The organism is Kosakonia sp. R1.Fl (assembly GCF_023516815.1).
Taxonomy (GTDB): domain Bacteria; phylum Pseudomonadota; class Gammaproteobacteria; order Enterobacterales; family Enterobacteriaceae; genus Kosakonia.
Genome location: NZ_JAMGSQ010000001.1, coordinates 4,245,414 through 4,301,423, shown reverse-complemented (window position 1 = coordinate 4,301,423; position 56,010 = coordinate 4,245,414). Strand labels below are relative to the sequence as shown.

Here is a 56,010-nt window from a genome sequence, read left to right as displayed (position 1 = left end):
CTCGACGACCGCGTTTATCACCATGTTTAAAAAGGGGCTTGGGCAGACGCCGGGGCGTTACCTGGCGGCGCTCGGCGAAGCGTGACATTTTCTGCTCTCTATTCCGTTGTTTTTATGTGGATTTGGCATGTTTGTTCTGCCAGGGCGGGCAAGATAAGCAGTAAGTATGGGAGGTTTGTTTTTAATAACTTTTACGGATAATCAATGCACTTTTTGATATTTGTCTGATGAATAAGGTTGTGTGACCTTAGCGCTGCGTTAACACAATAACAGGGCACAAGGATTAGCATGGCAACCTCATCACATACGAAAAAAACAGGCGCAATCAGCGCCCTGGCGCTGCTTTCAGCGCTCTCTTTTTCCGCGCACGCGGACAAACTGGCGGATATCAAAGCCGCGGGCGTCGTCAAAGTGGCGACCTTTGACGCCAACCCACCGTTCGGCGCTATCGATGCGAAATCCCATGACATCGTGGGTTATGACGTCGATTTTGCCAAAGCGCTGGCAAAAAGCCTCGGCGTAAAACTGCAACTGGTGGCGACGAACCCGGCGAACCGCATTCCGCTGCTGCAATCCGGCAAAGTGGATTTGATCGTTGCGGATATCACCATCACCCCGGAACGCGCGCAGGTGATCGACTTCTCCACGCCGTATTTTGTCACCGGCCAGCAATTCCTCGTACCGGCTACTGCGGCCGATAAGCTGGACGCCTACAGCAAAGCGCGCATTGGCGCGGTTAAAGGCACCACTGGCGAGCAGACGCTGCACCAGCGTTTCCCGCAATCCCGCGTGCTGGCCTATGACGATATCCCGCTGGCGCTGACCGCGTTGCGTAACGGCAACGTGCAGGCCATCACCCAGGACAGCACCATTCTGGCCGGCTTGCTGGCGGAAGCGCCGGATAAAGCGAAATTCAAAATCCTGCCGGACTTATTGTCCAAAGAGGAGATCGGTGTCGGTGTGAGTAAAGGTGAAACCGCATTGCTTAACGCGGTGAATACTGAACTGGTCAACCTTGAGAAAAACGGCGAAGCGGCAAAAATCTACGATACCTGGTTTGGTCCGCAAACCAAAACGCCCGCTCCACGCAGCTTTACCATAGAAGCGAAGTAACTATGCTGGCAGGTCTGTTTTCTACCTCTGTGGCGGATGCCACAGAGGTGTTGCCCGTGGCGAAAGGCACGGTGGAGTTTCGCCAGGCGAGCAAACGCTACGGCGACAACGTGGTATTAAAGTCGATTGATTTACAGGTTGCCGCCGGCGAGGTGCTGGCGGTGTGCGGGCCATCGGGTTCCGGTAAATCAACGCTTATCCGTTTGATTAACCAACTCGAAACCCTGAGCGGCGGGGAGATCTATGTTGACGGTCAGCCGACCAGCCAACTGAAAGGGCGCCAGCTTCGCGAGTTGCGCCGCCATGTCGGTTTCGTTTTTCAGCAGTTTAATCTTTATGCCCACCTCAACGCGCTGGATAACATTACGCTGGCGTTACGCCGTATTCACGGCAAAACCGCCGCCGGGGCGCAGGCCATCGCGCTGGCGCTGCTGGCGCGCGTTGGTTTGCAGGATAAAGCGCATCACTATCCGGCGCAGCTTTCCGGCGGGCAACAGCAACGCGTGGCAATCGCCCGCACGCTGGCCGCCGATCCGCATATCATTCTGTTTGATGAGCCAACCTCAGCGCTTGATCCGGAGATGATTGGCGAAGTGTTGCAGGTGATGAAATCGCTGGCGCATAGCGGCATTACGCTGATTGTGGTGACCCATGAGATGCAGTTTGCCCGTGAAATCGCCGACCGTGTGATCTTTATCGACGGCGGCGAAATCCTTGAGCAGGCAGCACCGGCGCAATTCTTTTCTGCCCCGCAGCACCCGCGCGCGCAGCGCTTCTTACAGAAAGTGCTCAACCCGCTGCACGCGGATAGCAAGGAGTTGTAATGGCGCTGCATCTCGACTGGGCGGGCGTGCTGACCGGGCAGCCCGCACAATGGATCATTTCCGGTTTTCTTACCACCATCTGGGTTACCGTAGCGGGAACCGTACTGGCGACGGTATTAACGATACTGCTGCTGGCGCTGCGTCTGGCTGGTGGCAAAGCCGGGCGAGGCGCGGTGGCGACGTGGGTATCGCTGTTTCGCAATACGCCGCTTCTGGTGCAACTGTTGTTCTGGTATTTCGCCGCCTGGAATGTGTTGCCGCAGAGTTTTCGCCAGTACGTTAACGACGATTACGCATTCAGCATTTTGCTAGGCGATGTCTGGTGGTTGACGCCAGAGTTTCTCTCGTCGGCCTGGGCACTGGGGCTGTTTACCGCGGCCTTTCTGGTTGAAGAGATCCAGGCTGGTCTGCACGCGGTGCCACGTGGACAGGTTGAAGCCGCGCAATCGCAGGGTTTTAGCCCACTGGCGTTGTTCCGCTGGGTGCTGCTGCCGCAGGGATTGCAGAATGCCTGGCAGCCAGTAGTGGGGCAGTATCTGAATCTGATGAAGCTCTCTTCGCTGGCGACCGGTATCGGGCTGGGGGAATTAACCTACCAGACCCGGCAGATCGAGAGTTTTAACGCCCACGCCCTGGAAGCGTTTGCCATCGGCAGCGCGCTCTATTTGCTGCTGGGGCTGGTGATGAGCGTGTTGTTCAACCTGCCACGTAACTGGCGGGCGCTGCGCCGTGCAGCGGAGGTGCAACATGATCGCTAATATCACCGTGATCACCGATAACCTCGATTACTTACTGTGGGGGCGAGCGGCGCAGGGCGAGCCGGGCGGGGTACTGTTATCGCTGCTGATGACCGTCGGCGCGGCGGTTCTGGCCTTTCCCGGTGGTGTGCTGCTGGCGTGCTGCGCATGGCGCTTTCGCGGCTGGCCACGCAAAGTGCTCTTTCTCTGGGCGGAGCTGATTCGCGGCATTCCGCTGATCTTCGTGATCTTCTGGCTGTGGTTTTTACTGCCCTGGTTAACCGGCGCAGATCTTCCCGGTGCGGTGACCGTGACGCTGGCGCTGGCGTGGTTTACCTCGGCGTCGGTGATGTATTCGACCCTTGCCGCGCTTGGGGCGCTGCCGAAAGGGCAGTATGAAGCCGCGCTCAGTAGCGGGTTTGGCAGTGCGCAAATCCTGCGGCTGGTGCTGTTGCCGCAGGCATTACGCAACGCGTTGCCGTCGTATATCGGTTTGCTTATCGCGCTGCTGAAAGACACCTCGCTGGCGTTTATTGTCAACGTACCGGAACTGACGACAGTTGCAGGCCAGGTGAATAACCGGGTGCAGGTCTATCCTGCCGCGCTGTTTGTCTTTACCGGTCTGGTCTATTACCTGCTGTGCAGCGCGCTGGAGTTTACGGTCAAACAGTGGCAGCGGCGCAACTCACTGCCGGCCAATTAGCAGCGAAACTAACCCGGCAGCAATCAGTGGCCCGACCGGAACGCCCCGGAACAGGGCCACACCCAACACGGTGCCGACCAGTAATCCCGCCACCAGCGACGGTTGTGAACTCATCAACGTTACGCCGCGTCCGCCCAGCCACGAGACAAAAACACCAACCGCAATCGCCACCAGCGATTTCCAGTTCACAAACGAGTGCAGCAGCGTCGAGGGTGGCAATGAGCCGCTGGCAATTGGCGCCATCACGCCAATGGTGAGGATAATAATGCCAACGGTCAGCCCCTGCTTTTCAATCCACGGAAAGAAGGTGTTGAGTGGGGTGATGCGCACAATGATCAACACCAGAATAGAGACCGCAACGGTGGTGTTATGGCTGACAAAACCCAGCGCCGCGAGCGCCAGCAGAATAAACAGCGTGCTATCAAACATCAGAAATTCCTTGCCAACAAAGAAACCTGTTTACTCTACGCATAATGCGGTGATGTAACAGGTTTTTTTCATGCAGGCAGACAATTTCAGGCAGTTGCCAGAAGCGAAGGGCGGTTTTTAATCAAAAGTCAGCTGAATTGTCATCAACGATTCATAATTCAGAGATATGAATTAGGCACCGACAGGCCTTTGCGAGTTACCATCATGCCTTCAGATGTGTTGATTATCACCGCACTGTTCTTCACGCTGGCCGCCGGGCTGGTGATTTCCGTGTTGATTCTGGAAAGAAGCGGCTGGTAAGCCGGACACGCGCGTTATTCGCGGCGAAAATCCACCAGTTCCGGCCTGGCGATGCGCAGGTAGTCGCCGGTATTCATGATCACCGATTTCTCCAGTAACCCGGCGTTAAACGCGATGTCATCAAAGCGATGAAACAGTACCGGGTCGGCAACCAGGTGCAGATCCGGGTGAAAGCTGAACGGGGGGATCGCACCAAATACGCACGCAGTTAATTCATCCACTTCCGCCGGGCTTGCCAGCGAGGCTTTACTGCCACCAAAGTGCTGCGCTAAGCGGGAAAGGTCGGCCTGTAAGTCGGCGGCCAGGATCGCCAGCACATGCTTTTTCACTCCGTTACCTTTGATCTTACACAGCAGCGCTTTCGCACCCTGACCCAGCGCGGTACCGCGAATTTCACTGACGGCCTCGCATTTGCCGACGGCTTCGTGTTCAACAACGCGAAAGCGCGCGTCGTGCTGTTCAAGCAGGTTTATCAAATGCTGGTGGATGTTACGGCTGGCAATTTCAGACATATTCACTCCCGATGAAAACGTTGAAGATTAAGAATAATTCACGCACCGGGAGATGAAAATAAAAAAGCCGCCCTAAAGAGGCGGCGAAAAAATACAAGCACTACAAACAACGCTTTTTGTGTGTACTGTTAGTTTCTTTTCAAAAGGCAGCCATATGCTACCAGGCTCAAGGCGTTCACAGGATGAACTGAGCGCAACAGCACCGACGTAAACGTTATCCACGCCCGCCGTGCCACAAATGTTTCGATGGGATTACTGTGCCACATTTACGCGCAGGCAAGAGGGTAAATAGCCGCTATTTTGTACGGCAATTCAGCCATTAGCCCGGCGAAATGCGTTTTTTTTACGCAGATGCGCAATAAAGAGAGGCAGCCGGAAAGGATTCCCGGCTGCGGAAGGTTAGCTGGTAGATGTCGTCTGTTTATGGAACAGTTCGCGGAATACCGGGTAGATATCCTCCTGATCGCGAATATGCTGAATGGCGAAATTATCGAACATCGTTTGCAGGTGTTCATACTCGCGCCATAACGTCTGGTGCGCCCGGCGGGTGATCTCGATATAGCTGTAGTAACGCACCACCGGCAGGATCTTCTTCGCCAGGATTTCGTGACACAGCGGTGAGTCGTCCGCCCAGTTATCGCCGTCCGACGCCTGCGCGGCGTAGATATTCCATTGCGCCGGGTCGTAACGATCTTTAACCACTTCATCCATCAGTTTCAGCGCGCTGGAAACAATGGTGCCGCCCGTTTCCTGCGAGTAGAAGAACTCATGTTCATCCACCTCTTTTGCCTGCGTATGATGGCGGATATAGACCACTTCGACGTTTTTATAGGTTCGGCTCAGGAACAGATAGAGCAGAATGTAAAAACGCTTGGCCATATCTTTGGTCGCTTGATCCATCGAACCGGAAACGTCCATCAGGCAGAACATCACCGCCTGGCTGGAAGGTTCCGGTCGTTTTTCGTAGTTTTTGTAGCGTAAATCAAAGGTGTCGATAAACGGTACGCGCTCAATTTTTGCCCGCAGTTCGGCAATCTCTTTACGCAGACGCTCCTCTTCAAGTAATTGTGCAGGTTCGCTTTTTGCCACCGTTTCGAGGCTGCTTTCCAGTTCGCGCAGCTCACGACGTTTTCCTGCCGTCATGGCGGTGCGGCGTGCCAGCGAGTTTTGCAGCGAACGCACAACGCTGATATTCGCCGGTACGCCGTTGGCGGTGTAGCCCGCGCGGTGCGTTTTGAACTCATTAAGCTGCCGTTGCTGGTTCTTTTTCAGGTTCGGCAGTGCCAGATCCTCAAACAGCAAATCGAGGTACTCATCTTTGGAGATCTGGAAAACAAACTCATCCTGGCCTTCGCCGTCAGGGCTGGCTTCGCCCTGGCCGCCGCCACCACCGCCACCGCCGCCTTGTGGGCGCTCGATGCGGTCATTTTGCACAAAATGGTCGTTTCCCGGATGTACGCGGTGGCGCAGGCCGCCACGCCCCTGATGAAACATCGGTTCGCTGATATCTTCCGTCGGGATGGAGACGGATTCGCCATTCTCCACGTCGGTTACCGAGCGTTTGTTGATCGCTTCGGAGATGGACTGCTTTATTTGCGCTTTATAACGGCGTAAAAATCGCTGGCGGTTAACCGTGCTTTTATTTTTACCGTTCAAACGCCGGTCAATGAACCAGGTCATAGTTCCCTCCCGCTGCGTATGCCAACGTTGCAACAGGCCGCGCACAGGGCGCGGCCAGCGCGTTGTTATGATGATTTACGTACACGCAGATACCATTCGCACAACAGGCGAACCTGTTTGCGGGTGTAGCCTTTCTCCATCATACGGTCGACAAAATCGTCGTGCTTTTTCTGCTCGTCGGTAGAGGTTTTGGCGTTGAACGAAATCACCGGCAATAGCTCTTCGGTGTTCGAGAACATTTTTTTCTCGATAACCGTGCGCAGTTTTTCGTAGCTGGTCCAGTTCGGGTTGCGTCCGTTGTTGTTAGCGCGAGCGCGCAGCACGAAGTTAACGATCTCATTACGGAAATCTTTCGGGTTGCTGATCCCGGCCGGTTTTTCAATTTTTTCCAGTTCCGCGTTCAGGGATTCACGGTCAAACAACTGGCCGGTATCCGGGTCGCGGTACTCCTGATCCTGGATCCAGAAATCCGCATAGGTGACATAACGATCGAAGATGTTCTGCCCATATTCGGAATAGGATTCGAGATAGGCCGTCTGGATCTCTTTGCCGATAAACTCGGCGTATTTCGGGATCAGATAGCCTTTCAGGAATTCCAGGTAACGTTCAGCCAGCTCTTGTGGGAACTGCTCACGCTCAATTTGTTGTTCCAGTACGTAGAACAGATGTACCGGGTTGGCGGCTACTTCAACATGGTCAAAGTTGAACACACGCGAGAGGATCTTAAAGGCAAAACGTGTCGACAGGCCGTTCATCCCTTCATCAACACCGGCGTAATCGCGGTATTCCTGATAGGACTTCGCTTTCGGATCGGTGTCTTTCAGGCTTTCACCGTCGTAGACGCGCATTTTCGAGTAGATGCTGGAGTTTTCCGGTTCTTTCAGACGCGAAAGAATCGAGAAACGGGCCAGCGTTTCGAGCGTTCCCGGCGCGCACGGCGCATGGGAGAGTTCACTGTGGTTGAGCAGTTTTTCGTAAATTTTCATCTCTTCCGAGATGCGCAAGCAATAAGGCACTTTGACGATGTAAACACGGTCAAGGAACGCCTCGTTGTTTTTGTTGTTACGGAACTGCACCCATTCGGATTCGTTCGAGTGGGCGAGGATGATGCCGTTAAACGGCAGGGCGGAGATGCCTTCCGTACCGTTGTAGTTGCCCTCCTGCGTGGCAGTCAGCAGGGGGTGCAGCACCTTGATCGGCGCTTTAAACATTTCGACGAACTCCATGATGCCCTGGTTCGCCCGGCACAGCGCGCCGGAGTAGCCATAGGCGTCTGGATCGTTTTGCGCGTGGTTTTCCAGTTTGCGGATATCCACTTTACCGACCAGCGCCGAAATGTCCTGGTTGTTCTCATCGCCCGGTTCTGTTTTGGCAATCGCAATCTGTTCCAGAATCGACGGCCAGACTTTTACCACGCGGAATTTGCTGATATCACCGCCAAACTCGTGCAGGCGTTTGGCGGCCCACGGCGACATGATCGTGCCGAGATAACGGCGCGGGACGCTGTACTCTTTTTCCAGGATCTGGGCATCTTCCTGCGGGTTAAACAGGCACAACGGGTGGTCGTTAACCGGGCTGCGCTCGCCATTGGCGCTCAGCACGTAAATTGGCACCCGCTGCATTAAGGATTTCAGGCGTTCGGCCAGTGACGATTTACCCCCGCCAACCGGGCCGAGCAGATAGAGGATCTGTTTCTTCTCTTCCAGACCCTGCGCAGCGTGTTTGAGGTACGAGACGATTTGCTCAATCGCCTCTTCCATTCCATAAAATTCCTCGAACGCGGGGTAGCGTCCGATAACCCGGTTCGAAAAGAGACGGGAAAGCCGTGGCTCCTGGGCAGTGTCTACCATCACAGGTTCCCCTATGGCCATCAGCAGCCTTTCAGCAGCATTCGCATAAGCGCTGCGATCTTGCTTACAGATGGCAAGAAACTCCTGCAGAGTGAACTCTTCGTCCTTGGCAGCTTCATAACGCTGGCGATAGTGATCGAATATATTCATGGCATGCCGTCCTTTCGTAATCTGTGGGAACAGTACAGCTATCAGTTTTTCCACTTTTAGCGTCGCAAACCAACGGGATAAAAATTATGCTCCGTCCTATTTGTTATGAGCGTGTATCCAGCTTTGATCAAGTTATCGCTGAAGAAGATTCTGATGGCAGAGGGGCTTTTTTCGGCCTGTATTTGGATTAAATATCTATTGAATTAGATTTATACAGATTTTTTATATTTGATATCGGGACTCTGCAATGGAAAATGCCAACATTTTACATCAGGCGAATGTTGGTAAATTTTTACAGGATGTGCGGGATCGCAAGTATAGAAAAAGTGACGCCGTCATGGTCACTTCGCCGAAGCGGAGAGATTATCGACAACAGAAGTACGCGAGCTGTGTTAAAGGATGATGACAGGCAGGATTAACAGGGCGGTTGTTGCCAGCAATATGAAAGACGCGGTGCCAGGCGGCAATGCCCGGCACCGTAAAATGACATGTTAGTTGCGGTGCTCTTCAATGTATTGCGCGAGATCCGCAGGGGTTTTCAGCACGCTGGCAACTTCCGTTGGTGGGATCATGCAGCCGTAAACGTCCTGCACTTCCAGCACCATATCGACGGCGAGGATGGAGTCGAGAATATCGGACTCAATCAGTTCATCGTGAAAGCCCACTTTGCGGGATAAAATCTTTTCAAACAGCGCGAGAATTTCTTGTTCCATGATTTTTCCTGTGTATTCAGTTGCTGCGGGCATGGTTGTCCAGCAGTTTGCGGTCGATTTTGCCGTTAGGGTTAAGCGGCAAAGCCTCCTGGATGATGATTTGCGACGGCACCATGTACGGCGGCACCACCTGTGAAAGCGAGTGTTTAATCGCGTCCGGCGCCAGATTGGTGACGCAGAACGCCGCGATACGCAGCACGCCGCCGCCCGCTTTCATTAGCGGTAATACCACCGCTTCACGAATGCCGGACATCGCCAGCAGGCGGTTTTCAATCTCGTTAATTTCGATGCGATAACCGTTGAGCTTGATCTGGCTGTCGTTGCGGCCCTGGCAGTAAATAAGCCCATCTTCGTAACCCAGATCACCGGTTTTGTAGCCGCGCCAGGCTTCGCCCTCACGGTGCAACAGTTTTGCCGCGTTCTCTTGCGGCAGGCCGAGGTATCCGCGCATCACGTTTTTGCCCCAAATAATCAGCTCACCGTCGGCGGTAATCTCCATTCTGCTCTCCGGCATCATGGTGCCGACCGGCAGCAGATCGTTTTCGCTGGCAAGGATGTCGTCCGTGATTTCGACAACGGTAGTGGCGATAGTCGCTTCGGTCGGGCCGTAGGAGTTGAGGATTTTGGCCTGCGGGAAGCGGCGGCGAAGCTGTTTGACCAGCGCTTTGTTTAGCACTTCGCCGATAAACACAAACACGCCGAGCGCGGGCAAATAATCACTGTTGAATTGCGGCGAGAGCAACTTCTGGTAAGCGAAAGAGGGGGTGGAAACCCAGACTGAGACCGCGTTACTTTTCAGGCGATCAAGCCAGTTTTCTGCCGCGATATCCTCTTTGGCATTCAACACAATATGGCCGCCGGTTGCCAGGTTTGCCAGCAATGGGATCAGTGACAGGTCAAAGCTGAACACCGCGTGATTCATCAGTACCGGGACTTCCGGCAAGGCAAAATCCTGACGCACCCACTGCATAAAGTGCCACACGCTTTCACGGCCGATCTGTACGCCTTTCGGTTTACCCGTGCTGCCAGAGGTGAACATGATATAGGCGAGATCCGGCTCTGCCAGCGGCTGGGCGATTTCACCGGTCGGCACAAACTGACGCGTCGCGACGTCGTAGTAATACGGCGCGCTGGCGAGATGGCAAATCTCTTTCAACCGCTCCTGCGGATAGATGCAATCTACCGGAATGTAAGGAATGTTATGCAGCAGGCAGCTATAGATAGCGACGGCGAATTCCGCCTGCTGGTGGCCGTATAACACCACTGGCGTCGCCGGCGAAGGCTGACAGCGCTGATAGCGTTCGGCCCAGTCTATCACCGCGCCAGAGAGCTGTTGCCAGTTAAGTGCTTCATCGCTGCCGCTTATCGCTAACTGATGCGGGCGGGCGGGATCGAGTAATGCCGCACGCAGGAAATCCTGCAGCGCCTGGAGGTCAGAGTGTAGGTTCATAGAGGTGACATTCCGCTAAAAATGTAAAGAGATGCCGCAGCGCTTGCCAGCGTTAACAGGCGTCCCAAAAAGAGGATCGTGGGAAATTGCAGCCAGCGGTTCAGCACCTGGCTACGTTTGGCTGACCACAGCAGCATGTTGTGCGCCACAGAAATAGCGCCAAACAGCGCGCCGCTAATCACATAGTGCCGTTCGAGCCCGTTCCATGCCCCCATACAAAACAGCGTGCAGAAAATACCAATATTCTGCGCCAGTGTTTTGTTCTGACGGAAAAAGTCGAGCTTCATTAAATTCATATAAATCGGCATGAACACCACATCGCGCAGCCACTCTGAAAGGCTGATGTGGAAACGACGCCAGAAATCCTGCGGGTTTTTCGCCAGAATCGGCATATTAAAGTTTGCCGGAACGTTGAGGCCAAACAGACGAGCGGCGCCGATGGCCATATTGCTGTAACCGGCGAAATCAAAATAGAGGTAAGCGCTGTAGGCGAGCGACATCACGACGCCGACACTTAATGTAAACGGGCGGTGGCTCCAGTCCTGGATCACCAGGTTATCGATCAGCATGGCGAATAAAAACTTCTGCACGATGCCGGTGAAAATTTGCTCTGCGGCGATGAGAAATTGCTCACGCGTGAGCGTAAACACCGGTTTATTAATATCCGTTATCCACGTCCGCCAGCGGTACATTGGGCCGGCCAGAATAATGAACGGCATAAACAGGTAACAGAAATAGTGCAAAACATTGTTGCCGTCTTTTTTATTGCGATAGAGCAAAACATCGATGGCGCGAAAGGTCATAAAAGATAAGCCAATCATGCCCCAATGGTTATTCAGGTGTAATTTCACCGCAAACAGAGGCACTAACGTCAAACTTACCGCCTGCCAGGTTTTTAACCAGCCTTTCTCTTTTAAGGTGACGAGAAGATAAAAGCTGATAAAAACCGCAACGGGAACGATATAGTCGCCCTGAAATATATATCCCCAGCCAAACGCCGCCAGCACGGAAAAAGCACATAAGTAAGTTAACCGATAGCGCAGCACGCGGTTAACCAGCGCAAACAATAACGCCGAAGAAAAGAGAAAAAAGAAAAAGGTTCCGGAGCTATACATCATTCATTCCTCAGAACTTTTGATATTCAAAGTGCACTTTTAAATTCATGCTTTCATCAACAGAGGACCACGCGATAACGGTGACCGCCAGTAAGAGATAAAGGAAAAACAGGCGAATAGCGTATTTCATCGTTTAAAACTCTCAATAATAAAGCGGTCCATCGGTACCCATGCCAGATCGGTAGGATGCAGACGATCCCAGTTCCAGCCGTCCTGATAGGGCATGGAGTACATATCAAAATAGGGGATCTGGTTTTCTTTCAGGATGGCGGTGGTTTGCGTTACCGCAGGCTGCACCAGCTCAGGGTTTTGCACCGCACGACGGTTTATCGCATCGATAATGACTACCACCTGAACGTGGCGCTCTTTCAGCAACTTAATCATGGCGCGAAACGCTTTCAACTGTTCCGGCTCAACGGGCGAATCGTCCCATACTTCTGGTTTTTCGCCGGGTTGGTAAACCGTTTTGTCCATCCACAAGGTGTCTGCGCTTTCCTGGCGCGCCTCGTTCAGTTCGCGGGCGTGGGCCAGTTCATGTTCCCAGTTCGGCGTGATATCAACAGCGGGTTGTACAGGCCAGGGGCGTGCGGGTGCCGCTTCAACATCCAGCATCGCCAGCCAGTCGTTTTTAATCAGTGTGCAGAAATTAGCAAATTCGTAACTGACTTCTTGCCAGATATTGTCCAGGTCCCAGCCAGCAATTTTCATTTGTTCAACGGTTAAATGGCTGGTCTCTTTTTTATTGATATGGCGTAAGTAGTTGACGAGGAATGGGCGTGTTTGTTCATCCTGCATTAACGGATTAAAAACCGGTGCCGGAAAATTATTCGCAAAAATAGCCGGAGGTACGCCGGTTGAATAAAAACTATCGGGCGCGAGTAGTAAAACGACTTTACTGTTTGCGTTAAGGTCATTCTTAAAGCGAGACAGCAGGAGAAAATGGGTGACGCTATCATCAAAACTGTCGCCAAATGCGACTACATTACGATGTAAATCATTATTAAGGTAATTATAAACAGCGTAAGGTTCATCTTCTGAGGTGGCGACTTCCGATGCGCCAATGAAAAAAATCGCATTACCCTGCAGGGCATGAGAAATAGTGGCTATTTTTTCCGCCTGCTCTTTTGCCGTGCCGTCCATAGCTTTAATCAGCGGCTGGAATTTAAGCGGCGGATCAAAGCGGGTAACCAGCGGATGAACGCAAAGGAACAGGACGGCGAGAAGCGCCATCAAAAAATGTAGGCAGAAAGTATTTTTGATTTTCATTATAAAATTAAAACTACTTGATATTCATTTGTTTAAAATATGTTGTTTTTTAACGTAACAGATAAATTTGATCTCTGTTTCCGCGACACTATATACCAGCCTTATGACGGATGATGAGCACTGCCGTGTAACGGTATGTACAGCGTGTCATTTAATACCAGAAAGGGTTGAAGTGGCTTGATGAACGGGGCGCGAAAGCATTTTTCCGCACTCGTTGCGGCAGGGTAATCGGCATACATAATTTGCGATTTTTTGTAATGTTTAGGTAAAAAAATTTGGGTAGGCTGGCGCGGGCGGTTAAACTTCTTGCGCCAATTATTTGACTACAGGAAAGAAAGGACTGTGACCAAAATCAAACTCGTGGCACTGGGCGTGCTGACCGCGTCCTGCGCTTTTGCAGCAAATGCAGAAAATACCTTTTCACTGGGCGCTGGCGTGGGCGTCGTTGAATCCCCGTATAAACAGTATGATAAACGTGTCCTGCCGGTTCCTGTTATCACCTATGAAAGTGATAATTTCTGGTTTCGCGGCTTAGGCGGCGGTTATTACCTGTGGAATGACCAGGCGGATAAACTCTCCATCACCGCGTTTTACTTCCCATGGGAGTTCAAACCAAAAGACAGTGATAACAACCAGTTGCGTCAGTTGGATCGCCGTAAAGGGACAATGATGGCGGGGCTTTCATATGTCCACAATACGGATTATGGTTTCCTGCGTACGACCCTTGCGGGCGATGTGCTGGATAACAGCAACGGTGTTATGTGGGATATTGGCTGGTTGTACAACTACAACAACGGTGCGCTGAGCGTTACGCCGGGCGTTGGTGTTGAGTGGGCCAGCGATAACCTGAACAACTACTACTACGGTGTGTCGCGCAATGAAGCGCGTCGCAGCGGGCTGAAAAGCTACGATCCGGATAATGGCTGGAGCCCCTATCTGGAGCTGACGGTCAGCTACCGTCTGACGGACAGCTGGACCGTGTACGGCTCGGGCCGTTACACCCATCTGTCGGATGAGATCAAAGACAGCCCGATGGTGGACAAATCCTGGGGCGGGATATTGTCTACCGGGGTGACGTACCGCTTCTGATTGTGCAGTTGAATAGCGCGATCTGTGCAATAAAACAGGGCCATTGGCCCTGTTTTGCTTTACGGTGAAACGTTTAGCAGGAGGAGAAGATGGCAGACAAAAAAGTGGTTTTTGCAGGCCAGGTTTCGCAGCCCGCCATTGGCCAGGGCACCTGGTACATGGGGGAAAACGCGCGGCTGCGCCAGAAAGAAGTGGATGCGCTGCGTGCGGGTATCGATCTGGGATTAACGTTGATTGATACGGCGGAAATGTATGCCGACGGCGGAGCGGAAGAGGTGGTCGGCGAAGCCTTACAGGGCGGTTTACGTGACAAGGTGTTCCTGGTTTCCAAAGTTTATCCGTGGAATGCCGGCGGCAAGAAGGCAATCGCCGCTTGCGAAGCCAGCCTGCGTCGCCTGAAAACAGAGGTTCTCGATCTCTACCTGCTGCACTGGCGTGGTAACTACTCCCTCGCTGAAACCGTCGAGGTGATGGAAACGCTGATCGCGCAGGGCAAAATACGCCGCTGGGGCGTTTCAAATCTGGATTACAGCGATATGCAGGAGCTGATGCGCGTACGCGGCGGAGACGCCTGTGCGACAAATCAGGTGCTGTATCATCTTGGTTCTCGCGGCATTGAATATGATCTGCTGCCGTGGTGCCAGCAACAGGCAATGCCAGTGATGGCCTATTGTCCGCTGGCTCAGGCTGGCCGCCTGCGCAATGGTTTGCTGGAAAACAGCACGGTGCGCGATATTGCCGCAGCTCATGGGGTGAGTGCTGCGCAAATTTTACTGGCATGGGTTATTAGCCACCAGGGCGTGATTGCCATTCCCAAAGCATCCAGCGTGGCGCATGTGCAGGAAAATGCGGCGGCACTGAATATCACGTTAAGTAGCGAAGAGTTAATACGGCTGGACAACGCGTTCCCGGCTCCGGGGCGTAAAACGCCACTCGACGTGGTGTGACAGGAGTAATAACCCTCTCCTGTCAGGAGAGGGTTGGCAGGATCAGCGTTTAACGACGCGGATGGTCTGCGCCAGGCGGGACGGTTTTTCTTCAGTGGTTTTCTGCGGCACGGTCGCGTTAACCGATTCCACACAGACAAACGTTTTGTAACCGTCATCCGGCATGTCAGTCATGCTGACGGAGAGCGCCGGGCCGGGGTTCCACGCCACGACATTAGCGTTATGGCTGTGGATGACTTCAATGGTGCGGTTAAGCGCGCTGTCGTGGATCAGGCTGCAGGCTTCCGCATTCAGATAGACGCGGTCGGTGCGATCGGGGAACGTCTGTACACCATCGGCCAGTACATCTTCTTTCGCATCGTTCACTTTGTCGATAAAGCGATCGCCAAGACCACTCACTTTCACGGCTGCGATATCACCGACGTTGAAATAGGTGTGCAGCGCCGAGGTGGTTTCAAACTCACCGTGAGCTTCCAGCTCCATTTCGCAGGTCGCGCCCAGTTTGTAACGGGCATACACCGTAAAATCGTGTGGCCAGAATTTGCGCGATGCATCGCTGCTCTGCAGTTCAAAGGTCAGCACGACGCCGCTGGCGTCTTCGTTATGCGCTTTCAGCGCCCACGGCAGATTGCGCGCAAAACCATGCGCTGGCAGGCCTTGCTGTTTTGCCGGGCCGAACCACGGCCAGCAGACCGGCACGCCGCCGCGCAGTGCGACGCCATTTTTAAACGGCGTGTTGCCGCTCAGCCACAGGACTTCTTCTTCGCCCTGCGGTTTCCATGAGAGCAGATGTGCGCCCTGTAAGGCGAATGAACCTTTAACCTGCGGATGGTCGACGACGATAACGTCCAGTTCGTCCATTTTGCGCAGGGAGAGAGTAGGGGTAATTTGTTCGACTACCGGAAGTGCAAAAATTTTATTAATCATTAACGCAATCCTCTGTCTTCAAAACAAAAAAAGAGCGACCGAAGTCGCTCTTTCAGATCATGTTCTCATCTCAACTTATTTGGAGATGTGAGCGATCAGGTCCAGAACTTTGTTGGAGTAACCAGTTTCGTTGTCGTACCAGGAAACCAGTTTCACGAAGTTGTCGTTCAGTGCGATACCCGCTTTAGCATCGAACACGGAAGTGCAAACTTCACCGTTGAAATCGGTAGAAACCACGTCGTCTTCGGTGTAACCCAAAACGCCTTTCATCGGGCCTTCAGAAGCGGCTTTGATGGCTTTCTTGATTTCTTCGTAGGACGCAGCTTTTTCCAGACGAACGGTCAGGTCAACAACGGATACGTTCGGAGTCGGAACGCGGAACGCCATACCAGTCAGTTTGCCGTTCAGTTCCGGCAGTACTTTACCTACAGCTTTAGCAGCACCGGTAGAGGACGGGATGATGTTCTGGGATGCGCCGCGGCCGCCGCGCCAGTCTTTGTGAGACGGGCCATCAACGGTTTTCTGCGTTGCGGTGGTCGCGTGAACAGTAGTCATCAGACCTTCGATGATGCCGAAGTTGTCGTTGATAACTTTTGCCAGCGGAGCCAGGCAGTTAGTGGTGCAGGATGCGTTGGAAACGATGTCCTGGCCAGCATATTTGTCGAAGTTAGCGCCACGTACGAACATCGGGGTGTTGTCTTTGGACGGGCCAGTCAGAACAACTTTTTTCGCGCCAGCGGTGATGTGTTTACGAGCGGTTTCGTCGGTCAGGAAGATACCGGTAGCTTCAGCAACTACGTCAACGCCGATTTCGTTCCATTTCAGGTTAGCCGGGTCTTTCTCAGCAGTAACACGGATGGTTTTGCCGTTAACAACCAGGTGGCCGTCTTTCACTTCTACGGTACCGTTGAAACGACCGTGAGTGGAGTCATACTTCAGCATGTACGCCATGTATTCAGCGTCCAACAGATCGTTGATACCAACGATTTCGATGTCAGAACGTTCCTGAGCAGCACGGAAAACAATGCGACCGATACGGCCAAAACCGTTGATACCTACTTTGATAGTCATATATTCCACCAGCTATTTGTTAGTGAATAAAAGGTTGGCTGTAAAATTACAAAAACCTTACGCAGCGTCAAGCGGAATCGTGTCAATCATTGCGACAAATCAATCCTCCGCATAACCTTTGTTCGACTGACTCGCCTCACTCTTCCTTTGAGCATGCTCCCCATATAGGGGCGCCGCCTGGAATTTTAAAGGTCAGATAGGATAAAAATGTGAGATCAATCACAATTCACCGGCTGCTTTACCGCAACAAATAAGTTTAGAACAAAAGTTAACGCCGCAGTGTTAATGTTTTGTTAGAATCAGGCTGAAAAGTTGTCGAGTTTTTACCGTGAGGCGTGAGCAAATGGCGCATAATTCTTCTGAAGACGACCTGAAAAAAACACTGACTGAAATGCAGTTTTACGTGACGCAGAACCACGGCACCGAGCCGCCGTTCACCGGACGTTTTCTGCATAACAAACGCGACGGGATTTATCACTGTCTGGTGTGCGACGCCGCGCTGTTCAATTCGCAAACCAAGTATGATTCTGGCTGCGGCTGGCCAAGTTTCTTTGAGCCGGTGAGCGAAGATGCTATCCGCTATATTAACGATTATTCGCATGGCATGCAGCGTGTGGAAATCCGCTGTGGAAAATGTGATGCGCATCTGGGGCACGTCTTCCCGGATGGCCCGCAACCGACCGGCGAACGCTATTGCGTCAACTCTGCTTCCCTGAGTTTTACGGATGACGAAAACGGCGAACGATCTCAGGGTTGAAAAAACGATTCAGCAATTATTCCAAGGGGTTTTAAAGATGAATTTTGATCAAATCGTTAACAGCATGACGCCGGAGATCTACCAGCGCCTGGTAACGGCCGTTGAGTTAGGGAAATGGCCGGATGGCGTTGCGCTGACGCAAGAGCAAAAAGAGAACAGCCTGCAACTGGTGATGCTGTGGCAGGCGCGCAATAACACGCAGGCGCAGCACATGACCATTGATACCAACGGCCAGATGGTGATGAAAAGTAAGCAGCAATTAAAAGAGGATTTTGGCATTTCGCCAAAACCGATCGCGACGTTTAAATCGTAAGTCGCCATGCCGGAGGCGCAACGCCATCCGGCAGGGGCATCATCAGGCGTGCGTTTCCTGCCAGTCCGCGAGCGTATAGAGCGTCGCGCCAGCCGCTGACATCTCCATAAACGCCTGCGTACTGTCCTGCGGATTCAGGTTCACGCCACGGCAACCATCGGTAATGACATTCACCTCGTAACCAAGTTGTAGCGCATCCAGCACGGTAAATTTCACGCAGTAATCAGTGGCTAAACCGAGGATTACCAGCTCGCGAATGCCGTGCTGCTGCAACCAGGTGTGCAGGGCGGTTTCCTGACGATGGCCGTTATCGAAAAACGCGCTGTAACTGTCAATCAGCGGGTTTTCCCCTTTGTAAAACACCGCATCGATAGCTTTCTGGTTTAGCAACGGATGCAGCGCTGCGCCCTCGCTGTTTTGTACACAGTGATCGGGCCAAAACGTTTGGGTTAACCCAGCCAGTTCGCCAGTTGTGAACGGCGCGACGTGGTGCTGACTGGCGAAACTGCCATGTCCGGCCGGATGCCAGTCCTGGCTTGCCACGATGGCATTGCCGCGTGTCTTACACCACGTCATCATGGCATTAGCAACATCAACCGTGCTGTCACCTTCGGCTACCGCCAGCGCGCCGCCAGCACAAAAATCATTCTGAATATCAACCAGCAGCAGTGCGCGTTGCGTCATACGAGCCTCCTCATTCATCCGGCGTCAGTTCACCGCGCAGGTTTTGTGTCATGGCGGTGCGAATGGCATCAGCGTCCAGATCCTGGCTTAACAGGTAGTGAAGTTTTGTCAATGTCGCTTCCACTGTCATGTCTGCGCCGCCAATCACACCTGCATGGGCGAGGGCGTTGCCGGTGGCGTAGCCGCCCATGTTGACCTTGCCGGACATACATTGTGTAAGGTTGACCACCACGATGCCGCGGGCGCTGGCTTCCTGGAGTTCTTTCAGAAACTCACCGTTTTGCGGCGCATTACCCACGCCGTAAGAACGCAGGATCAGCGCTTTTACCGGTTGGCGCAGGAAGTTACGCACCACATCGGCGGAAATGCCTGGATAAATCGTTACCACACCAATCGGTTGCGGGGTGATCGGGTGAACAACCAGTTCGCCAGTGGTGTGTGGCGCGGGCGGCGTGCCCAGGCGGCGAATATGGATACCCGCTTCCAGTAGTGGCGCAAGGTTAGGCGAAGCGAACGCGTCGAAACCATCAGCGTGCGCTTTGGTGGTGCGGTTGCCGCGATACAGACGGTTATTGAAGAACAGCGTCACTTCGTTAATCGGGAAATTGGCCGCCACATATAACGCATTAAGCAGGTTGATTTGGCCATCAGAACGCAGTTCGGCGAGCGGGATTTGTGACCCTGTCACAATGACCGGTTTGCCTAAGTTTTCCAGCATAAACGACAGCGCCGACGCGGTGTAAGCCATCGTGTCCGTACCGTGCAAAATGACAAAACCATCGTAATCGTCATAGTGGGCTTTCACATCGTCTGCGATATGTTGCCAGTCTTCCGGCGTCATATCGGACGAATCCATCAGCGGTTCATATTCGTGAATGGTGAAATCAGGCATTTCGGGGCGATGGAACTCAGGCATCAGCGCCAGTTGACGTTGCAGGTGACCGGAAACCGGCACATAGCCGTGTTCTGAGCGTTGCATACCGATAGTCCCGCCCGTGTAGGCAACGTAAATGGATTTTTTTTGCATAGTTATATTCTGGCTTCATCAAAAAAATCCCCTCCGGTGGAGGGGACGTGGTCAGGTGATTTTAGCGGATATTGGCGCAGTTCAGACAGAGCGCATAACGATTTTGTGGATCGTTAAACACCGCCAGTTTGTCAGTTTCAGCTTTCATTTCCAGCGCCGCGCTCGCCAGCGGCGCGGGCAGGTATGCCTGCAATGCTTTTGGCAGCATGGCGCTGACCGAACCGGACATGCTATCCATTACACGATCAAAGAATGTCGGCTCTTCCTCGTAGTAATCGATATGCCACTGTTTCAGTTTTGCCAGCTCAGCCGCTTTCGCCAGCGCGTCGTCGAAATCGCCCAACGCATCGACCAGACCGTTATTTTTCGCATCCTGGCCGGTCCAGACGTGACCCTGGGCGATTTTATCAACCTGCTCAGGCGTGCTGTTGCGCGACTGTGCCACCAGCGTGATGAAACGTTTGTAGCCATTCTCAATGCTCAACTGCATCATTTGCGAAACTTCGTCCGGCAACGCTTTGGTCATGCTGACATCTGCCAGCGGCGAGGTTGCTACGCCATCAGTATGTACGCCGATGCTGTCGAGGCTGTTTTCCAGCGTGTTGATAACTCCGAAGATACCAATCGAGCCGGTCAGCGTGCTGGCACTGGCGACAATGTAGTTAGCCGGTGTCGAGATCCAGTAGCCGCCGGAGGCCGCCATGCCGCCCATTGATACCACGACAGGTTTACCTGCCGCGCGGGCTGCCGCCAGTTCGGAGCGGATCACTTCCGATGCGCTGACGCTGCCGCCTGGGCTGTTGACACGCAGCACAATGGCTTTCACTTTTGGATCGAGACGTGCATCGCGGATCTGCGCGGCAGTGGTATCGCCGCCTACGTTCCCCGGCGTCTCTTCGCCGTCCATGATCGCGCCGTTAGCGAAAATCACTGCCACAGTATCGCCAACATCGCTCGGTTTTTTCGCCTGGTAATCATACATGCTGACCGCGCGGAAGTTCTTATCCTCCGTGCTCCAGCCAAACTGTTTAACCATTGCTTTTTCCGCATCGGTTGCCGAGCCCAGCTCATCCACCAGCTTGTTGTCCAGCGCGTATTTCGCCGTGTCGCCATCTACTTTACGCAGGCCATCCAGCATCGCTTGTGCGCCAGGGAAGACCTGCTGCGCGGTGATTTGGCGGTTAGCGGCAACGGTGTTGAGGTAGTTCTGCCACAACTCATTAATCCAGCGGCTATCTGCATCGCGGGCTGCCGGGGACATATCATCGCGAATAAACGGCTCAACGGCGGATTTATAGGTCCCGACGCGGAATACGTGGGTGGTGACTTTCAGCTTATCAAGCAGCGATTTGTAGTAGAGGCCGTTGGTGGCAAAACCATGCAGATCAACCACGCCCTGCGGCGACAGCCAGATCTTGTTGGCGAAGCTGGCAAGGTAATACTGGCCCTGACTGTAATTGTCGCCCACGGCATAAACCGGCTTACCACTGTCGCGGAACTCGCGCAGCGCTTTGCCGATATACTGCATCGACGGTTGATCGGCACCGGCAAAATTTTTCAGATCCATCACAATCCCGGTGATATTCCGGTCATGTTGCGCCTGGCGAATGGTGTCGACGATGTCAAACAGCGAGTTTTCCTGCAGGCGATCGGAGCTGGCACCAAACAACTGGCGACCCAGTGCGCCAAGCCGGCTACTGGCGGAGGTTTTGTCCACCACCACGCCGGAAATATCCAGCAGCAATGCGCCCCGACTGTTGCTGCTGGTTTTACTGTCGCTCATTTGCATCCACACGCCAGCGACAACCAGCACCAACAAAATAAAGAAAAGATTCAGCACCAGCTTGCGGATAAAGTTCAGCAATCGCCAGCTCCACTTGAAAAAACCGGCAATAATACGCCAAAGGGTTCGCATGTATTCTCCCTGGTAGTTAACGACCACCGCTGCCCGAGCGGCAAAGTGTGGTTATCCTAATTACCCCGCCGCCACTTGTCAGCAGGAATCGCCTCCGGCGCTGTAACAATTTCTACGCCCGTGTTAATTTTGTGAACAAATTTCAATACAGGAGTTTAACTAATGGACGCACTTGAGCTGCTCGTCAATCGTCGTAGCGCATCCCGGCTGGCAGAACCGGCCCCGGAAGGTGAACAACTGGATAGCATTTTGCGTGCGGGCATGCGCGCGCCGGATCACGGTACGCTGCAGCCGTGGCATTTTTTTGTCATCGAAGGGGAAGGGCGCGAACGTTTCAGTCAGACGCTGGAGCAGGCCGCGGTTGCCGCAGACCAGGATGAAAAAGGTATCGAAAAAGCACGTACATCGCCTTTTCGCGCGCCGTTGATCATCGCGGTGGTGGCGAAATGCGACGTTCACCATAAAGTCCCACAATGGGAACAGTTGCTTTCTGCCGGCTGCGCGGTAATGGCAATGCAGATGGCGGCGCTGGCGCAGGGGTTTAACGGTATCTGGCGCACAGGCCCGCTGACCGACAGCCCGGTGGTTCGCCAGGCGTTTGACTGCCGCGAACAGGATAAAATTGTCGGCTTTTTGTATCTCGGTACTCCGCAATTGAAAGCCTCGACCACTGTCACCGTACCGGATACCACGCCGTTCGTGACACGTTTCTAAGCTTCGCCCGATCTCTGACGGCTGCGACAACTCTGCCGCAGCCGTTTTCTTTTAACGTCCAGTTTGATTTCGCCGATAACAACGCGAAAGGATCACAGCGAAAGCTTGCCCATCCGGGCGCGCTGTTTATTTACGCTGGGCGGCGAACTCATCTTTGGCTTTCTGCAACTGTTGCTGGAACGCCGGGTTGGTATGCAAAGTGGCAACGACAGCGGAGCCAACAATGCGCGCGGCGTCCACGTCACTTTGCCAGTGGTAGCCACAGATCACCCGGCTTTGACCCAGATCGTAGCCGCGTTTGAGGATCTGATCCTGACGCTGTGGATTAATCTCTGCCAGTACCAGTGCGGTCGCCCAACCGATCGAGGTATGACCGGACGGATAAGAGCCGTTTTTCGCCAGTGAATCCTGCTCTTTGGTGTTGCAGGTCGGTACGCCGTAGAAGGCAAACGGGCGGATACGCATATATTTTTGCTTCGCGCCGCGCGTTGCCAGATCGCCCGCATCTTCAATCATATTGGTCAACAGTTTATGCAACTGCGGGGAGTCTTTCTCGGTGATGGGTGAGCCAAATGCGCTGGAGAAGGCGTTTGCCACGCCGCCGCTGCTCAGGTTGGCGTCTTCCGCTGCCTGTTTGCCGCGCTCGGTACTACGCAGCAAGCGGCCCTGTTCGTACATTGCCTGATCGTTTAAAAACGCGATGCTACCGACTTCCGGCGGCGGTGGTAACAGCGCCAGGCTATCAATCGCCTGCGCATTTTTCAGGTAGTAAAGATCAGGTTTGGTGGTGGCGTCATTCCCGGATGGAACCAGAGCAAAAGCGCTGGTAGAGAGCAAACTAGCAAGACAAAACACGATGATATTTTTTTTCATGAGCGGTTCCTTTGTGTAAAAAATCGTCCGTAGCCCTCAGTGGCTGCTGTCATATTTCTGTCATAAAATGCCAAAAAGAACATTGCGGTGACTCGCAAAATGGCCGATGTAGTTATTGAGATGATGTTTACGGGCAAAAAATCATCGCACGTGATGTCTGTTTCGTTTGCTTAATGAGCAATAACGCGCGAAATCAGATTGCCAGACTTATCAGCTCAGCATTTGGGCGCTACCATAGCGCGATTGCAATGACAGGAGATGTCCATGAGCGAGCAAGCCATTCGTTTAACGCAATACAGCCACGGAGCCGGTTGCGGTTGTAAAATTTCCCCCAAAGTGCTGGATACCATTCTGCATAGCGAGCAGGCGAAGTTTCTCGACCCGAACCTGCTTGTCGGCAACGAAACGCGTGATGACGCCGCCGTTTACGATTTGGGTAACGGTACCTGCATTATCAGCACCACCGACTTCTTTATGCCGATTGTCGATAACCCCTTCGATTTTGGCCGCATTGCTGCAACCAACGCCATTAGCGATGTTTTCGCGATGGGCGGCAAACCGATTATGGCGATTGCCATTTTGGGCTGGCCACTCGACAAACTGGCACCGGAAATCGCGCGCGAGGTGATCGACGGTGGGCGTTTTGCCTGCCAGCAGGCCGGGATTGCGCTGGCGGGCGGTCACTCCATCGACGCGCCGGAGCCGATTTTTGGCCTTGCCGTAACCGGTGTGGTGCCAACCGAACGCGTGAAGAAAAACAGCACCGCCCAGGCGGGCTGCAAACTGTTCCTCACCAAGCCGCTGGGCATTGGCGTATTAACCACGGCGGAGAAAAAATCGCTGCTCAAACCGGAACACGTTGGTCTGGCAACGGAAGTGATGTGCCGCATGAACCTTGCCGGTGCCGCCTTTGCCGGGATCGACGGCGTAAAAGCGATGACCGATGTCACCGGCTTTGGCCTGCTCGGTCACCTGAGTGAAATGTGCCAGGGCGCGGGTGTACAGGCGCAGGTCTGGTATCAGGATGTGCCGAAATTGCCGGGTGTGGAAGAGTACATCGCCCAGGGCGCAGTGCCCGGCGGTACCCAGCGTAACTTCGCCAGCTATGGTCATCTGATGGGTGAGATGCCGACGGCGGTGCGCGATTTGCTGTGCGATCCGCAAACGTCCGGCGGCTTGCTGCTGGCGGTGGCACCGGGTGCAGAAGAGAAAGTTAAAGCCACGGCGGCGGAATATGGAATTCAACTGAGCGCGATTGGTGAACTGGTCAGCGCGCGCGGCGGTCGCCCGATGATTGAGATCCGTTAATCCTATGCGGTTATTTATTGCCGAAAAGCCCAGTCTGGCGCGTGCCATTGCCGATGTGCTGCCGAAGCCGCATCGCAAAGGTGACGGCTATATTGAGTGCGGTAATGGTCAGGTGGTGACCTGGTGCATTGGTCACCTGCTTGAGCAGGCGCAGCCGGATGCCTATGACAGCCGCTATGCGCGCTGGAATCTGGCCGATCTTCCGATCGTGCCGGAAAAGTGGCAGTTGCAGCCGCGCCCGTCGGTGCTGAAGCAAATCAATGTCATTAAACGCCTGCTCGCCGATGCCGAGCAGGTGGTGCACGCCGGTGACCCGGATCGTGAAGGGCAGTTGCTGGTTGATGAAGTGATTGATTACCTGCAACTGCCCGCCGAAAAACGCCAGCAGGTGCAGCGTTGCCTGATTAACGACCTCAATCCGCAGGCGGTGGAGCGGGCGATTGAGCGCCTGCGGGCAAATAGCGAATTTATTCCACTGTGCGTGTCGGCGCTGGCGCGCGCCCGTGCCGACTGGCTCTATGGCATTAATATGACCCGCGCGTATACGCTGCTGGGGCGCAACGCCGGTTATCAGGGCGTGCTCTCCGTAGGGCGCGTGCAGACGCCGGTGCTGGGGCTGGTGGTGCGTCGTGACGAAGAGATTGAGAACTTCGTGGCGAAAGATTTCTTTGAGGTAAAAGCGCATATCATCACGCCTGCCGGGGAGCGCTTTACCGCCCTGTGGCAGCCGAGCGAAGCGTGTGAGCCTTATCAGGACGATGAAGGGCGCTTATTGCATCGTCCGCTGGCGGAGCATGTGGTGAACCGCATTAGCGGCCAACCCGCGCTGGTGACGGCCTATAACGATAAACGGGAATCAGAACTCGCGCCGCTGCCGTTTTCGCTTTCTGCACTGCAAATTGAAGCGGCAAAACGCTATGGGCTAAGTGCGCAGAACGTGCTTGATATTTGCCAGAAACTCTACGAAACCCACAAGCTGATCACCTATCCGCGTTCTGATTGTCGTTATTTACCGGAAGAACACTTCGCCGGGCGACATGCGGTGATGAACGCGATTGGTGCGCATGCTCCTGATTTGTTGCCGCAGCCGGTGGTGAACCCGGACACGCGCAACCGCTGCTGGGACGATAAAAAAGTCGATGCGCACCATGCGATTATCCCAACGGCCCGCGCCTCGAAGGTCAATCTCAGCGATAACGAAGCTAATGTTTATAACCTGATTGCTCGCCAGTATCTGATGCAGTTCTGCCCGGATGCGGTGTTTCGCAAATGTCAGATCGATCTTGATATCGCCAACGGCAAGTTTATCGCCAAAGCGCGTTTTCTGGCGGAGGCCGGATGGCGCACGCTGCTTGGTTCGAAAGAGCGCGATGAAGAGAACGACGGCACTCCGCTGCCGGTGGTGGCAAAAGGCGACGAATTGCTGTGCGAAAAAGGCGAAGTAGTGGCGCGCCAGACCCAGCCGCCGCGCCACTTTACCGATGCAACATTGCTGTCGGCGATGACCGGGATTGCGCGGTTCGTGCAGGATAAAGATCTAAAGAAAATTCTGCGTGCTACCGATGGCCTGGGCACCGAGGCGACGCGCGCCGGGATTATCGAACTGCTGTTTAAGCGCAGTTTTCTGGTGAAGAAAGGACGCTATATCCACTCGACTGAACCGGGTCGGGCGTTGATCCACTCGCTGCCGGAGATGGCGGCGCGCCCCGATATGACCGCGCACTGGGAGTCGGTGCTGACGCAAATCAGTGAGAAAGAGTGCCGTTATCAGGACTTTATGCAGCCGCTGGTCGGTACGTTGCACGAGCTGATTCACCAGGCGCGTAACACGCCGGTGCGTCAGTTCCGTGGGCTGGTGGCACCGGGCGGCGAGAAGAAAAAAACGTTTGCCAAAGGCCGGGGGAAAAAACGCCCGCCATCAGCAGAGGCGGGCGGTGACGCGGCATCTGCGGCCGGGTAACGCGTTTTCGCTGTTATCCGGCCTGCTTATCAAATTACGCCCTGCGCCAGCATCGCGTCGGCGACTTTCACGAAGCCCGCGATGTTGGCACCGCGCACATAGTGCGTCTGTTTGTCTTCGCCACCGTACTCAACGCAAGCCTGGTGAATATCCAGCATGATGTGATGCAAACGCGCATCCACTTTTTCCGCTTTCCAGCCCATACGTGCGGCATTCTGCGCCATCTCCAGACCGGAGGTAGCCACGCCGCCTGCATTCGCCGCTTTACCCGGTGCGAACAGCACGCCCGCTTCGAGGAACAGTTCGGTGGCATCAATGGTGGTGGGCATATTTGCGCCTTCCGCCACGGCTTTTACGCCGTTGGCAATCAACACACGCGCCGCGTCGGTATCCAGTTCATTTTGCGTGGCGCACGGCAGCGCGATGTCGACCGGCACCGACCATGGCTGTTTGCCTTCGAGGTATGTCAGACCAAATTCCCGCGCGTAATCTGCGATGCGGCCGTCGCGGCTGGCTTTGATCTCGCACAGACGGGCCAGTTTTTCACGGTTAAACCCGGCTTCATCCACCACGGTACCGGCAGAGTCCGACGCGGTGATCACCCGTGCACCGAAGGCCATCGCTTTTTCAATCGCGTATTGCGCCACGTTGCCGGAGCCGGAAACCGCCACACGCATACCTTCAAAGCCAAGACCGTGACGCTTGAGCATCGCTTCGGTGAAATAGACCAGGCCGTAACCCGTCGCTTCCGGGCGGATCAGACTGCCGCCAAACGACAGCCCCTTGCCGGTAAACACACAAGCGGTATTGTTGGAGAGCTTTTTCATCATCCCGGCCATAAAACCGACTTCGCGTGCGCCGACGCCAATATCTCCGGCGGGCACGTCGGTATCCGCACCAAGATGGCGATACAGTTCGCTTATCAGCGCCTGGCAGAAGCGCATCACTTCGCCATCGCTTTTGCCTTTCGGATCGAAATCACTGCCGCCTTTGCCACCGCCCATCGGCAGGGTTGTGAGCGCGTTTTTGAACGTTTGTTCAAAGCCGAGGAATTTGAGGATCGACAAATTCACCGACGGGTGAAAACGCATGCCACCTTTGTAGGGGCCAATGGCCGAACTGAACTGTACGCGCCAGGCACGGTTAACCTGCACCTGATTGCGGTCATCAACCCAGGCGACGCGAAACTGAATCACGCGCTCCGGTTCAACGAGGCGTTCGAGTAAAGACATCTGGCGGTAACGCGGGTGAGCTTCAAGGAAGGGCCAGAGGGTAGTCATCACTTCACGAACGGCCTGGGAGAACTCCGGCTGGTGCGGGTCACGCTGTTCGACATACTGGAGAAATGATGCAAGAGAGTGCGTCTGATCCATAGATATAAGTGTCTCTTATTGTTGTGGTGAATTTATTGTGATGGTGGTGCGCAAAAAGCAGGCACTTTTGGACTATAACATTCGCAAGGTTGCATGCTGCAAGGGAAAAATCCGCACACCAGGCAAATTAATAATTGGCAATCTGTCATAACTAAAAACGATGATCGGTGAAATTAAAGTCCTGCCGCAGAGATCCGTTATAGTAATGAGTGGCGTCAATCAAAAAGGACAAGTTATGGCCCGAATTAAGTGGATAGCAGCAGTGTTACTGGTCGCTGCCTCAACCAGCGTGCTGGCTGAACGTTTACCGTCGCCGGGAATCGAGGTGAATGTGCCGCCGGAAGTGTTCAGCTCCGGTGGACAGACGCAGACCACGCAGCCCTGCATGCAATGCTGCGTATACGGTAATCAAAACTACAGCGAAGGGGCGGTTATCAAAACCGAGGGCGTGTTATTACAATGCCAGCGCGATGAGAAAACCATTTCCACTAACCCGCTGGTGTGGCGGCGCGTGAAGCCATAAACGCTTCCAGCAGCGGAATATCCGCCGGAGCCAGCGGCAGTTTCAGCGCTTCGGCGGGTAAGCACCACAACAACGCCCGGTGATAGTGACGTACCGGTTCACCGCTAAAATTCTCCACATGCCAGGCGTGCAAATGAATCAACCGCCCGGAAACCTCCCGCTGATGGCTGGCAACATAGCGTGCAGGCTCGACATCAATACCCAGCTCTTCCCGCAACTCGCGCGTTAGCGCCTGCGGCTGTGTTTCCCCGGCTTCAACCTTGCCACCGGCAAATTCCCACAGACCGGCCTGATCGGCATGGTCGGGGCGCTGTGCCAGTAAAATTTTGCCGTCACGCTCAATGATGGCGGCCACGACATCCAGAGTTTTCAGAAGGGTCATTACTGCGTTCCGTTAGTATGCTGGCTCCATTCGAACCAGCCGCCATCATACACGGCGATATCCGCCCAGCCGAGCGCGCGGGCAATAAAAAAGGCAAACGAGGCGCGCCAGCCAGTGCCGCAATAAAAAATTACCGGGTTATCGCCAGTGATGCGCTGTTGTTGCCAGAGCGCGGCGATCTCTGACGGGTTGCGCACCGTGCCATCTGCATTGTGAAAGTTGGTAATCAACTGGCTGTCGCCTGCTGCCTGCCCCCAGCGAGCACCGGGAATATCACCGGTCGCGGCGATATAGTCATAACCGCTTGTCTGACCGCTAAACTCGGGCCAACTGCGGATACTGACCAGCAACGTACCGGGCTGCGCCAGCCGCTGTTGGGTTTGCGCCATATTGAGCAGTAGCTCAGGTTGCGCCGGGATACGTACGCCGAAATCCCTTTGCGGTTTAATGTCTGGCGCTGCGCCGATTTCCTCGGCTAAACCGGTGCGCAGCCAGCTATGCCAGCCGCCATCCAGTAAGCGAACATCTCTGATCCCGGCGTATAACAAAATGTGCGCCATCCGCTCAGCCGCATAATTGCCGCGGGCGTAAAGGATGGCGGTACTCTCCGCGCGCAGGCCATGACTGAGCAGCACCTGGCGTAATTGTTCTGGCTTGAGCACATTCCACAGCGGCAGGCTTTCTACTTCGCGGGTGTCAATATAATCCGCGCCGGGAATATGCCCGGCGCGATAGAGGTGTTCAGCGTCACAGCCCACTTCCAGCAGCCGCCACTCACCCTGCGGGCCAGCCGTGACCGGGCGATGTTGCAGCATATCCGCCAGCCATGTCGCGCAAACCCACGGAGAAGGCGCGGGCGTCATCCGTCAGACCTTAAATTTGGCCCACACAGGTGCGTGGTCGGACGGTTTTTCCATGCTGCGAATGTCGTAATCGATACCCGTCTCAATGCAGCGCTCCGCCAGCGGTTGGCTTGCCAGCAGCAGATCGATACGCAGGCCGCGGTTATCGTCGAAGCCTTTTGAGCGGTAATCAAACCACGAGAAGCGATCCTGCGTTTCCGGGTTGGCTTCGCGGAACGTATCCACCAGCCCCCAGCCTTTCAGACGCTCCATCCATTCGCGCTCTTCCGGCAGGAAGGAGCATTTACCGGTGCGCAGCCAGCGTTTGCGGTTCTCTTCACCGATACCGATATCAAGGTCTGTCGGGCTGATATTCATATCGCCCATGATCAACACCGGCTTTGTTTTATCGAGTTCTGTATCGAGATAGTTCTGCAAGTCCTGGTAGAACTTCTCTTTCGCCGGGAACTTCAGCGGATGGTCGCGGCTTTCGCCCTGCGGGAAATAGCCATTAATCACCGTGATATCGCCGATAGGCGAGGGGATCTCCGCCATGATAATGCGGCGCTGCGCTTCTTCGCCGTCGTTCGGCCAGCCGCGACGCACGGAGATCGGCGTCTCTTTGGTCAGCAACGCCACGCCGTAGTGGCCTTTCTGTCCGTGATAAAAAACGTTGTAACCCAGCCGTGCGACATCTTCGAGCGGAAACATATCGTCGTGGACTTTGGTCTCCTGCAGGCCGATGACGTCCGGCTGATGTTGCTCAACCAGCGCTTCAAGCTGGTGAGGGCGGGCGCGCAGGCCATTGATATTAAAAGAGACGAATTTCATAGTCGCAGCCATTTAGCAGAGTGAAAGATGCAGAGATGTTAGCAGAATTTACATTTAACCACCGCCACTTATTGATATTGCCGCCGCCGATGCGCACTGGCGCATCACGCGCCCTTATTTAGGGCGAAACGCACTAAAACAGGGCGCAGGATGTAAATTAATTTCGCTGATGATCACAGTTCTATAATTAAAATTTCTAATTGCATAAACAGGCGACTTTACTCCCTCTCCACCTCATTTGGATCTCTGGTTATTCACTTTTTATGCAAATAAAGTGAATGGCGATAGGTTTTAAGTTATTGAAATTTCGTTAATGAAAGTCGTTTATGCATTTTTATCGCTGGCTGGCACGAACCGTGCAATCTACATTTACAGCGAAAACGTTCATATTCATTAACATTTTATCAACTATTTATTTACCGGATGAGGTCGCTATGTCTCTGTCAATTACGCGTGAAAATTTTGATCAATGGATGTTGCCTGTCTACGCGCCTGCGCCTTTTATTCCGGTACGCGGTGACGGTTCCCGCCTGTGGGATCAGCAGGGTAAAGAATATGTCGACTTTGCCGGAGGGATTGCGGTGAACGCGCTGGGGCATGCGCATCCCGCGCTGTGTAAAGCGCTCAGCGAACAGGCGGCGAAGTTCTGGCATACCGGCAACGGCTATACCAACGAGCCGGTGCTGAAACTGGCGAAACGCCTGCTGGACGCGACCTTTGCCGATCGTGCTTTCTTCTGTAACTCCGGTGCCGAGGCAAACGAAGCGGCGCTGAAGCTGGCGCGCAAATATGCCCACGATACCTTTGGCCCGCATAAAAGCGGCATTGTCGCGTTCAAGAATGCGTTCCATGGACGCACCTTATTTACCGTTAGCGCGGGCGGGCAACCGGCATATTCGCAAGATTTTGCGCCGTTACCGCCGCAAATCCAGCATGCGCAGTTCAACGATCTGGCCTCCGCCAGCGCCTTAATTAATGACGATACCTGTGCCGTTATTGTCGAGCCGATACAGGGTGAAGGCGGCGTGGTGCCAGCCAGCCAGGCGTTTTTGCAAGGGTTGCGCGAGCTGTGTACCCGTCATAACGCGCTGCTGATTTTTGATGAGGTGCAAACCGGCGTTGGTCGTACCGGCGAGCTGTATGCCTATATGCATTACGGTGTGACGCCGGATGCGCTGACCACAGCAAAAGCGTTGGGCGGCGGTTTCCCGATTGGCGCGATGCTGACCACCGAACAGTTTGGCAAAGTGATGAATGTCGGTACTCACGGTACGACCTACGGCGGTAACCCGCTGGCCGGCGCGGTGGCAGGTGCGTTGCTCGATATCGTCAACACACGGGAAACTCTGACTGGCGTGAAGCAGCGCCATCAATGGTTTACGGAGCAGCTTGCGGCGATCAATGACCGTTATCACCTGTTCAGTGAAATCCGTGGTTTAGGGTTGCTGATCGGTTGCCAACTGGTTCCCGAATATGCTGGAAAAGCAAAACAACTTTCGCAACTTGCGGCGGCAGAAGGCGCAATGGTGCTGATTGCCGGTGGCAATGTGCTGCGTTTCGCTCCGGCGTTGAATATCAGCGAAGAAGAGATCCGCGACGGGCTTGCGCGCGTTGGCCGCGCCTGTGAAAAATTCATTACGGAGAACGCATCATGATGGTGATCCGTCCTGTCGCCGAAGGCGATTTACCGGCGCTGATGCGGCTGGCCGGAAAAACCGGTGGCGGCCTGACGTCGTTGCCGGTTGATGAAGCAACGCTTGCTGCGCGGATTGAACGTTCGCGCCGTACCTGGCAGGGTGAGCTGCCGAAGGGTGAGCAAGGGTATGTTTTTGTGCTGGAAGAGACGCAAAGCGGCGAGGTGGCGGGCATTTGCGCCATTGAGGTCGCGGTGGGTCTGAACGATCCCTGGTATAACTACCGGGTCGGGACCCAGGTGCATGCCTCGAAAGAGTTGAATGTCTATAACGCGCTGCCAACGCTGTTTCTCAGTAACGATCACACCGGCAGTAGCGAACTTTGCACACTGTTTCTCGATCCCGCCTGGCGTAAAGAGGGCAACGGTTATCTGTTGTCGAAATCCCGCTTTCTGTTTATGGCGGCATTCCGCGAGCGCTTCAATGAAAAAGTAGTGGCCGAGATGCGCGGCGTGATTGACGAGCACGGTTATTCGCCATTCTGGGAGAGCCTGGGCAAACGTTTCTTTTCGATGGAATTCAGCCGGGCGGATTACCTGTGCGGCACCGGGCAAAAAGCCTTTATCGCGGAGCTTATGCCAAAGCACCCTATTTATACCCACTTTCTTTCACAAGAGGCGCAAGCGGTGATTGGCGAGGTGCATCCACAGACGGCACCGGCCCGTGCGGTGCTGGAAAAAGAGGGCTTTCGCTACCGTAACTATGTCGACATTTTTGATGGCGGGCCGACGCTCGAATGCGATGTTGACCGGGTGCGGGCGATTCGCAAAAGCCGCCTGGTGACGGCAGGCGAAGGCCAGCGCGCACCGGGTGAATGGCCCGCGTGTATGGTCTCCAATGAGCAGTACCAGCAATTCCGCGCCATGCTTATTTACGCGGATCCAAACACCGAGCGTTTGCTATTAACGGCAGCCGAACTGGATGCGCTGAAGTGTCAGCCGGGGGATACCGTGCGGCTGGTGCGCCTGTGTGCCGAAGAGAAAAGTGGCGAGGAGAAAACAAAATGAGTTTATGGATTAAGGGTGACTGGGTAACAGGCCAGGGCGAACGCCGCGTCAAAACCAACCCGGTAAGCCACGAAGCGTTGTGGCACGGCTTTGATGCCGATAGCGAGCAAGTGGCGCTGGCGTATCAGGCCGCGCGCGACGCTTTCCCGCAGTGGGCGCGGCAGACTTTTACTGAGCGCCAGGCGATTGTCGAGAAATTCGCGGCGCTGCTGGAGACCAACAAAGCGGCGCTGGCCGAAATCATTGCCCGCGAAACCGGTAAGCCGCGCTGGGAAGCGGCGACCGAAGTGACGGCGATGATCAACAAAGCCTCAATATCGGTAAAGGCGTACCACGTGCGTACCGGGGAACAACACACGGAGATGGCGGATGGTGCCGCAACACTGCGCCATCGCCCACATGGCGTGCTGGCTGTTTTCGGGCCGTACAACTTCCCCGGTCATCTGCCGAATGGGCATATTATCCCGGCGTTGCTCGCGGGAAATACACTGATCTTTAAACCCAGCGAACTCACTCCGTGGACCGGCGAAGCGGTGGTCAAACTCTGGGAGCAAGCGGGTTTGCCCGCAGGCGTGCTGAACCTGGTGCAGGGCGGGCGTGAGACCGGCCAGGCGCTGAGCGCACTGCCGGGGCTGGACGGATTGTTATTTACCGGCAGCGCCAATACGGGTTATCAACTTCACCGTCAGCTTGCCGGGCAGCCAGAAAAAATTCTCGCGCTGGAGATGGGGGGGAATAACCCGCTAATTGTTGAAGATCTTGACGATACCGATGCCGCCGTCCATCTGGCGATCCAGTCAGCATTTATTACCGCCGGGCAGCGTTGCACCTGCGCACGCCGCTTACTGGTTAAGCGTTCTAAAGCGGGCGATGACTTTCTGGCGCGGCTGGTGGAAGTGAGCGCGCGGCTGCAACCGCAGGCCTGGGATGCGGAACCCGCGCCGTTTTTCGGTGGCCTGATTTCACCCCAGGCGGCGCAGCAGGTTTACCACGCCTGGCAGGCGCACGAAGCTCGCGGCGGTAAAACTTTGCTGGCACCGCGCCTGTTAGCGGAAGGAACCTCGCTGCTGACGCCGGGGATTATCGAGATGACGGACGTGGCGGGAGTGCCGGACGAAGAAGTTTTTGGCCCGCTGCTTTGTGTCTGGCGCTATGACGATTTTGATCAGGCAATCCGTATGGCGAACGACACGCGCTACGGGCTGGCCTGCGGGTTGATTTCCCCGGATCGGCAAAAATTTGATCAACTGCTGCTGGAAGCGCGCGCCGGGATCGTCAACTGGAATAAACCGTTGACCGGTGCGGCCAGTACCGCGCCGTTTGGCGGCGTGGGTGCCTCGGGTAACCATCGCGCCAGCGCGTGGTACGCAGCGGATTACTGCGCCTGGCCGATGGCGAGTCTTGAATCTCCCGCGTTGATGTTGCCACAGACGCTCAGCCCGGGACTGGATTTCTCTCGCGAGGCGCAGCCATGAAAGCACGTGAGGTTAACTTCGATGGCCTGGTTGGGCTAACGCACCATTACGCCGGATTATCTTTTGGTAATGAAGCCTCGACCAAACACCGTTTTCAGGTTTCTAACCCGAAACTGGCGGCAAAGCAGGGGCTACTGAAAATGAAAGCGCTCGCCGACGCGGGTTTCCCGCAGGCGGTGATCCCGCCGCAGGAGCGCCCTAATATCGCGGTCTTGCGGCAGCTTGGTTTCACCGGCAGCGATGAGCAGGTAGTGGAAAAAGCTGCCGCACAAGCGCCGCAGATCCTCTCCGCTGCTAGCTCGGCATCGTCGATGTGGGTCGCAAACGCGGCTACCGTCTGCCCGTCGGCGGATGCGCTGGATGGCAAAGTGCATCTCACGGTTGCCAATCTGAATAATAAATTCCACCGCGCGATGGAAGCCCCGACCACAGAAGCGGTGCTACGCGCCATCTTCCGCGATGAAACGGTGTTTGCTGTCCACCCGGCGCTGCCGCAGGTTGCCATGTTTGGCGATGAAGGTGCGGCGAACCATAACCGCTTTGGCGGTGCTTACGGCGAAGCGGGTGTGCAACTCTTCGTTTATGGCCGTGAGTACGCAAGCCTGGATGCCCCGGCGCGCTATCCGGCGCGCCAGACGCGCGAAGCCAGTGAGGCGGTGGCGCGTATCAATCAGGTGCGCGCGGAGCAGGTGGTTTTCGCCCGGCAAAACCCGGACGTTATCGACCTGGGCGTGTTTCATAACGATGTGATTGCCGTTTCGAACCGACAAGTCCTTTTTTGTCACGAACTGGCTTTTGCCGACCAGGCTAGTGTGCTGGCCGAGCTACACTCTAAGGTACCGGGATTTATGGCGATTGAAGTTCCGCAGCAGGCTGTTTCTGTTAGTGATGCGGTGGCAACGTATCTGTTTAACAGCCAACTGCTGAGTCGTGATGATGGCAGCATGTTGCTGGTATTGCCGCAGGAGTCGCAGGAACATGCCGGTGTGTGGCGCTATCTGAACACGCTGCTGGCGCAGGATAACCCGATCAGTGAGCTTAACGTGTTTGATCTGCGCGAAAGTATGGCGAATGGCGGTGGTCCGGCGTGCCTGCGCTTGCGTGTGGTGCTTACCGAGGCGGAGCAGCAGGCCGTTAACCCGGCGGTAATGATGAATGACAGTTTGTTTGCCACCCTCAATGACTGGGTGGATCGGTACTATCGCGATCGGCTGACGCAAGCGGATTTAGCCGATCCGCAGCTTTTACGCGAGGGGCGGGAAGCGCTGGACCGATTAACGCAGTTGTTGAATCTGGGATCGGTGTATCCCTTCCAGCGTTAACCGGAGGCCGTATGGATAACTTTCTTGCTGCAACGCTTGCGGGCGATATCCCGCGAAAAATGTCAGGGGAGTCGGGCGGTATTCACTGGTTGTGGCACGAACAAGGGATTCTGGAACTGATCCCGAGACAATCCGTCGGGCGATCGCTGGTCATCTCGTGTGCTATCCACGGTAATGAAACCGCGCCGGTGGAGATGCTGGAGCTGTTGCTTAAAAATGTCTTTGCGGGCGAACAGCCACTCACCTGGCGGCTGCTGGTGATCCTTGGAAATCCGCAGGCGCTGGCGCAAAACAAGCGATTTGTGCATAACGATCTCAACCGGATGTTTGGTGGCCGCTGGCAGCAGTTGCCGCCCAACGATGAAACGGTGCGCGCCGCCCAGCTTGAACGAGCGGTGACGCATTTCTTTGCGGCGGGCGATGAGGTGCGCTGGCATCTGGATTTACATACCGCGATCCGCGGTTCGCATCATGTGCGCTTTGGCGTGCTGCCACAGCGAGCAGAGCCCTGGGATGAACCGTTTCTGGAATGGCTGGGTGACGCAGGGCTGGAGGCGCTGGTATTTCATCAGGCGCCAGGCGGTACGTTTACGCACTACAGCTGCGAGCATTTTAACGCGCTGGCTTGCACACTGGAGCTTGGCAAAGCGTTGCCGTTTGGTGAAAACGATTTAAGCCAATTCCAGCGTACGGCCTGGGCGCTGGCGGCGTTACTGGCGGGCGAACCCGCACCGGATACGGAAAACACGCCGCTGCGCTATCGGGTAGTGCAGCAACTGACCCGCCACAGTGAAGAATTTAAACTCTTCATGAGTGCGGATACACTCAATTTTACGGCCTTCAGTGCGGGTACTTTGCTGGCAGAAGATCGCGGCGAGCGGTATGTGGTGCAACATGAACAGGAGTATGTTTTGTTTCCGAATCCGAATGTTGCCATTGGCTTACGTGCCGGACTAATGCTCGAGAAAATTAATTAAACAGCCAGCCCTGTTAACGCAGGGCTTATTTTTATTGTTTTCTTAAATAAATTGCAGAATTATCCTGTTGAAGCGCTTTATTAATAAATCACGTTGATTTAAAATTCTCCATAATTCCTTTTTAATCAGTGTGTTGAATATTTAATTTTCGACTCTCCACGGTTTATCCTTATTTCCTTCACATTTGACGTAAAAAGGGTCTTTACACTTTCATTGTTTTACCGTCGCTCTGATTAATTGACGATAAAGCCAGTAAAGTGAATAGCGTCAACACGGCAACCGCCGTAAGTAAAACCGAAGTAAGGAATAAAATTATGCGTAAATTGACTGCTCTGTTTGTTGCCTCTACCCTGGCTTTTGGCGCTGCAGGTCTGGCTCATGCTGCGGATACCGCCGCCGCACCCGACGACGCGAAACCTATGATGCACCACAAAGGTAAAGGCCCGCATGACATGATGTTCAAAGGTCTGAATCTGACTGATGCGCAGAAACAGCAAGTCCTCGACATCATGAAAAGCCAGCGCGAAGAGATGAAACGCCCGCCGGTTGAAGAGATGCGCGCAATGCATGACATCATTACCAGCGACAGCTTTGACCGCGCGAAAGCCGAAGCGCAAATCACCAAAATGGAACAGCAGCATAAAGAAATCATGCTGAAACATATGGAGACGCAGAACAAGATTTACAACATTCTGACCCCGGAACAGAAAAAGCAGTTCAATGCCAATTTTGAGAAGCGTCTGACAGAACATCCGGCGCCGGAAGGTAAAATGCCTCCTGCACCTGCTGAATAATTCAGCGACCCTCCTTAAGACCGCCGGTTTTGCTCATCGCTTGTTTTACGTGATGGGCAGAACCGGCGGTTTTTTCTTGTTTCCCTCTTGCCAGCCGCCACTGGCGCGGTATTCTCGTTAAGCCTCGTTTTTGTGGTGATGTTACTTATCTGAAATTGATGATTTTTTACATGTCTGATTGCGTAGTAGCCTAAGGCAAATCGTGTCGGCTGCCGATAACTCACACATGGCAAAGTAAACAATAACAATGATGCAGGCTGCCCGAAGAGGCAGCGGCGCTGGTAAAGCCCGCGCCATTCAGGAGTGATGATGGAATTCTTTGATATCCGTAAAATGCCGGTCAATCTCTGGCGTAATGGGGCGGGTGAAACCCGGGAAATTTGCTGTTTTCCGCCCGCAACGCGTGATTTTAACTGGCGAGCCAGTATCGCTTCGCTTGCCAGCAACGGTGATTTTCCGCAATTTCCTGGCGTGGATCGGGTAATAACCCTGATTGAAGGTGGCGAAGTGACGCTGAATGGCGGAGGCGCTTTCAGCCACACGCTTAAACACCACCAGCCCTTTACTTTTGCCGGTGAGCAGCCGGTCAGGGCTGAACTTTCAGACGGGCGCATGTCGCTGGATTTTAACGTGATGACGCGCCGCGATCGCTGCCATGCGAAAGTCCGTATCGCCGATCGCACCTTTACCACTATTGGTACACGCGGCGGCGTTATTTTCGTTCTGAGCGGGGCGTGGCAATTGGGCGATAAATTGTTGACCGCCGATCAGGGTGCCTACTGGCAGGAAGGGCGGCAAACTCTGCGGTTGCTAAAGTCTGAAGGGCAGTTACTGTTCAGTGAAATCACCTGGCTACCCGGCCATTAATCTAGTTCAATGATTTCGTACTCCCCGGAAAGCAGCGGCTTGCAGAGAATTTTGTAGCCGTCATGATCGAAACCCGCCGGCAAACGCAGTAGTTGCGCGGCAGCGGCGGGCTCATCAACTGAACCCAACCATAGCCAGTTATGAATGATGTGATACTGCGTCATTCCCGCTGCGCTCTCTTTCAGCCCGATTGGGCCGCGCCATGGCCAGCAGACCAGTTGCAGGCGTGCCATCGCAGCAGCTAAGCGTTCATCATGTGCTTCACGCGTCTCTTTGCCGCAACATGCCCCGGCACAGCGCTGTAATGCTGATCGAAAACAAGCCCGGCCGCGACTTAGCGATTCCAGACCCAGCAGCCCGTAGCACAGATTTTCGTCATCAGCGATCGACTGCAGCGCTTGCAATGCGGCGCGACGGTTGGCAAACAGGCCATACAGATTGGGAGAGGAGGAGAAATCCACCTCTTTGGCATACACCACCTGCGGTTTTTCACCGCTCAGGCGAAGTGAGCAGAGCTGGCGATTACGGCGCAGACGCTTATTAAATAGCGGCTGTTGTTCTTTAATCAGCCGCGCTTCGAGCAACAGCGCGCCAATCTCCCCGGCGGTGCAAATCCAGGTAATACGCCGCGACTGACGCAGCATCGCTGCTTCATCGGGCGTGCGCAGGTGCGACAGCACACGACTGCGGATATTGACGCTTTTACCGATATAAAGCGGCATCGCCTCGCTTTCGCCGTGAAAAATATAGACGCCGGGCTGTTTGGGCATTGCTTCCAGCCACGGACGAAGATGTTCCGGATATTCATAGATTGCCGCCGCTTCGAATTCAAGACGCGGGGCGGATTGACGCCTGACCACAAAAGACTCCTGATACTGTTTACCTATCCAGTATAGCAGCCAATAAGTGCCTAAAAAAGAGGCGGCTTGCGCCGCCTGTGGGTTATTTCTGTTTCCAGAAATCGTCGAATACGGTAATAGGCGGGCGGCGCTTGTGCTCTGTTTTCACATACCAGCCTTCAATGATTTTCGCGATACTGGCGTCCAGCGTTTTCCCTTCAAGATAATCATCGATATTTTCGTAAGTTACGCCCAGTGCGGCTTCATCGGGCAGTGAAGGGCGATCGTCCTCCAGGTCGGCCGTTGGCGCTTTTTTATAAAGATGTTCCGGGCAGCCCAGGTAAGCCAGCAACTGTTTACCCTGGCGTTTGTTCAGACGGAAAAGCGGATTGATGTCGGTGCCGCCATCGCCATATTTGGTGAAGAAGCCGGTCACTGCTTCGGCGGCATGGTCGGTGCCAACCACCACGCCTTTCGTCATGCCCGCAATGCTGTATTGCGCTTTCATACGTTCGCGCGCTTTTTCATTGCCGCGCACGAAATCGCTCAGTTCGATGCCTGTGTCACGCAGCGCTTGCTCGCTTGCCAGCACCGAGGCTTTGATATTGACGGTCAGAACGCGATCCGGCTGAATAAACGCGATGGCATCCTGGCAATCCTGTTCATCCGCTTGCTTACCGTAAGGCAGACGGACGGCGATAAATTGATAGGCTTGATTGCCCGTTTCCTGGCGCAATTCGCTGATTGCCATCTGGCTGATTTTTCCGGCCAGCGTGGAATCCTGACCGCCGCTAATGCCCAGCACCAGCGTTTGCAAAAAAGGATAGGTTTTCAGATAGGTTTTCAGGAAATCCACGCTGCGGCGAACTTCCTCTTCGGCATTGACTGTGGGCTTCACGCCTAGCGCCTGAATAATCTCTTGTTGCAGAGTCATTTACCCCTCCGTTGTGTTGTCCTGCTTTGCAGGGTGCAAATAGATAATAGGGCCAAATTAACCCTTTGGCGGTAAAACGACAAGGATCACAGATTTGAGTGCCGCAATTTACGGCGTTTTAGCAGCTTATCTCACTTTTATTAGATTTCTCCGAAAGTTATGCCAATGCCGTCTGTTAGTTGAAAAATGCAATTTTATATTCCAGGCTTAGATAACACGCTGATACACAAGCGGATACAAAAGAGGATGGAATATGAATAAGAACATCGCAGGAATTCTGGGCGCAGCTGCAGTGCTGACTATGCTGGCGGGTTGTACGGCTTACGATCGCGCAAAAGATCAGGTTTCTCAGCCGGTGGTGAAAGATGTGAAAAAAGGCATGAGCCGCCAGCAGGTTATGCAGGTTGCTGGCCGTCCTTCTTCTGAAGTTACGATGATCCACGCGCGTGGCACTTGCCAGACCTATATTCTGGGTCAACGTGACGGCAAAACTGAAACCTATTTCGTTGCACTGGATGAAACTGGTCATGTCATGAACTCCGGCTACCAGACCTGCGCCGAGTATGATACCGACCCGCAAGCTAAGCAGTAATTTCGGTTTTTAGCCTGAGCAAATAAAAAACCGGCCAGTTGGCCGGTTTTTTATGGCTGCAATAACGCTTACGCCGGGATGCTATCGATTTTGCTGATGCGCGACCAGACGCGGTGCGCCGCAAGATGCGTCAGAAAATCATCGATAAAATTCGCCGTGGCGTTATCCGCCTCGACAATACCATCCTCTCCCTGATCATCCACATTCAATAAGCGTTTAAACTGCCGCGCATCACCCGCAAGCGCGATAGTTTTCAGGTGCTTATAGGCTTCCAGCAGATAATATTTCGCGTCGCCATTCTGCAGGATATCGCTGATATCGCCGCCGGGAACAATGACGCCATCTACCGTCAGCGACGGCGATCCGGCGAAGGTAGCGGCAATCGGTAATTTGGATCCATCATCCGCGGTCACTTGCCCCATTCGTGCATAGAGCAATTTGCTATGAACGCCTTTGGCTTTCAGCCCCTGCAATACGTTGAGTACATCCGCTGCGCTGACCTTATCATGCAGTAAAACTGCCACCACCCGGCCTTTCACGTTGCCATCCGGGACGGCATAAAGACTCAGCGAAGGATCTTTTTTCAATCCATTCACTTCCGGCGGCGGGGCGATAGTTAACTGATCGTCGCTCAAGGTAATACCGAGATTTTCCGCCACACCTTGCGCCAGATGAACGTCAATGTGCGCCAGGTGATCCACCACACGTTCGCGAATATACGCGCGCACCACTTTGCTCAACTCGAAGCTGAAAGCGTCAATAATATGGCGCTGTTCAAATGGTGTCTGGCTTAACCAGAACAGGCGGGGATGGGCGTAATATTCACCAAATGAGGGGCTGCGTTCACGGATTTTTTCCCCTTCGACGCGCTCCTGGTAAGTCTCGAAACCGCCACGTTTTGGACCAGGCGGTGTTTCTCGCGGCCAGTTATCATTGATGGAGTTCGGCTCATAGTTAGCGGGATTGGTGTCAATCTCCATGCGGTGCATGCCGTCGCGCTGCAAGTTATGGTACGGGCAAGTTGGACGGTTGATGGGGATTTCATGGAAGTTCGGCCCGCCGAGTCGGCTGATTTGCGTATCGGTATAGGAGAACAAACGCCCTTGCAGCAGTGGGTCGTTGGTAAAATCCAGACCGGGAACGATGTGTCCTGGATGGAACGCGGCCTGCTCGTTTTCGGCAAAGAAGTTATCCGGGTTACGGTTTAACACCATTTTACCGACGCGCTGCACCGGAACCAGCTCTTCGGGAATAAGCTTGGTCGGGTCCAGCAGGTCGAAATCAAATTTGAATTCGTCCTCTTCCGGGATCAGCTGTAAACCCAGTTCATATTCCGGGTAATCGCCAGCCTCAATGGCTTCCCACAACTCGCGGCGGTGGAAGTCCGGATCGCGCCCGGTCAGTTTTTGCGATTCGTCCCACACCAGCGATGCCTTTCCTGCCAGTGGTTTCCAGTGGAAGCGAACAAACGTGGCTTTGCCTTCGGCGTTGATCAAGCGAAAGGTGTGGATGCCAAAACCTTCCATCGTGCGATAGCTGCGCGGAATGCCGCGATCGGACATCGCCCACATCACGTTGTGCAAGGTTTCCGGTTGCAACGAAACATAGTCCCAGAAGGTGTCGTGCGCGCTTTGACCTTGCGGGATCGCCCAGTGCGGCTCTGGTTTTACCGCGTGGACAAAATCGGGGAATTTGTGCGCATCCTGGATGAAGAAAACCGGCGTATTGTTGCCAACCAGGTCAAAAATGCCTTCTTCGGTATAGAACTTGGTGGCAAATCCACGGATGTCACGCACAGTGTCCGCTGAACCCGCGCCGCCCTGCACGGTAGAAAAACGGACAAATACCGGGGTGATTTTCTCCGCATCTGAGAGAAAATCCGCTTTGGTAATATCACTCAGGCTACGATAAGGCTGAAAGTAGCCATGTGCCGCCGACCCGCGCGCATGCACGATACGTTCAGGGATGCGTTCATGGTCGAAATGGGTGATTTTCTCCCGCAGGATAAAGTCTTCCAGCAGCGTTGGGCCGCGTTTTCCCGCGCGCAGGGAGTTTTGGTCATCGGCGATGCGCACGCCCTGGTTAGTGGTAAGGGGATAATTTTCGCCGCCCTTGCGGTAAGGCTCCAGTGCGTTCAGTTTGTCATTCGACGTGTCCGGCGCTTTCATGCTACCCGGCGCGGTCGGTTGCTCGCCAGGTGCTGTGGGGCGCGGGGAAGGGCGGTGCGAATTGTCCTCAGGGGCCAGGGAGTCCAGCCCTGGGCGGGATTCGTTATCGTCATGAACCGGGGCATGATGATGAGGGTCTTTCTCGTTGTGCGACATTGAACTCGTCTCCTGTTTTCATTGCTGAAAAATGGTCGATGTTTCCTTAAAACCCTTCTAACTATAGAACAACGTGCTGCGTTAACCTGGTTAATCAGGAGGCGGCAAGGAAGTGAAAAATCAGAGAAAGTGGAGCCAGGCGCGACGTACAGGCTCACAATCGGCTATGATAGGTCTTTAATGTTTGAAGAATTTGTCTGTAGAACGCATCGCTTATGAAATCTTATCGTCAACAAAACCGAGCCATTATCAGCTATGTCCCGCGTGTCGAACCGGCTCCCCCCGATCACGCCTCAAAAGTGGATGGCTATCGTGATGTCTGGTTGCTGCGTGGCAAATATGTGGCGTTTGTGTTGATGGGGGAAAAGTTTCGCCGCTCGCCGATCTTTAGTGTCCCGGAAGCCGCGCAGCGCTGGGCGCTGCAAATGCGCCAGGAAGGCGAGATAGAAGAAGAATAAAAAAACCGCCTGACATTGCAGGCGGCTTTCTTGTCAATCAATGCCCCTTTAAGAAAGTGGCATTGTTTATTCCCTACCGGGTGATTAACGGTGCGCCAGCTCGGCGTCCTCTTCACTGTCCAGCACGGCTTTATCGGTCTGTTTCAGCCACTGGCTGGTCAGCGTACCGGCGGTCATGGAACCACTGACATTCAGGGCGGTACGGCCCATATCGATAAGCGGTTCAACAGAGATAAGCAGCGCCACCAGCGTTACCGGCAGGCCCATCGCAGGCAGCACGATAAGCGCGGCAAAAGTCGCACCGCCGCCAACACCCGCTACGCCTGCGGAACTCACGGTGACAATCCCTACCAGAGTGGCAATCCACAGAGGATCCAGCGGGTTGATACCAACGGTCGGGGCTACCATCACTGCCAGCATCGCCGGGTAAAGCCCCGCACAGCCGTTCTGCCCAATGGTTGCACCAAAAGAGGCGGAGAAGCTGGCGATGGATTCCGGTACGCCCAGACGACGCGTTTGCGCTTCCACGTTTAGCGGAATGGATGCCGCGCTGGAGCGGCTGGTGAAGGCAAATGTCAGTACCGGCCATACTTTACGGAAGAATTTCAGCGGGCTAACGCCGTTCACGCCAAGCAGCAGACCGTGCACTACAAACATAATGCCCAGGCCAAGGTAAGAGGCGATAACGAAGCTGCCCAGCTTGATGATGTCCTGAATGTTAGAACCGGCGACAACTTTGGTCATCAGCGCCAGCACGCCATACGGTGTCAGTTGCATCACAAGGCGTACCAGTTTCATCACCCAACTTTGCAGCGTATCAATAGCGGTCAGTACACGCTGGCCTTTCGGCGCATCATCCTTCAGCAGTTTCAGTGCCGCAACGCCAAGGAAAGCAGCGAAGATAACGATGCTGATAATTGATGTTGGGTTTGCGCCGGTCAGGTCGGCAAACGGGTTTTTCGGTACGAAAGAGAGCAGCAACTGCGGCACGGTGAGATCGGCCACTTTGCCGACATAGTTGCTCTGAATGGCGTTCAAACGCGCAGTTTCTGCCGTACCCTGCACCAGACCTTCTGCCGTCAAACCGAACAGATTGGTCACCAGTACACCCACCAGCGCAGCGATAAGCGTGGTGAACAACAGTGTACCGATGGTCAGAAAACTGATTTTGCCCAGTTGCGATGCGTTATGCAGGCGTGCAACGGCGCTCAAAATTGAGGCGAAAACCAGCGGCATGACAATCATTTGCAGCAACTGAACATAGCCATTGCCGACTACGTTGAACCACTGGATGGAATCTTTCAGTACCGGGTTATCAGAACCATAGATAGCCTGCAGCGCAAGGCCGAAGATCACGCCAAGGCCTAAACCGACCAGCACTTTTTTTGCCAGGCTCCACTGTTTGTGACGCGCCTGCGCCAGCAAAAACAGCAGTGCCACGAACACAACAACGTTCGCGATAAGTGGAAAATTCATCCCCGTTCTCCTGATATCATTATTCGGTCGGCCTTCTCGGCCGCTCCTGTTGCGCAAGGTTAGCAGAAGTGCTGAAACGGGCTTATATCCAAATGGAATGGGTTATATCGAAATAAGGAGAAATGACGATTTAATGCTCAGATTGCTGGTGAATAAAGCGATTAAACTGATTTTGCAGCGACGTAATCATTTGTGATGACCAGCGAACTGCACCGTTTTCGGGCAATGTTTGCGGCATCCATACCGCATAAGTAAAGAGTGCCATACATAATACGCGCTCCAGTTGATTACCTTTTTGCGGCACCAGCAGCGGCAGGCGAAAGCGCCAGCGGCAGGGCCAGAGCAGCGGTACACCCGCAGGAGTAAGCATGTCCGCCAGAATATGGCTGAGATAACCGACCACCATTCCCTGTAACGCATCGGCGGGCACTATCCAGCTTTCTGGTACTTTTAAATAAAAGAGCGTCAGTGCCAGAAAAACCGCCAGCAGGCTATGCGTAAATCCGCGATGCCCGAAAGCGCGGGCGACAGGTTTTGATATCCACTTCAGACGCTGCCCGAGAAAGGATTTGGGATGGTCGATATCCGGCAGCAGGCAGGTGAGAATAGCGGACGGGACAATATGCCACCAGTCACCTTGGGCGAGGACGGGCGTTAACTCAGCGTTTTTGGAAAACACCGCGCAAGCAATGGAAAAAAGCAGGTGTCCTTCCGCCGTCATGGTCAAACTCACTCAACTGTCGATGCATACAGTATAGGATGTTTGTACAGTAGGCGGAAGAGGTGACGGTGTAACTCTTTGTCACAATCCTGAACGTTTAACGCGCCAGCCAGCCACCATCGACGGCAAGGGTGTAACCATTAATATAATCCGCCGCTTTTGAGGCCAGAAACACCGCCGCGCCTTTCAGATCTTCTGGTTCTCCCCAGCGCCCGGCGGGAATACGGTCAAGGATCTCCTGACTGCGCTCCGCATCTTCCCGCAATTGCTGCGTGTTATTGGTCGCCATATAACCGGGTGCAATCGCGTTCACGTTAATCTGATGGGGCGCCCATTCGTTTGCCAGTAAACGTGTCAGCCCCATGACCCCGCTCTTGGACGCCGTATATGAAGGCACGCGGATACCGCCCTGGTACGAGAGCATCGAGGCGATGTTAATGATTTTCCCGCCATTACCTTGAGCGATAAATTGCCGTGCCACCGCCTGAGAGAGAAAAAAGACCGTTTTCAGGTTCAGGTTCATCACGTCATCCCAGTCTTGCTCACTGAAATCAAGGGCATCGCAGCGGCGGATCGTGCCCGCGTTATTCACCAGAATGTTGATGTACCCAAATGTCGCAACGGCTTGCTTAACCACCTCATCAAGGCCATGCTGGTGGCGAAGGTCGGCCTGAATAGCATGGAAACGGCGTCCCAACGCCTGCACGCGGGAAGCGGTTTCCTGCGGCACTTTGCGGCCAACACCGACAATATCGCAGCCCGCTTCCGCAAGCCCTAATGCCATTCCCTGACCCAGCCCGGTGTCGCACCCGGTGACGATAGCCACTTTACCCGCAAGCTTAAAGGCTTCCAGTATCATATTTACTCCGGCGTTTTAAATTGTTGTCTGGGCATCTGCGCCTGAAGATCAGGATAGAAGGCGGATAAAGAAAATACAAATAAAAATGAAATGGTGTTTCAAAAAATGAGAGGTAATGGGGTGATTTGTATCACCCCGCAGGAGAATTAACCGAGCAGATGTGCGAGCGTGAGCTGTTCGAGGCTTTCGAGTTTTACGTTAGCAAGCACGTAGCGCGGGTCAGCGCGATGTTCGGCATCCGGCACAACGATGGAACGCATCCGCGCTGCTTTGCTGGCAATCATGCCGTTAACTGAATCTTCCAGCGCCACACACGTGAGCGGGTCGACACCCAGCTTTGCCGCACAGTCCAGATAAACCTGCGGGTGCGGCTTGCTGTAGGGTAACTTTTCTGCTGAGGCGAGTGCATCGAAACTGTCGCGCAGATCGAACATGGTCAGCACTTTTTCCAGCATGTGTAGCGGCGACGCGGATGCCAGCCCAACCGCCAGTCCGCTGTTCTTACATAGCGCGATGGCTTCATGTACACCTGGCAGCAACGGGCGCTTTTCTTCAACCAGTGAGATAGCGCGCTGAATGATTCTGTCGGTGACTTCCTGACGGCTCGGACCATTCCACGGCTGCTGGGCATACCACAGTTCAACCACCATATCGATGCGCAGGCCAAGCGTATCCGGCAACTCATTGCGCCTTGAAATGTCGACGCCAAGGCTTGCTACAACGTCGAGTTCGGCGCGATCCCAGAGCGGTTCAGAGTCAATCAGTAATCCATCCATATCAAAAATGGCAGCAAGAATTTGACGCGGGGCAGACATAACACCTCTCTATTCACGGATTTTGCAAGGATAAAAGCGAAATTATGGTTAAGCATTCATCATACTGCCTTTAAAGATCAGGCGAAAATGGTTATCAGCAGGTAGACTAAGGCGCAAACAGTGCGTCACTTACAAGGGGAATCCATGACGTATCAACAAGCTGGACGCATCGCTGTACTGAAACGCGTTCTGGGTTGGGTGATTTTTATTCCAGCCGTCATTTCGACCATAATTTCTGTACTGAAGTTTATGTACGATCACAGCGAAAAACAGCCGGGCATCAATGCCGTGATGCTTGATTTCGCCCATGTGATCATTGAGATGATGCGTTTTAACACGCCATTCCTGAATCTTTTTTGGTACAACTCGCCAACGCCTGATTTCCACCAAAGTCTGAACATCATGTTCTGGATTATCTATGTACTGATCTTTGTCGGGCTGGCGCTGCAGGCGTCCGGTGCGCGCATGAGTCGCCAGGCGCGTTTTCTGCGTGAAGGCGTGGAAAATCAGATGATCCTCGAGAAAGCCAAAGGACCGGAAGGGTTAACGCGTGAGCAGATTGAAGCACGCATTGTGGTGCCACATCACACCATCTTTCTGCAAATTTTCCCGCTCTATGTATTACCGGTGATAATCATTGTTGCAGGCTATTTCTTCTTTACGCTGCTCGGTTTTCTGTAACACCTCAGACCCGGGGCGTTGCGCCCCGGGTCTGAGAACAACACTCACGCCGCCAGCACACGATCCAGCGCTTTTTGCGCATTCACCAGATGTTCGCCACCGAATAAGATTGCCCGATTAAACAAGGTGTAAAGCTGATAAAGGGGTTGGCGATCGAGGAAATCAGAGGGAAGCGGGGAGATGGACTGGTAACCGTCATAGATTTGCGGCGGCTGGTCCGGGTGTAGCGGCAGCATCGCCAGGTCACACTCACGGTCGCCCCAGTAGCAAGCCGGGTCGTAAATGTACGGACCGTTAGGCCCAAGTGCGCAGTTGGCCGACCAAAGATCGCCATGCAATAGTGAGGCTTGCGGTTGGTGAGAACTCAGCCGTTGCTGAACGTGTTCGACAATCGCATCAATGTTGCCAAACTCCAGCCCTCTTTCCGCCGCCAGCTCTAACTGCCAGCCAATGCGTTGCTCCGCAAAAAACGTTGACCAGCGGCGCTGCCAGGCGTTGGGCTGCGGCGTGGTGGAAAGATCGTTGTCAAAATCAAGGCCAAACTGCGGCTGATCGCTCCACTGGTGCAGACGCGCTAGCTGCTGACCCAGCAGGAACGCGCTGTGCGCATCAAGCGGGCGGGCAGGAAGATACTCCATAACCAGAAAACTGTAGTCGCGGTCGCTTCCCACTGCCCAAACCTCAGGGACACGCACGGTATTACTGCGTGCCAATAGGGCGAGCTGATCGGCTTCGGCCGTAAAAATGGGGAGCAGTGCGCGATCATCACACTTTACGAAGAGATCGCGCCCGGCGTAGCGTACGTGCCACGCGGCATGGATTTCGCCACCGGGCAGTTCATCGCGTTGTTCAATTTCGCCTTCACCCAGTTGTTCGCTTAACAGACCACTTATCGCTTGCCACATGATGTCTCTCCCATGTAATCAGCCAGATCATAAGGTTAGCGCACTACAGCTGTTGAAAAATCCGACTTAACGCACGCCCGGCATACGCAACGGTGGAAAGGCACTTAATGTTCCTGTTTCTGGAACGCTTCCCAGGTGGTGACAGTGATTTCCGTCTCTTCGTCCACGGCGCTTTCAGCAAGCCCACTTGCCAGCGCATGAACCTCTTTTTCATTTAGCGCACTGATGAAACCGAACGTATTGGTGCCAAGGTCATGTACGTTGCCGTTATCATCCGCCATCGTGAGGAGAAAGCCGGCACGTGTAAAGTGGTTATTGATCTCGTTGATGTCTGTCAGCGTCTGGTCATGAAATTTGACCTCAACTACGTAGCGGGTGATGCCATCGCTGCCCATCTTTCACCTCATTGTTATCTTGATGTTTTTTTAGCATAGACGGCGAGTGACATTTGTCGACCACCGCGGAGATATTTGATATTTCCCCTTCCAGCCGGAAGGGGGGGTATGTCAGGCATGGCACAAATAGTCGTAGATCTTTTGCGTGTCTTGCTGCGCGCACAAGCGAGTCCCCTGGTTGATGGTGGCTGCACTCCCGGCGGCGACGCCGAAACGAACCATGTCATCAAAAGGCGCATCTTGTGCAAGTTTGAGCGTCATTGCGCCAACCATGCTGTCGCCAGCCCCCACCGTGCTTTGGCTTTTCATCGGCGGCGGTACGACCTGAACACAGTTTTCAGCATCTACCCCCAGCGCGCCCTGCGGGCCAAGGGAGACGACCACGCGCAAGGCTTTGCCCGTTCGAACGATCTCCTGCGCGGCCTTGCGCACGTCATCAGGCTGGGTGAGCTCTCTACCGACCAGCGCACTTAACTCCTTCTGGTTGGGCTTTACCAGCTCGATATTGCCAATTGCGAGCGCTGCGGTTAGTGCCTCGCCCGAGCTATCGACAATGCAGCGAATTCCCTGTTTTTGCGCGGCCTTAATTAACTGCGTCAGCTTTTCAACCTGAACGCCAGGGGGCAGGCTGCCGCTTATCACCAAAATCGCACCGCGCTCAATAGTCAGGACTTTCTCTTCTATCTGGCGAAACTCGTCTTCGTTCAACGCGGCACCAGGCATGACAAACCGGTATTGCTCACCGCTGGATTCGACATGAACGTGCAGGTTCTGCCGCGTCCAGTCTTGTGTGGCTACGGTTACGGTCGGTACGTTTTCATCTGCCAGCAATGCGGTGAGATGCTCGCCCGTTGCGCCACCAGCTGGAAATATTGCTGTTGCTTTACCGCCCAGATGGGCAATTGCGCGTGCAACATTAATACCGCCGCCGCCAGGCTCAAAAACGGGCGCCGTACAACGCAGTTTACCTTCGGGATAAATTTGTGGCGTCAGTGTCGCACTATCAAGCGAAGGCGCCAGCGTAAGGGTGTATATAGCTGCCATGATGACCTCCTTTTTCTCAGACTGGTGTAAGCCTGGCACTGTTCAGGCAGAAGGGAAAGGAATTAAGGGCATGATTTCAAAATGATATTGATTTAATGCGCAGCGGTGATTAATAACCGTTTGTGCTGTTTTAAGATCCCTCTTATTCAAAAAATCAAATAAGATTTCATTGATATGTTTAAGCGGCCTTTTTATAATTTGTTACCTTTCTTTGGACCGCTGGTCATTGATCCTATTGAAAGTTTCCGGGACCGTGTTGGTCTCTTTTTTTGCTGTTCGGACTCTAAATAAATGAAGCTTTTGAAGACAGTACCCGTGCTTATGATGGCGGCGGGTGTGTTTGTATCAATGCACGCGCTTGCAGATGATACCGTTTTTACTGTCATGGATGATCCCTCTACCGCTAAAGCGCCGTTTGAAGGCAGTGTAAACGGTGGTTACCTGGCTCAGTCCGGCAATACAAAGAGCTCCTCTTTGACTGCTGATTCCACCCTGACCTGGTACGGCGATACTACCGCCTGGTCTTTGTGGGGCAACGCCAGCAATACATCTTCAAATGATGTACGTTCGTCTGAAAAATACGCAGTAGGTGGCCGTAGCCGTTATAACATGACGGATTATGACTATCTGTTTGGCCAGGCGAGCTGGTTAACTGACCGCTATAACGGCTATAGCGATCGCGATGTGCTGACTGCTGGTTATGGTCGTCAGTTCCTGAATGGTCCGGTTCACAGCCTGCGCTTTGAATTCGGTCCTGGTGTTCGTTATGACAAGTACACCGACGGCAACACGAAAACGACCGGGCTCGGTTATGCTTCCGGCACCTACGCCTGGCAGATGACCGATACCACGAAATTCACGCAGGGCGTTTCCGTATTTGGTGCGGACGATACTACCGTGAACTCAGAAACAGCGCTGAACGTAGCGATTAACGCGCACTTTGCTCTTAAAGTCGCGTATAACCTGACCTGGAACTCCCAGCCACCGTCAACGGCGCCGGATCATACCGATCGCAGAACGACGGTAACGTTAGGCTATAAAATGTAATTCGTTGGGCCGAAAATATCGGCCCATCTTTTATTTGTTAATTTGTGCTCTTTTCATTCCACCATTCAATTTTCAATTTCGTTTAAGTATTCTTTTCTCTTCATAATTTACTCACAATTAATATTTGGGTTACACATTCAGTTTATTTGACACGAATAGATAAATAAATTGACTGTGCAAAAGTGTGATCCAGATCTACACTAACAATACGGGCAAAAAAAGCCCAGCCAGTTAATGTTGTTATTCAAGAATGAGAATTTAATTATGAAAAAAATCAAAACCGCTGCGGTCGCCGTCGTGCTTTCTGCACTCTCTTTTGGCGTTTTCGCGGCTCAGCCTACAGCAACTGCCAGTCAGACTAACACTAACATCACCAATATTGAAGCGGGTTCCAATATGGTTCCGGTGTCTCCATCAACTCAGGGCTCAAATGATACTGCGTTTAATGCGCATACCCTGGTCGCGGGTGAGTGGAACTAAATACATTCTGAGTTAATTCATTAACTTTGAAAAAACCGGATTAAGTCGTACCGGTTTTTTGTATTTGTGCGGCAATGTGGATTTTGTAAGATAAGGTTATTTCGCTGCGGGCGAAAAATGATTTTGTTATTAAGTGCTGTTATTAAATGAAGTGAAAATACAATGTTAGCTACGAAGAAGCGCCAGAATATTTTCTGCAGACTGGTTAGCGACTTTTAGCACCATATCCTGGCTCTGCTGTAATATCTGCGCTTTTGCCATCTTACTGACTTCCAGCGCGTAATCCGCATCTTCAATCCGGCTCTTCGCCGCTTGTGTTGCAACGTTTTGCTGTGCCAGTACCGATTTATTCGATTCAAAACGATTGATATACGCGCCATATTGCGCGCGCCAGGTGCTTACTTTCTCGAGTGCTTTGTCAAGCGCACCCATTGCGACACGTGCTGAGGCCGCCGTTTGCAAGGATGTCGCGTTTAAACCCAGTGATTTCACATCAGCCGGCGTGGTTGGCATGGTTACAGATTGAATATCATCCCCAACGTTCGCGCTGGTTACGACCTCCCACGGGCGACTCTGCTTTGGCGGTTCCGCTGGCGTTATTGTTGGTTTTGGCAGAGTTCCCCAGGTTAAGTTGCTGGTGAAAGAGCCACTGCCGACGATCATCACCACCAAATCTTCCGTAACGTTATCGATCTTTACGCGCTCAAGTCGGTTTGAACCGTTGCTACCATCGTTGTAGGCGTTGCCAGGTTCGTAACGGTCACCATCGCCGCTGTAAGCAATAGCCATACCATTGTAATTCAGCGTTTCGCTACCGTTTAGCGCCCAGGCTGCGCCCCCGTCAATCAGTAAAGAATCGTCGTAGGTAGCACCATGCGCAAAACCGTTGGCTTCGGTCAGAACCCGGCTGGTCGCTTTCGCTGAATCCGTGATGCCACGACTTTTCCATGTATAGTCCGGCGCTGTGCCGTTAATTGGTGTACCGGCCAGATGCTTGCCGTCGCGCGTGAATAACTGAATGTCATCATCCAGGCCCAGTGAATCAATAGTAATAGCAATATTCGTCGAACCGGCAGGGATGTAGGCCAGCGAGACAATGCCTGAACTGAACGAATAATTGGTACCCTGAACCGGAAACTTGACGTTTAATGGCGGCACATCACCAATCAACTCCGGTGGCAGTTCGGGTGAATCAGTAGCCAATGGGTAGCGTCCAAAAATCTCGGTACCCTCTGAGATTGACTGAATATTGTTAAGAATATTTTGATATTCGTTCTGAATGCTTTGCCGGTCATTCTCTGAGAGCGTGCTGTTTCCGGATTGTATGGACAGGCTTTTCGCCCGGATCAAAAGTTCGCTAACCGTGCTCAGGCTGCCATCTGCGGTCTGCGCCATACTGATAGCATCATCAAGACCGCGTGATACCACTCTGTCTGCACTGGCGTTAGATCGCATGCGGTTAGCGATAGACTGCCCGGCAGCATCATCTTTCGCGCCATTAATGCGCAACCCCGATGACAGACGTTCAATACTTTCCTGAAGCGAAGAGGACGTTTTTTTTCGGGCGGTGAGGTTCAGCCCGATAAACTCATTATGATTGATTGCCTGCATTACCGTCATTAATTCATTCAGACCGCTAATGAATTAATCATCGGCAAGGGGCTGATTAACTTTAAGGTAAATTCGCCGGCAAATTTAACTTTGTGCAAGTGCCTGAAAATAGATGACGCACAGAAAAAAGCCGCTTGCGTAGCCTCTTCATGCTGTCAGGTGGACAGTCGCAGTGTACAGATGTTGGTAACAATATGCTTTACTGACTCTTTTTACAGATGCAGGTCGCTTTCTACGTAAGGCATCCTGCTTATCAAAACCATCGCTACCGGAGGTGAAATGGGGACGTCAAAAGACGAAGCGTTATATGAAGAGATGTGCCGTGTAGTGGGGAAAGTCGTGCTGGAAATGCGCGATCTCGGACAAGAACCCAAACATATTGTGATTGCCGGGGTGGTCAGAACCATGCTGGCCAATACGAAAATTAAGCGATCCGAGCTAACGCAAGAAGCGATGGAAACCGTGATCCGCGCTTTAGGTTACAACGCCTGAAAAAACAGGGTGGATTTGATAAAGAAAGGCACGAGCGTGCCTTTCTGAACAGTCATGCCTGGTCAACGAAGGTGGCGTTATTGACGCCGTTTCTTGTAACGGCCCGGAAGGGCGCGGGATGACTTCATGCTGTGGTGCTTATAAAACGAAAAAATAATGATCGCGAGAAGCGCGAAAATAATAACGAAGTAAAGAATTACCATGCTTTATCAGTAGGTTAGGTGTTAACGGGTAGCCAAATAAACGGCTTGAGATACCGCTATGTCAAGAATTTGGTAAAAAATCAGATAATCCTTAGGTTGAGTGGTTGTTTTTGAAACGTTTTCTGTGCGGAGTTTTGAAACTGCAATAAAGCCGCACTCTTGAGCTGAGTCACACTAATCCTTTCAACCCCCTTCGCAAATGTGTACTATTGCCGGGTACTTAACAGCGGCAGGTAAGGGTATCAGGTAGCAGTTGATCTCTACGCTGTACAGATTCCGCAGAGTGAAGCGAGAAAACTTATCGTCGCGGCTGTTATATCTTTGATCTCTCATTTTGTATGTGCTCTTTCGTGTGGGGCACCACTGCAAATTAAGGAAATGAAATGCCTGTAATTACTCTTCCTGATGGCAGTCAACGCCATTACGACCACGCTGTAAGCCCAATGGATGTTGCGCTGGATATTGGTCCGGGACTGGCGAAAGCCTGCATCGCTGGCCGCGTCAACGGTGAACTGGTAGATGCATGCGATGTGATTGACAGCGATGCCAAACTTGCCATCATCACCGCAAAAGATGAGGACGGTCTGGAAATCATCCGTCACTCCTGTGCGCATCTGTTAGGTCATGCGATTAAGCAACTTTGGCCCAACACCAAAATGGCTATTGGTCCGGTTATTGATAACGGTTTCTACTATGACGTTGATCTTGACCATACGCTGACCCAGGAAGATATCGACGCGCTCGAAAAGCGTATGCATGAGCTCGCCGAAACGAACTACGATGTCATCAAGCAGAAAGTAAGCTGGAAAGAGGCGCGCGAGACGTTTGTTAAACGCGGCGAAAGCTATAAAGTTTCGATCCTTGATGAAAATATTGCCCATGATGACAAACCTGGCTTGTATCATCATCAGGAATATGTCGACATGTGCCGTGGCCCGCACGTGCCGAACATGCGTTTCTGCCATCATTTCAAATTGATGAAAACAGCAGGTGCTTACTGGCGCGGCGACAGCAATAATAAAATGCTGCAGCGTATCTATGGCACCGCGTGGGCAGATAAAAAAGCGCTGAACGCGTATCTGCAACGTCTGGAAGAAGCGGCAAAACGCGATCATCGTAAAATCGGTAAGCAACTCGATCTGTATCACATGCAGGAAGAAGCACCAGGTATGGTGTTCTGGCATAACGATGGCTGGACTATCTTCCGTGAACTGGAAACTTTCGTACGTTCTAAACTGAAAGAGTACCAGTATCAGGAAGTAAAAGGCCCGTTCATGATGGACCGTGTGCTGTGGGAAAAAACCGGTCACTGGGACAACTACAAAGATGCCATGTTTACGACGTCTTCTGAGAACCGTGAATATTGCATCAAGCCGATGAACTGCCCGGGTCACGTACAGATCTTTAACCAGGGCTTAAAATCTTACCGCGATCTGCCTTTACGTATGGCGGAGTTCGGTAGTTGCCATCGTAACGAGCCGTCAGGCGCTCTGCATGGCTTAATGCGCGTACGCGGTTTCACTCAGGATGACGCCCACATCTTCTGTACAGAAGAGCAGGTGCGTGATGAAGTGAACGCTTGTATTCGTTTGGTCTACGATATGTACAGCACCTTTGGCT

General features: G+C 53.5%; 57 protein-coding genes (2 of these 57 running past the window's edge). 28 read left to right on the top strand and 29 right to left on the bottom strand.

What is annotated here, in order from left to right:
* From M8Q36_RS20290 to M8Q36_RS20270, 5 genes are all read left to right on the top strand, one after another.
* On the top strand, positions 1-85 hold the 3' end of the coding sequence (locus tag M8Q36_RS20290) for an AraC family transcriptional regulator (RefSeq protein ID WP_249882142.1). The gene continues 701 nt to the left of window position 1, outside the view; 85 of the gene's 786 nt are visible here — the last part of the coding sequence; its start codon lies beyond the left edge, outside the window; the stop codon is at positions 83-85.
* A 203-nt stretch (positions 86-288) separates the two neighbouring features.
* Positions 289-1,113 carry an ABC transporter substrate-binding protein gene (locus tag M8Q36_RS20285; RefSeq protein ID WP_045511604.1) on the top strand — a complete coding sequence of 275 codons (825 nt, stop codon included), beginning with the start codon at positions 289-291 and terminating at the stop codon, positions 1,111-1,113.
* 2 nt (positions 1,114-1,115) lie between these two features.
* Complete coding sequence (locus tag M8Q36_RS20280; RefSeq protein WP_249882141.1) at positions 1,116-1,937, top strand: amino acid ABC transporter ATP-binding protein; 822 nt, start codon at positions 1,116-1,118, stop codon at positions 1,935-1,937.
* Entirely contained in the window at positions 1,937-2,695 is a 759-nt protein-coding gene (locus M8Q36_RS20275; protein ID WP_249882140.1) for an amino acid ABC transporter permease, read from the top strand. Before M8Q36_RS20280 ends, M8Q36_RS20275 begins: the two co-directional genes overlap by 1 nt.
* Entirely contained in the window at positions 2,685-3,377 is a 693-nt protein-coding gene (locus tag M8Q36_RS20270; protein ID WP_249882139.1) for an amino acid ABC transporter permease, read from the top strand. Before M8Q36_RS20275 ends, M8Q36_RS20270 begins: the two co-directional genes overlap by 11 nt.
* Here the strand turns inward: M8Q36_RS20270 and M8Q36_RS20265 are convergent.
* Positions 3,360-3,806 (bottom strand): DUF441 domain-containing protein, encoded by a 447-nt coding sequence (locus tag M8Q36_RS20265; protein WP_249882138.1) that lies wholly within the window; start codon positions 3,804-3,806, stop codon positions 3,360-3,362. The two genes, M8Q36_RS20270 and M8Q36_RS20265, sit on opposite strands and share 18 nt — an antisense overlap.
* 204 nt (positions 3,807-4,010) lie before the next feature.
* Between M8Q36_RS20265 and M8Q36_RS25630 the strand changes: the two genes are divergently transcribed.
* Complete coding sequence (locus M8Q36_RS25630) at positions 4,011-4,106, top strand: hypothetical protein (RefSeq protein ID WP_020454038.1); 96 nt, start codon at positions 4,011-4,013, stop codon at positions 4,104-4,106.
* Between the two features lie 14 nt (positions 4,107-4,120).
* Here the strand turns inward: M8Q36_RS25630 and M8Q36_RS20260 are convergent, their stop codons facing one another.
* The 7 genes from M8Q36_RS20260 to M8Q36_RS20230 form a co-directional block, all read right to left on the bottom strand.
* Positions 4,121-4,618 carry a YbaK/prolyl-tRNA synthetase associated domain-containing protein gene (locus tag M8Q36_RS20260; RefSeq protein WP_249882137.1) on the bottom strand — a complete coding sequence of 166 codons (498 nt, stop codon included), beginning with the start codon at positions 4,616-4,618 and terminating at the stop codon, positions 4,121-4,123.
* Positions 4,619-5,017: 399 nt separating this feature from the next.
* Complete coding sequence (locus tag M8Q36_RS20255; protein WP_200551747.1) at positions 5,018-6,298, bottom strand: YeaH/YhbH family protein; 1,281 nt, start codon at positions 6,296-6,298, stop codon at positions 5,018-5,020.
* Between the two features lie 65 nt (positions 6,299-6,363).
* Positions 6,364-8,298 carry a protein kinase YeaG gene (gene yeaG / locus M8Q36_RS20250; protein WP_020454035.1) on the bottom strand — a complete coding sequence of 645 codons (1,935 nt, stop codon included), beginning with the start codon at positions 8,296-8,298 and terminating at the stop codon, positions 6,364-6,366.
* A 491-nt stretch (positions 8,299-8,789) separates the two neighbouring features.
* The gene (locus M8Q36_RS20245) at positions 8,790-9,011 is read right to left on the bottom strand and encodes an acyl carrier protein (protein ID WP_249882136.1); all 222 of its coding nucleotides are present in this window, start codon (positions 9,009-9,011) and stop codon (positions 8,790-8,792) included.
* A gap of 16 nt (positions 9,012-9,027) precedes the next feature.
* Complete coding sequence (locus tag M8Q36_RS20240; protein ID WP_249882135.1) at positions 9,028-10,461, bottom strand: AMP-binding protein; 1,434 nt, start codon at positions 10,459-10,461, stop codon at positions 9,028-9,030.
* Positions 10,458-11,576: an MBOAT family O-acyltransferase gene (locus tag M8Q36_RS20235; RefSeq protein WP_249882824.1), complete on the bottom strand. Its 1,119-nt coding sequence runs from the start codon at positions 11,574-11,576 to the stop codon at positions 10,458-10,460. Before M8Q36_RS20235 ends, M8Q36_RS20240 begins: the two co-directional genes overlap by 4 nt.
* Before the next feature lie 126 nt (positions 11,577-11,702).
* A complete protein-coding gene (locus M8Q36_RS20230) occupies positions 11,703-12,842 on the bottom strand; it encodes a D-alanyl-lipoteichoic acid biosynthesis protein DltD (protein WP_249882134.1) in 1,140 nt (379 codons plus the stop codon).
* 342 nt (positions 12,843-13,184) lie between these two features.
* On the opposite strand from M8Q36_RS20230, the gene M8Q36_RS20225 reads away from it, so the two are divergent.
* Complete coding sequence (locus M8Q36_RS20225; RefSeq protein ID WP_249882133.1) at positions 13,185-13,931, top strand: MipA/OmpV family protein; 747 nt, start codon at positions 13,185-13,187, stop codon at positions 13,929-13,931.
* An 89-nt stretch (positions 13,932-14,020) separates the two neighbouring features.
* The gene (locus M8Q36_RS20220) at positions 14,021-14,878 is read left to right on the top strand and encodes an aldo/keto reductase (RefSeq protein ID WP_249882132.1); all 858 of its coding nucleotides are present in this window, start codon (positions 14,021-14,023) and stop codon (positions 14,876-14,878) included.
* Between the two features lie 42 nt (positions 14,879-14,920).
* Here M8Q36_RS20220 and M8Q36_RS20215 read toward each other — a convergent pair whose 3' ends face one another.
* The gene (locus tag M8Q36_RS20215; protein WP_249882131.1) at positions 14,921-15,805 is read right to left on the bottom strand and encodes a D-hexose-6-phosphate mutarotase; all 885 of its coding nucleotides are present in this window, start codon (positions 15,803-15,805) and stop codon (positions 14,921-14,923) included.
* Positions 15,806-15,880: 75 nt separating this feature from the next.
* Positions 15,881-16,876, bottom strand: coding sequence for a glyceraldehyde-3-phosphate dehydrogenase (gene gapA / locus M8Q36_RS20210; RefSeq protein ID WP_017456513.1), 996 nt, complete (start codon positions 16,874-16,876; stop codon positions 15,881-15,883).
* 343 nt (positions 16,877-17,219) lie between these two features.
* Between gapA and msrB the strand changes: the two genes are divergently transcribed.
* Together msrB and M8Q36_RS20200 are read left to right on the top strand one after the other, a co-directional pair.
* The gene (gene msrB, locus M8Q36_RS20205; protein WP_175272440.1) at positions 17,220-17,633 is read left to right on the top strand and encodes a peptide-methionine (R)-S-oxide reductase MsrB; all 414 of its coding nucleotides are present in this window, start codon (positions 17,220-17,222) and stop codon (positions 17,631-17,633) included.
* Between the two features lie 37 nt (positions 17,634-17,670).
* Entirely contained in the window at positions 17,671-17,946 is a 276-nt protein-coding gene (locus M8Q36_RS20200) for a YeaC family protein (RefSeq protein ID WP_249882130.1), read from the top strand.
* 42 nt (positions 17,947-17,988) lie between these two features.
* On the opposite strand, the gene pncA is transcribed toward M8Q36_RS20200, so the two are convergent.
* The 3 genes from pncA to sppA all read right to left on the bottom strand — a co-directional run bounded on the left by pncA (position 17,989) and on the right by sppA (position 21,572).
* On the bottom strand, positions 17,989-18,630 hold the full coding sequence (pncA, locus tag M8Q36_RS20195; protein ID WP_249882129.1) for a bifunctional nicotinamidase/pyrazinamidase: 642 nt from the start codon (positions 18,628-18,630) through the stop codon (positions 17,989-17,991).
* Between the two features lie 10 nt (positions 18,631-18,640).
* Complete coding sequence (ansA, locus tag M8Q36_RS20190) at positions 18,641-19,657, bottom strand: asparaginase (protein ID WP_017456517.1); 1,017 nt, start codon at positions 19,655-19,657, stop codon at positions 18,641-18,643.
* Positions 19,658-19,718: 61 nt separating this feature from the next.
* Positions 19,719-21,572 (bottom strand): signal peptide peptidase SppA, encoded by a 1,854-nt coding sequence (gene sppA, locus M8Q36_RS20185; RefSeq protein WP_249882128.1) that lies wholly within the window; start codon positions 21,570-21,572, stop codon positions 19,719-19,721.
* 162 nt (positions 21,573-21,734) lie between these two features.
* Here sppA and M8Q36_RS20180 point away from each other — a divergent pair, with 162 nt between their 5' ends.
* A complete protein-coding gene (locus tag M8Q36_RS20180) occupies positions 21,735-22,286 on the top strand; it encodes an NAD(P)H nitroreductase (RefSeq protein ID WP_249882127.1) in 552 nt (183 codons plus the stop codon).
* 126 nt (positions 22,287-22,412) lie between these two features.
* On the opposite strand, the gene phoC is transcribed toward M8Q36_RS20180, so the two are convergent.
* Positions 22,413-23,159, bottom strand: a complete 747-nt coding sequence (gene phoC / locus M8Q36_RS20175; protein ID WP_249882126.1) for an acid phosphatase PhoC — start codon at positions 23,157-23,159, stop codon at positions 22,413-22,415.
* A 264-nt stretch (positions 23,160-23,423) separates the two neighbouring features.
* On the opposite strand from phoC, the gene selD reads away from it, so the two are divergent.
* Both selD and M8Q36_RS20165 read left to right on the top strand, forming a co-directional pair.
* Entirely contained in the window at positions 23,424-24,467 is a 1,044-nt protein-coding gene (selD, locus tag M8Q36_RS20170; RefSeq protein ID WP_249882125.1) for a selenide, water dikinase SelD, read from the top strand.
* A 4-nt stretch (positions 24,468-24,471) separates the two neighbouring features.
* Positions 24,472-26,427, top strand: a complete 1,956-nt coding sequence (locus tag M8Q36_RS20165; RefSeq protein WP_249882124.1) for a DNA topoisomerase III — start codon at positions 24,472-24,474, stop codon at positions 26,425-26,427.
* Between the two features lie 29 nt (positions 26,428-26,456).
* Here the strand turns inward: M8Q36_RS20165 and gdhA are convergent, their stop codons facing one another.
* Complete coding sequence (gene gdhA / locus M8Q36_RS20160) at positions 26,457-27,800, bottom strand: NADP-specific glutamate dehydrogenase (RefSeq protein ID WP_249882123.1); 1,344 nt, start codon at positions 27,798-27,800, stop codon at positions 26,457-26,459.
* A gap of 235 nt (positions 27,801-28,035) precedes the next feature.
* Between gdhA and M8Q36_RS20155 the strand changes: the two genes are divergently transcribed.
* Positions 28,036-28,323, top strand: coding sequence for a YnjH family protein (locus M8Q36_RS20155; RefSeq protein ID WP_249882122.1), 288 nt, complete (start codon positions 28,036-28,038; stop codon positions 28,321-28,323).
* On the opposite strand, the gene M8Q36_RS20150 is transcribed toward M8Q36_RS20155, so the two are convergent.
* Genes M8Q36_RS20150 through xthA form a run of 3 tightly spaced genes read right to left on the bottom strand, consistent with a single transcriptional unit; the run spans position 28,289 to position 30,378 of the window.
* A complete protein-coding gene (locus M8Q36_RS20150) occupies positions 28,289-28,705 on the bottom strand; it encodes a pyrimidine (deoxy)nucleoside triphosphate diphosphatase (protein ID WP_283945976.1) in 417 nt (138 codons plus the stop codon). The two genes, M8Q36_RS20155 and M8Q36_RS20150, sit on opposite strands and share 35 nt — an antisense overlap.
* Positions 28,705-29,568 carry a sulfurtransferase gene (locus M8Q36_RS20145; RefSeq protein WP_249882121.1) on the bottom strand — a complete coding sequence of 288 codons (864 nt, stop codon included), beginning with the start codon at positions 29,566-29,568 and terminating at the stop codon, positions 28,705-28,707. Before M8Q36_RS20145 ends, M8Q36_RS20150 begins: the two co-directional genes overlap by 1 nt.
* Before the next feature lie 3 nt (positions 29,569-29,571).
* Positions 29,572-30,378, bottom strand: a complete 807-nt coding sequence (gene xthA, locus M8Q36_RS20140) for an exodeoxyribonuclease III (protein WP_020454011.1) — start codon at positions 30,376-30,378, stop codon at positions 29,572-29,574.
* Positions 30,379-30,812: 434 nt separating this feature from the next.
* Between xthA and astC the strand changes: the two genes are divergently transcribed.
* The 7 genes from astC (at position 30,813) to ves (ending at position 38,514) form a co-directional block, all read left to right on the top strand.
* The gene (astC, locus tag M8Q36_RS20135; RefSeq protein ID WP_249882120.1) at positions 30,813-32,033 is read left to right on the top strand and encodes a succinylornithine/acetylornithine transaminase; all 1,221 of its coding nucleotides are present in this window, start codon (positions 30,813-30,815) and stop codon (positions 32,031-32,033) included.
* Positions 32,030-33,079, top strand: a complete 1,050-nt coding sequence (gene astA, locus M8Q36_RS20130; protein ID WP_020454009.1) for an arginine N-succinyltransferase — start codon at positions 32,030-32,032, stop codon at positions 33,077-33,079. Before astC ends, astA begins: the two co-directional genes overlap by 4 nt.
* Positions 33,076-34,554 (top strand): succinylglutamate-semialdehyde dehydrogenase, encoded by a 1,479-nt coding sequence (gene astD / locus M8Q36_RS20125; protein ID WP_249882119.1) that lies wholly within the window; start codon positions 33,076-33,078, stop codon positions 34,552-34,554. Before astA ends, astD begins: the two co-directional genes overlap by 4 nt.
* The gene (gene astB, locus M8Q36_RS20120; protein ID WP_249882118.1) at positions 34,551-35,876 is read left to right on the top strand and encodes an N-succinylarginine dihydrolase; all 1,326 of its coding nucleotides are present in this window, start codon (positions 34,551-34,553) and stop codon (positions 35,874-35,876) included. The genes astD and astB overlap by 4 nt, the downstream gene beginning before the upstream one ends.
* 11 nt (positions 35,877-35,887) lie before the next feature.
* Entirely contained in the window at positions 35,888-36,853 is a 966-nt protein-coding gene (gene astE / locus M8Q36_RS20115; RefSeq protein ID WP_249882117.1) for a succinylglutamate desuccinylase, read from the top strand.
* A 314-nt stretch (positions 36,854-37,167) separates the two neighbouring features.
* The gene (spy, locus tag M8Q36_RS20110; protein ID WP_249882115.1) at positions 37,168-37,647 is read left to right on the top strand and encodes an ATP-independent periplasmic protein-refolding chaperone Spy; all 480 of its coding nucleotides are present in this window, start codon (positions 37,168-37,170) and stop codon (positions 37,645-37,647) included.
* A gap of 309 nt (positions 37,648-37,956) precedes the next feature.
* Positions 37,957-38,514 carry an environmental stress-induced protein Ves gene (ves, locus tag M8Q36_RS20105; RefSeq protein ID WP_249882822.1) on the top strand — a complete coding sequence of 186 codons (558 nt, stop codon included), beginning with the start codon at positions 37,957-37,959 and terminating at the stop codon, positions 38,512-38,514.
* Here the strand turns inward: ves and cho are convergent.
* Both cho and nadE read right to left on the bottom strand, forming a co-directional pair.
* Positions 38,511-39,374 carry an excinuclease Cho gene (gene cho, locus M8Q36_RS20100; protein WP_249882114.1) on the bottom strand — a complete coding sequence of 288 codons (864 nt, stop codon included), beginning with the start codon at positions 39,372-39,374 and terminating at the stop codon, positions 38,511-38,513. The two genes, ves and cho, sit on opposite strands and share 4 nt — an antisense overlap.
* Positions 39,375-39,456: 82 nt before the next feature.
* The gene (nadE, locus tag M8Q36_RS20095) at positions 39,457-40,287 is read right to left on the bottom strand and encodes an NAD(+) synthase (protein WP_020454002.1); all 831 of its coding nucleotides are present in this window, start codon (positions 40,285-40,287) and stop codon (positions 39,457-39,459) included.
* A 253-nt stretch (positions 40,288-40,540) separates the two neighbouring features.
* Between nadE and osmE the strand changes: the two genes are divergently transcribed.
* Entirely contained in the window at positions 40,541-40,879 is a 339-nt protein-coding gene (osmE, locus tag M8Q36_RS20090) for an osmotically-inducible lipoprotein OsmE (protein ID WP_017456537.1), read from the top strand.
* A 68-nt stretch (positions 40,880-40,947) separates the two neighbouring features.
* Here osmE and katE read toward each other — a convergent pair whose 3' ends face one another.
* Positions 40,948-43,203 carry a catalase HPII gene (gene katE / locus M8Q36_RS20085; protein ID WP_249882113.1) on the bottom strand — a complete coding sequence of 752 codons (2,256 nt, stop codon included), beginning with the start codon at positions 43,201-43,203 and terminating at the stop codon, positions 40,948-40,950.
* A gap of 215 nt (positions 43,204-43,418) precedes the next feature.
* On the opposite strand from katE, the gene cedA reads away from it, so the two are divergent.
* On the top strand, positions 43,419-43,661 hold the full coding sequence (cedA, locus tag M8Q36_RS20080; RefSeq protein ID WP_017456539.1) for a cell division activator CedA: 243 nt from the start codon (positions 43,419-43,421) through the stop codon (positions 43,659-43,661).
* Between the two features lie 84 nt (positions 43,662-43,745).
* Here the strand turns inward: cedA and M8Q36_RS20075 are convergent, their stop codons facing one another.
* From M8Q36_RS20075 to hxpB, 4 genes are all read right to left on the bottom strand, one after another.
* A complete protein-coding gene (locus M8Q36_RS20075; protein WP_249882112.1) occupies positions 43,746-45,137 on the bottom strand; it encodes an L-cystine transporter in 1,392 nt (463 codons plus the stop codon).
* Positions 45,138-45,267: 130 nt separating this feature from the next.
* The gene (locus M8Q36_RS20070; RefSeq protein WP_249882111.1) at positions 45,268-45,858 is read right to left on the bottom strand and encodes a metal-dependent hydrolase; all 591 of its coding nucleotides are present in this window, start codon (positions 45,856-45,858) and stop codon (positions 45,268-45,270) included.
* A gap of 97 nt (positions 45,859-45,955) precedes the next feature.
* On the bottom strand, positions 45,956-46,717 hold the full coding sequence (kduD, locus tag M8Q36_RS20065) for a 2-dehydro-3-deoxy-D-gluconate 5-dehydrogenase KduD (protein WP_249882110.1): 762 nt from the start codon (positions 46,715-46,717) through the stop codon (positions 45,956-45,958).
* Between the two features lie 146 nt (positions 46,718-46,863).
* Positions 46,864-47,532, bottom strand: a complete 669-nt coding sequence (hxpB, locus tag M8Q36_RS20060) for a hexitol phosphatase HxpB (protein ID WP_017456543.1) — start codon at positions 47,530-47,532, stop codon at positions 46,864-46,866.
* Between the two features lie 144 nt (positions 47,533-47,676).
* On the opposite strand from hxpB, the gene M8Q36_RS20055 reads away from it, so the two are divergent.
* Positions 47,677-48,213, top strand: a complete 537-nt coding sequence (locus M8Q36_RS20055; protein WP_017456544.1) for a YniB family protein — start codon at positions 47,677-47,679, stop codon at positions 48,211-48,213.
* A 44-nt stretch (positions 48,214-48,257) separates the two neighbouring features.
* Here the strand turns inward: M8Q36_RS20055 and M8Q36_RS20050 are convergent, their stop codons facing one another.
* The 3 genes from M8Q36_RS20050 to pfkB all read right to left on the bottom strand — a co-directional run bounded on the left by M8Q36_RS20050 (position 48,258) and on the right by pfkB (position 50,557).
* Positions 48,258-49,118, bottom strand: coding sequence for a fructosamine kinase family protein (locus tag M8Q36_RS20050; RefSeq protein ID WP_249882109.1), 861 nt, complete (start codon positions 49,116-49,118; stop codon positions 48,258-48,260).
* A gap of 104 nt (positions 49,119-49,222) precedes the next feature.
* Positions 49,223-49,513 carry a type V toxin-antitoxin system endoribonuclease antitoxin GhoS gene (gene ghoS / locus M8Q36_RS20045; protein WP_249882108.1) on the bottom strand — a complete coding sequence of 97 codons (291 nt, stop codon included), beginning with the start codon at positions 49,511-49,513 and terminating at the stop codon, positions 49,223-49,225.
* Positions 49,514-49,624: 111 nt separating this feature from the next.
* Positions 49,625-50,557 (bottom strand): 6-phosphofructokinase II, encoded by a 933-nt coding sequence (gene pfkB / locus M8Q36_RS20040; protein ID WP_249882107.1) that lies wholly within the window; start codon positions 50,555-50,557, stop codon positions 49,625-49,627.
* Positions 50,558-50,848: 291 nt separating this feature from the next.
* On the opposite strand from pfkB, the gene M8Q36_RS20035 reads away from it, so the two are divergent.
* Both M8Q36_RS20035 and M8Q36_RS20030 read left to right on the top strand, forming a co-directional pair.
* The gene (locus M8Q36_RS20035; protein ID WP_249882106.1) at positions 50,849-51,604 is read left to right on the top strand and encodes a DUF481 domain-containing protein; all 756 of its coding nucleotides are present in this window, start codon (positions 50,849-50,851) and stop codon (positions 51,602-51,604) included.
* A 264-nt stretch (positions 51,605-51,868) separates the two neighbouring features.
* Positions 51,869-52,084: a YdgH/BhsA/McbA family protein gene (locus tag M8Q36_RS20030; protein WP_249882105.1), complete on the top strand. Its 216-nt coding sequence runs from the start codon at positions 51,869-51,871 to the stop codon at positions 52,082-52,084.
* 165 nt (positions 52,085-52,249) lie between these two features.
* Here the strand turns inward: M8Q36_RS20030 and M8Q36_RS20025 are convergent, their stop codons facing one another.
* Entirely contained in the window at positions 52,250-53,695 is a 1,446-nt protein-coding gene (locus tag M8Q36_RS20025; protein WP_249882821.1) for a flagellin N-terminal helical domain-containing protein, read from the bottom strand.
* Between the two features lie 279 nt (positions 53,696-53,974).
* On the opposite strand from M8Q36_RS20025, the gene fumD reads away from it, so the two are divergent.
* Together fumD and thrS are read left to right on the top strand one after the other, a co-directional pair.
* On the top strand, positions 53,975-54,187 hold the full coding sequence (gene fumD, locus M8Q36_RS20020) for a fumarate hydratase FumD (RefSeq protein WP_200551784.1): 213 nt from the start codon (positions 53,975-53,977) through the stop codon (positions 54,185-54,187).
* A 586-nt stretch (positions 54,188-54,773) separates the two neighbouring features.
* Positions 54,774-56,010: the 5' portion of a threonine--tRNA ligase gene (gene thrS / locus M8Q36_RS20015; protein WP_017456552.1), read on the top strand. Its footprint extends 692 nt past the window's final position; only the first 1,237 of its 1,929 coding nucleotides appear in the window; the start codon lies at positions 54,774-54,776; the stop codon falls past the right edge of the window.

Bases quoted from the DNA above. Each gene is read 5' to 3' on its own strand.
- M8Q36_RS20050 (WP_249882109.1), bottom strand. From the start codon at position 49,118: ATGTGGCAAGCGATAAGTGGTCTGTTAAGCGAACAACTGGGTGAAGGC.
- M8Q36_RS20070 (WP_249882111.1), bottom strand. From the start codon at position 45,858: ATGACGGCGGAAGGACACCTGCTTTTTTCCATTGCTTGCGCGGTGTTT.
- M8Q36_RS20240 (WP_249882135.1), bottom strand. From the start codon at position 10,461: ATGAACCTACACTCTGACCTCCAGGCGCTGCAGGATTTCCTGCGTGCG.
- M8Q36_RS20030 (WP_249882105.1), top strand. From the start codon at position 51,869: ATGAAAAAAATCAAAACCGCTGCGGTCGCCGTCGTGCTTTCTGCACTC.
- astE (WP_249882117.1), top strand. From the start codon at position 35,888: ATGGATAACTTTCTTGCTGCAACGCTTGCGGGCGATATCCCGCGAAAA.
- xthA (WP_020454011.1), bottom strand. From the start codon at position 30,378: ATGAAATTCGTCTCTTTTAATATCAATGGCCTGCGCGCCCGCCCTCAC.
- M8Q36_RS20270 (WP_249882139.1), top strand. From the start codon at position 2,685: ATGATCGCTAATATCACCGTGATCACCGATAACCTCGATTACTTACTG.
- selD (WP_249882125.1), top strand. From the start codon at position 23,424: ATGAGCGAGCAAGCCATTCGTTTAACGCAATACAGCCACGGAGCCGGT.
- M8Q36_RS20230 (WP_249882134.1), bottom strand. From the start codon at position 12,842: ATGAAAATCAAAAATACTTTCTGCCTACATTTTTTGATGGCGCTTCTC.
- astB (WP_249882118.1), top strand. From the start codon at position 34,551: ATGAAAGCACGTGAGGTTAACTTCGATGGCCTGGTTGGGCTAACGCAC.
- astD (WP_249882119.1), top strand. From the start codon at position 33,076: ATGAGTTTATGGATTAAGGGTGACTGGGTAACAGGCCAGGGCGAACGC.
- M8Q36_RS20280 (WP_249882141.1), top strand. From the start codon at position 1,116: ATGCTGGCAGGTCTGTTTTCTACCTCTGTGGCGGATGCCACAGAGGTG.
- M8Q36_RS20165 (WP_249882124.1), top strand. From the start codon at position 24,472: ATGCGGTTATTTATTGCCGAAAAGCCCAGTCTGGCGCGTGCCATTGCC.
- M8Q36_RS20155 (WP_249882122.1), top strand. From the start codon at position 28,036: ATGGCCCGAATTAAGTGGATAGCAGCAGTGTTACTGGTCGCTGCCTCA.
- spy (WP_249882115.1), top strand. From the start codon at position 37,168: ATGCGTAAATTGACTGCTCTGTTTGTTGCCTCTACCCTGGCTTTTGGC.
- M8Q36_RS20075 (WP_249882112.1), bottom strand. From the start codon at position 45,137: ATGAATTTTCCACTTATCGCGAACGTTGTTGTGTTCGTGGCACTGCTG.
- M8Q36_RS20055 (WP_017456544.1), top strand. From the start codon at position 47,677: ATGACGTATCAACAAGCTGGACGCATCGCTGTACTGAAACGCGTTCTG.
- phoC (WP_249882126.1), bottom strand. From the start codon at position 23,159: ATGAAAAAAAATATCATCGTGTTTTGTCTTGCTAGTTTGCTCTCTACC.
- yeaG (WP_020454035.1), bottom strand. From the start codon at position 8,298: ATGAATATATTCGATCACTATCGCCAGCGTTATGAAGCTGCCAAGGAC.
- M8Q36_RS20265 (WP_249882138.1), bottom strand. From the start codon at position 3,806: ATGTTTGATAGCACGCTGTTTATTCTGCTGGCGCTCGCGGCGCTGGGT.
- gapA (WP_017456513.1), bottom strand. From the start codon at position 16,876: ATGACTATCAAAGTAGGTATCAACGGTTTTGGCCGTATCGGTCGCATT.
- ghoS (WP_249882108.1), bottom strand. From the start codon at position 49,513: ATGGGCAGCGATGGCATCACCCGCTACGTAGTTGAGGTCAAATTTCAT.
- M8Q36_RS20275 (WP_249882140.1), top strand. From the start codon at position 1,937: ATGGCGCTGCATCTCGACTGGGCGGGCGTGCTGACCGGGCAGCCCGCA.
- msrB (WP_175272440.1), top strand. From the start codon at position 17,220: ATGGCGCATAATTCTTCTGAAGACGACCTGAAAAAAACACTGACTGAA.
- M8Q36_RS20145 (WP_249882121.1), bottom strand. From the start codon at position 29,568: ATGACGCCCGCGCCTTCTCCGTGGGTTTGCGCGACATGGCTGGCGGAT.
- M8Q36_RS20245 (WP_249882136.1), bottom strand. From the start codon at position 9,011: ATGGAACAAGAAATTCTCGCGCTGTTTGAAAAGATTTTATCCCGCAAA.
- kduD (WP_249882110.1), bottom strand. From the start codon at position 46,717: ATGATACTGGAAGCCTTTAAGCTTGCGGGTAAAGTGGCTATCGTCACC.
- gdhA (WP_249882123.1), bottom strand. From the start codon at position 27,800: ATGGATCAGACGCACTCTCTTGCATCATTTCTCCAGTATGTCGAACAG.
- sppA (WP_249882128.1), bottom strand. From the start codon at position 21,572: ATGCGAACCCTTTGGCGTATTATTGCCGGTTTTTTCAAGTGGAGCTGG.
- M8Q36_RS20220 (WP_249882132.1), top strand. From the start codon at position 14,021: ATGGCAGACAAAAAAGTGGTTTTTGCAGGCCAGGTTTCGCAGCCCGCC.
- M8Q36_RS20180 (WP_249882127.1), top strand. From the start codon at position 21,735: ATGGACGCACTTGAGCTGCTCGTCAATCGTCGTAGCGCATCCCGGCTG.
- katE (WP_249882113.1), bottom strand. From the start codon at position 43,203: ATGTCGCACAACGAGAAAGACCCTCATCATCATGCCCCGGTTCATGAC.
- M8Q36_RS20285 (WP_045511604.1), top strand. From the start codon at position 289: ATGGCAACCTCATCACATACGAAAAAAACAGGCGCAATCAGCGCCCTG.
- M8Q36_RS20025 (WP_249882821.1), bottom strand. From the start codon at position 53,695: ATGCAGGCAATCAATCATAATGAGTTTATCGGGCTGAACCTCACCGCC.
- fumD (WP_200551784.1), top strand. From the start codon at position 53,975: ATGGGGACGTCAAAAGACGAAGCGTTATATGAAGAGATGTGCCGTGTA.
- M8Q36_RS20200 (WP_249882130.1), top strand. From the start codon at position 17,671: ATGAATTTTGATCAAATCGTTAACAGCATGACGCCGGAGATCTACCAG.
- hxpB (WP_017456543.1), bottom strand. From the start codon at position 47,532: ATGTCTGCCCCGCGTCAAATTCTTGCTGCCATTTTTGATATGGATGGA.
- M8Q36_RS20255 (WP_200551747.1), bottom strand. From the start codon at position 6,298: ATGACCTGGTTCATTGACCGGCGTTTGAACGGTAAAAATAAAAGCACG.
- pncA (WP_249882129.1), bottom strand. From the start codon at position 18,630: ATGACGCAACGCGCACTGCTGCTGGTTGATATTCAGAATGATTTTTGT.
- osmE (WP_017456537.1), top strand. From the start codon at position 40,541: ATGAATAAGAACATCGCAGGAATTCTGGGCGCAGCTGCAGTGCTGACT.
- M8Q36_RS20150 (WP_283945976.1), bottom strand. From the start codon at position 28,705: ATGACCCTTCTGAAAACTCTGGATGTCGTGGCCGCCATCATTGAGCGT.
- astC (WP_249882120.1), top strand. From the start codon at position 30,813: ATGTCTCTGTCAATTACGCGTGAAAATTTTGATCAATGGATGTTGCCT.
- M8Q36_RS20260 (WP_249882137.1), bottom strand. From the start codon at position 4,618: ATGTCTGAAATTGCCAGCCGTAACATCCACCAGCATTTGATAAACCTG.
- M8Q36_RS25630 (WP_020454038.1), top strand. From the start codon at position 4,011: ATGCCTTCAGATGTGTTGATTATCACCGCACTGTTCTTCACGCTGGCC.
- cedA (WP_017456539.1), top strand. From the start codon at position 43,419: ATGAAATCTTATCGTCAACAAAACCGAGCCATTATCAGCTATGTCCCG.
- nadE (WP_020454002.1), bottom strand. From the start codon at position 40,287: ATGACTCTGCAACAAGAGATTATTCAGGCGCTAGGCGTGAAGCCCACA.
- ansA (WP_017456517.1), bottom strand. From the start codon at position 19,657: ATGCAAAAAAAATCCATTTACGTTGCCTACACGGGCGGGACTATCGGT.
- astA (WP_020454009.1), top strand. From the start codon at position 32,030: ATGATGGTGATCCGTCCTGTCGCCGAAGGCGATTTACCGGCGCTGATG.
- M8Q36_RS20215 (WP_249882131.1), bottom strand. From the start codon at position 15,805: ATGATTAATAAAATTTTTGCACTTCCGGTAGTCGAACAAATTACCCCT.
- ves (WP_249882822.1), top strand. From the start codon at position 37,957: ATGGAATTCTTTGATATCCGTAAAATGCCGGTCAATCTCTGGCGTAAT.
- M8Q36_RS20235 (WP_249882824.1), bottom strand. From the start codon at position 11,576: ATGTATAGCTCCGGAACCTTTTTCTTTTTTCTCTTTTCTTCGGCGTTA.
- M8Q36_RS20035 (WP_249882106.1), top strand. From the start codon at position 50,849: ATGAAGCTTTTGAAGACAGTACCCGTGCTTATGATGGCGGCGGGTGTG.
- pfkB (WP_249882107.1), bottom strand. From the start codon at position 50,557: ATGGCAGCTATATACACCCTTACGCTGGCGCCTTCGCTTGATAGTGCG.